Source organism: Nonomuraea jiangxiensis, from assembly GCF_900099965.1.
GTDB classification, from domain to species: domain Bacteria; phylum Actinomycetota; class Actinomycetes; order Streptosporangiales; family Streptosporangiaceae; genus Nonomuraea; species Nonomuraea jiangxiensis.
On record NZ_FNDJ01000051.1, the window covers coordinates 1 to 47,223 of the forward strand.

Below are 47,223 nucleotides of genomic sequence, written 5' to 3' on the forward strand. Positions count from 1 at the left end.
CAAAACCGGAACCCACTACGACCAGGCAACCGCTTGGTCTCACCGATCCCACGACGTCGCGGCTTGACATCCAAGCTCCAGGGATGTCTGACCCGCCCGCACGGGCGCCTGTGTGCGGCGGGCGCGTCAGTACATGAGGTGGCGTCCGCCGTCCCCGACGAGCACCTCCCCCGTCACCATGTCCGACTCCAGCAGCGCGACCACCATCTGGGCGATGTGCTCCGGCTCCGCCGTGCGCCGAAGCGGCGCCCTCGCCCCCTCCTTGGCGGTCATCTCGTGGAAGACCTGCTCCCCCACCCGGTCGATGTGCCAGCGGGTCGCCACGATGCCGGGCGCCACCGCGTTCACCCGGACGTCAGGCCCGAGCGCCACCGCCAGGCCGCGGGTGAGCTGGATCATGGCGGCCTTGCTCACCCCGTACGCCACGGAGGAGCCGGTGCCGAGCAGCCCGGCGACGGAGGCCACGTTCACGATCGCGCCTCGGGCGGCCCGCAGGTCGGGGGCGAAGGCCCGGGCGCAGTAGAAGGCGCCCATGAGGTTGACCCCCATGATCTGCTGCCACACCTCGTCGGTGAGCCCCTCCAGGTCGGGGAAGGGCACCCACCTGGTCGTCCCCGCGTTGCACACCAGGGCGTCCACCCGCCCGTGGTCGGCGCGTACGCGCTCGGCCAGCCGGCGTACGGAGGCGTCGTCCGACACGTCGGCGGCCATCGCCGTGGCCTTGCAGCCCATGCTCTCCAGCCGGGCGACCGTCTCCCTGGCCTCCTCGGCCGAGCGCGAGTAGTTGACGACGACCGCCGCCGCGCCCTTCCTGGCCAGGGCCTCCGCGACCGCGGCCCCGATGCCGGTGCCGCCGCCGGTGATCACGGCGACCTTCCCGTTGAGATCCATGCGCTACTCCTCCACCAGTCGCTTCACCGCCGGGTCCGTGGCGCCTCCACCAGCCACCGGGTCCGTGGCGCCTCCACCAGCCACCGGGTCCGTGGCGGTTATGTCCATGTCCTTGGTCTCCCGCGAGGCGTAGAACGCGACGAACGAGATCACCGCGGTCCCGACGAGGAAGGCCGCCACCAGCCACGGCGCGCCGTCCAACTGCGCCGCCAACACCCCGCCGATCAGCGGCGAGAACCCGGCCAGCGCCGCACCCAGCTCACGCGAGGCCGCGAACCCGGTGTAACGCACCCGTGCTCCGAACAGCTCGGCGTAGAACACCGGCTGCACCGCCACCTGAGGCGCGAACCCGAGCGCACCCATGATCATCATCGCCGGCCACACCAGCCAGGGCACCCCGGTGTTGACCATCAGGAAGTACGGGAAGACGAAGGCCGCCACGAACACCACGCTGAACAGGTTGAGCGGCCGCCGCCCGATCCGGTCCGAGAGGTTCCCGTACACCGGCTGGAGCACGATGACGGTCAGCCCGAACAGCACCACCCCGAACAGCGCCGTGCGGTTCGACAGCCCGAGCTGACCCGTGGCGTAGGCGACGCTGAAGGTGGCCAGCGTGTAGACGACGGCGGTGTCGCAGATGTGCGCCCCGATGCCGACCAGGAAGTTACGCGGGTAGCGGAGCACCGCGTCCTTGATCGGCAGCTTGACGATCACGCGGGTCCGCTCCATCTCGCGGAACACCGGCGACTCGGCCACCCGCAGCCGCACGTACAGGGCCACGCCGATCAGCGCGAAGCTCAGCAGGAACGGCACCCGCCAGCCCCAGGAGGTGATGTCCGGCTCGGGCAGGAGCTGCACCAGCAGGAACGCCGAGGTGCCGAGCACCAGGCCGATCTGCACGCCGGTCTGGGCGAAGGAGGCGTAGTAACCGCGCCGGGCCGGCGGGGCGTGCTCGGCCAGCAGCGTCGCCGCGCCGCCGAACTCCGCGCCCGCGCCCAGCCCCTGGCAGACCCGCAGCAGCGTGAGCAGCACCGGGGCCCACACGCCGATGGCGGGGTAGGTGGGCAGCAGGCCGATGAGCCCGGTGGACACTCCCATGATCACGGTGGTGATGATCAGCGTGGAACGGCGGCCGATCCGGTCGCCGAGGTGGCCGAACAGGATGCCGCCGAACGGCCTGACCACGAACCCCACGCCGAACGTGGCGAAGGCCACGATCGTGCCCGTCGCGGGGTCGGCGTCGGTGAAGAACAGGCGGTTGAAGACGAGGGCGGCGGCGGTTCCGTAGATGAAGAAGTCGTACCACTCCAGGGCGGTGCCGACGAGGGCACCCATGACGACGCGCTTCAACTCGGGTGTGGCGGACATCTAACCTCCAGGTGGCGTGTCAGGCCACGGAACGCCGACCCGCGAGGCGAGCACCGCCAGCTCCGCCCATACCGGCGCGGGCACGGGGACACCCTCCGCCAGCCTGGCCGCGCGGGTCTCGGCCTCCGGCTCCCCCGGCACCAGCACGCCGGGACCCGAGCCCCGCAGGGCCAGGCAGAAGGCTTCGACCTGGGCGACGTACTCCGTCAGGGGGACGAACGCGCCGATGTCGACCGCGGTGATCACCGTGCCGAAGGTGCCGTCGTACTCGGGCGAGCCGGCCGTGCCGGTGCCGGTGAGCAGGCCGCCGACCAGCTCGATGAGCACGCTCAGGCCGTACCCCTTGTGGCCGCCGAACGGCAGCAGCGCCCCGCCCCGGTAGAAGTCGTCCGGGTCGGTGGACGGGCGGCCGCCGGGATCGACGAGCACCCCGTCCGGCGCGGGTGCCCCGGCGGCGCGCAGCAGGCCCAGCTTGCCCTCGGCCATGGCGGCCGTCGCCCAGTCCATGACCACGGCCGCGCCGCCCGCGCGGGGCACGGCCCAGGCCATGGGGTTGGTGCCGAGCATCCTGCGGTGGCCGCCGTAGGGCGCCACGGTGGGGTCGGCGTTGCCGACGACCTGCGCGATCAGGCCCCGGCGGGCCAGCGTCTCCGCGTACTCGCCGAGCCTGCCGACGTGGTTGCACTCCCGGATGGCGACCACGCCGACGCCGTGCGCGGCGGCCAGCCCGGCGGCCTCCTCCGCGGCCAAGCGGGCGGCGGCCTGCCCGAAGCCGCGCCGTCCGGACACGACGGTGGTCGCGCCGCGGCGGGCGACCACCTCCGGGCGCGCCCCCGGGACGATCTCGCCCGCCTCGATCCTGTCGAGGTAGGGCACGAGCCGACGGACGCCGTGCGACCCGTGACCGGCGAGGTCGGCCTCGACCAGGGACCCGGCGACGATCGTGGCGGTGTCGGAGGGGACTTTCGCGGCGGTCAGGAGGCCGGTGGCGAGATCGCGGAGGAGGTCGGCGGTGATGATGCGGGGGGATGCGTTCACGGTGACCGGTCTCGCTTCGGCAGGACTGCGTTCCGTGTGCGCGCTCATGCCCGTTTCTCACTGCCGCAAACGGGCCTTCGGAAAGGGCTTACCCGGCAGCCTCCTGATCAGGTGAGCTCGCCCGCGCAGGCGCTGCCCATCCCGGTACGCCCGAGGTCGGCGCGCCGCCCGGCCGCCACCCCGTCCCGGTAGCCGGTGCCGCTGGTCCTGGGCACGCTCATGCGGATGCGGGGATAGCGGGCCGCCACCGCCCGCTCCACCTCGGCCCGGCGGTCGGCCAGCACCAGCGCGGCGCCCGTACTGGCCGCGGCCGCCCGGGACTCGGCCGCGCACAGCAGCCGGTAGACCTCGTCCGTGAACCCCAGCAGCCACGACCTCCGGTAGGCGCGCAAGGCGTCGACGTCGGCGGGCGGCCGCACGCGGGCCAGCCCCGAGGCCATCTGCAGCAGCAGTGAGGTGGCCAGCAGGTCGGCCCGCTCCAGGTCGGCGGCGAAGCCGAACACGTGCACCCGGTGCCCGCCGTCGCCCTGCCCGATGAGCAGCGGCCGGCAGCGCACCGCCTGCGCGACCAGGCTGACGAGACGGGCCTTCTCCCTGGCCCAGGGGGCGGGCAGGGTGACGATGCGGTCGCCGGGGGTCTGGCGGGTGCCCGCGGGAGGCAGCGAGTCGATGCCGTGCTTGGCCATGAGCGCCGAGGCGGCCGCCATGAACGTCGCCCGCTCGTGCTCGTTGTCGGTGCGTTCGGCCTTGGCCAGCAGTTTCCTGACGCGTTCGAGCGTGCGCTCCCGCAAACGTGCTCCCCCTACGACTTGGCCAGCACCCGCCCGTCGGGCCCGAGGACGGGGAAGGCGCCGGTGTCGACGATGCCGTGCTGGTGGTAGAGAGCCTCGATGAGGGCGTGCGCCTGCGGCTCAAGCTTCCACAGGGCACGATACTCGCGCGCCGTGGCCAGCGAGAGCCCGATCTCCTGGGCGATGTCCACCGTACGCGGGACGATGCCCTTGGAGATCTGCCGGTCCCAGTAGTCGCGGGCGGCCCGGATCAGCGCGGCGCGCTGGGCGGTGTCGACGACCTGCGGGGTGGAGTCGAGGACCTCGATGTCCTCGTCCTCGTCCTCGACCAGCTCCGCCAGCGCGGGCGGCAGCGCCGGGCGGGCCGGCACCGGGTGGTGGTCGGCCTCCGGCTCCCACGGGACGCGGGGGTCGGCGTCGATGAGCGCGGAGGTGTTGTAGAGGGCGGCGATCTGGGCCAGCAGCGCCTCCTGACGCTGCTGGTCCACGGCCAGCCCGGTGTGCTCGACGGCCTGGTCCATGGCCTTGTCGAGCTTGGCCAGCGCGGCGCGCAGCTTGCGCTCGGACCCGCCGCCCTCGCGCAGCGCCTTGGCCCGCTTGGCGGCCAGGGCGACCCGGGTCAGCCTGCGGTGGGCGTCGACCTCGCTGGCCGTACGGTCGCTGACCTCGGCCAGCCCCAGCCTGACCAGCATGCGCTCGGGGGTCAGGCGCCAGTTGATGCGGCCGGTGCCGCGGATGCGGTGGCGTTCGATGGCCATGCCGCGCTCCCACAGCCAGGCGGCCACCAGCGGCGCGGCGAGCCTGAAGAGCGCCTCGGGCAGGCTGCGGGCGTCCATGCTGGACAGGACGGCGGTCAGGCAGGTGAGCGCCCAGACGGCGATGCCGTCGATGCCCGCCGAGAAGTTCTCGCGCATGTTGCGGCGGGCGCGGACGGCGGAGGTGATGATCGCGACCTCGATGAAGGCGAACAGCAGCAGCCGGAGCGGTCCATCCAGGCCCAGCACGTCACCGGAGAAGCGCCACATGCCCTGCGCGGACACGCCCGTGGCGATGGACGCGGCCACGATGGTCAGCACGTCCTCGACGGGACGCTGTGCCACGTACCGGCTGAACAGCCAGGCGATGGCTCGCCAGGCGACCCTGATCACGAGAAACGCCAGCGCCAGCCCGGCCAGGCTGAGTAGCGCGATGACAGCGGTGGGAAGCGGCTTCTCGATGATAAAGGCTGTTATTTCCTCGAATGTCGGCATCTGTCACTATCCGTGGGGGGCTCTGGCTCCGGCTGTTTGCGACGAGATCATCGCAGAAGGTCGCCTTCTTGTACGCCAAACGACGGTTGCCGTCCCATTTTGCCCCTGATTCCCACCACTCCCACCAGCATGACGCACGATGCTCCCCCACCGTGCCCGCCCCGAAGCCGGCCGGGCGGGTGCCCGAAGGGTGAGAGGTACGGGATCGGCATGGTCCGGCGGGGGACCCCGGGCGCACAATGAGGAGCACGCGATCGCGCAGACGCCGTGCCCTTCGCCCGCGCCGCCGGTCGCCGCGGTTCCGCCCGAGCCGCCCGTGCCGCCCCGCGACCGGCCCGCAACCGGCCCGCGACCGGTCCGTGCTCCGCGAGGCGATCAGGGCCACCGGGGGAAAGGCCGCCAGGTGAACGGAGGTTGAGGGCAATCCGTGCGGCCGCCGAGGAACCTGAGCATGAGAGGTAAATTCGTCCTTTCGGAGGGCACGGGACGTCCTTGCAGATGGGACCATCTATGCAGGGGTTTATCCCAACATCGTGCGATGTATCCCAGCAGGACGGATATCGATGTCAGACACAGCAGACTTTCCGCTGGTCCAGTTCATGCGCGAGGAGTTCGACCCGGTGGCCGAGCTCGGGCGCATCAGGGCCGAGCACCCCGTCTTCCCGATGGAGATTCCCGGCAGCCAGACGGTTTACCTGGTGACCCGCTGGGAGGACGTACGCGCCGTCCTGGGCGACCACGAGCGCTTCAGCAACGACTTCGCGGGCGTGATCGGGCTCGGTTCCAACCAGGAGGACCCCGGCGGGCTGGGGTTCCGTGACCCGCCTGAGCACACGCGGCTGCGCAAATACCTGACGCCCGAGTTCACCATGCGCCGCCTGCGCAGGCTGGAGCCGCGGATCGAGGCCATGGTCGCGGAGCACCTGGACCGGATCGAGGCCATGGGCCCGACGGTGGACCTGGTGGCGGAGTTCGCGCTGCCGATCCCGTCGCTGGTCGTGTGCGAGCTGCTCGGCGTCCCGTACGAGGAGCGCGCGGACTTCGTGAAGATCAGCAAGGACCGTTTCGACTTCACGGCGGGCCCCGAGGCCTCGCTCCAGGCCATCAACGACGCGATGACCTACCTGACGGACCTGGTGGCGCGCGAGCGGCAGAACCCGGGCGAGGGGCTGCTCGGCCAGCTGCTCCGCGAGCACGGGGACGAGCTGGACGACCGTACGCTCGCCAGCATGGCCGACGGGCTGCTGACCGGCGGCCACGACACCAGCACCAGCATGCTCGCCCTGGGCACGCTGTGGCTGCTGCGCCACCCCGAGGAAGCCGCCAAGGTCCGCGAGGTCGACGGCTACATCAACGACGTGGTCGAGGAGCTGCTGCGGTACATGACGGTCGTCCAGGTCGCCTTCCCGCGCTTCGCCCGCGAGGACCTGGAGCTGCACGGGCAGCAGATCAAGAAGGGCGAGATGGTGCTGTGCTCGCTCACCGGCGCCAACCGCGACCCCGCCCTGGGCGAGGACATGGACGAGGTGAGCCCGGGCCGGGAGTCCGCGGGCTCGCACCTCGCCTTCGGCCACGGCATCCACCGCTGCATCGGCGCCCCGCTGGCCCAGATGGAGATGCGCATCGCCTTCCCCGCCCTGCTGCGCCGCTTCCCCGGGTTGCGCGTCGCGGGCGAGGTGCCCTTCCGCGAGCTGGCCATCGTCTACGGCGTCAAGGAGCTACCCGTCGCCTGGTAGAAAGGCTACGTTCACAGTGTGGATGAGCCCAGTGTGGACCGGCCCAATGATCGGCACGGTGCGGACGAGCCCGTCATCGACCTGACCGAGATCGGCGCCGTCGTGTTCGACACCGACGGCGTGATCACCGACACCGCCCGGGGGCACGCGGCCGCCTGGAAGCACGTCTTCGACGCGTTCCTGCGCGGCCGTTCGGCGCCGTTCGACATCCGCGAGGACTACCTGCGCCACGTGGACGGCCGCCCGCGGCTCGACGGCATCCGTACCTTCCTGGCCGCGCGCGGCCTCACGCTGCCCGAGGGCACGCCGGACGACGAGCCGGGCGCTCCCACCGTGCACGGGCTGGGCCTGGCCAAGGACCGGATCTTCGTCGACCAGGTGGACAAGTACGGCGTGGCGGCCTTCCCCTCCACGGTGGGCCTGCTGCACGAGCTGCGCCGCCGCGGCGCCCGTACGGCCGCGGTCTCCTCCAGCCGGCACGGCCGCAAGCTGGTCAACTCCGCGGGCGTCAGCCACCTGCTCGACCTGCTGGTGGACGGCAACGACGCGGCCCTGATGAACCTGCCGGGCAAGCCCGACCCCGCGCTCTTCCTGGAGGCGGCCCGGCGGCTGGCGCTGCCCGCCACCAAGGTCGCGGTGGTGGAGGGCACGCTGCCCGGGATCGAGGCGGCCAGGAAGGGCGGGTTCGGCCTGGTCATCGCGGTGGCCAGGGACGGCGGCGTGCCCGCGCCGGGAGCCGACGTGGTGGTGGCCGACCTCGGCGAGCTGAGCGTGCGCAACCGCGTCCTACCCTTGAGGCCGTGACCGTTCTCATCGATCCGCCCAACTGGCCGGGGCCGCGCGACCTGATGTGGTCCCACCTGGTCAGCGACAGCTCGCTGGAGGAGCTGCACGAGTTCGCGGTGCGGCTGGGGGTGTCGCGGCGGGCGTTCGACCGGGACCACTACGACGTGCCGGAGACCGTGCACGCCCGCGCGGTGGCCCTGGGGGCGGAGGCCGTCAGCTCCAGGGAGCTGCTACAGCGGCTCATCGCCGCCGGGCTGCGCCGCCGCAAGCGCCGCTAGCTCGGCCGCCATGTTCGCGCGGGCCGGCTCCTCCCACAGCTCCCGGGCGCGCGGGGTCCTGTAGAGGCGCGGCGCGGCCAGCAGCCGGCGCAGCACCCCGGCCCGCCCCCGCCGGAACGCCGGGTCGGGCACGTGGGCGTATTCCTGCCGGATCCGGGCCGCGTAGTCGTCGTATCCCGGGCGGCCCAGCACGGCGAGGTCGGCGTCGCACAGGACCGCGCCGTTGCGGTCGCCGGAGGCGAGCGTGTCGTGGGCGGCGGTGAGGCGGACGAGCCTGGCCACCTCCGCCACCCGCGCCGCGGGCACCCCGCAGCCGGGCAGGCGGGACTGCGCGAGCTGGGCGCTGCGCTCCTCGTCCCAGCCGGGCCGCCCGTCGTAGACGGCGTCGTGGAACCAGGCGGCCAGCCGCACCGCCGTGACGTCGTCCGCCTCGTCCGCGAGCCGGCCTGCGGCGGCGAGGACGGCGGCCAGGTGGTCAAGGGTGTGGTAGCGGCGGTGCGGCTCGGCCCAGCGGGCCACCAGCTCGGCGCCGAGGGCCAGGGACGCGGGTACGCCGCCCGCGAGCCGCCGCCATTCGGCCGTCCAGTCGATCACCCTTCAACGGTACGTCCCCGGACGATTGGGGTAACGTCCCCACCATCGAGACGAGTCCGACGGAGCCCAGGCGGCTGCCGCGCTGGCGGGAGCTGCGGGCCGTGCTGCCCCGCCGGCCCCTGCTGACGAGGGCGCGGCGAGTGGCGGACGCGGCCGACGTCGCCGACCTGCGGCGGCTGGCCGCGAGACGCGCGCCGCGCATGGTGTTCGACTACGTGGACGGCGCGGCCGAGGGCGAGCGGTCGATGGCCAGGGCGGTGGCGGCGTTCGACCGGGTGGAGTTCAGCCCGCGCGTGCTGCGTGACGTGAGCGAGGCCCCGACGTCCGTGGAGGTCCTGGGCAGGCGCATCGCGATGCCGGTCGTGCTGGGGCCCACCGGGTTCACCCGGATGATGCACCGCGAGGGCGAGCGGGCCGTGGCGCGGGCCGCCGAGCGGGCGGCCGTCCCGTACACCCTGTCCACGATGGGCACCACGAGCGCCAAGGACGTCGCCATCGCGGCCCCCGGCGGGTGGAACTGGTTCCAGCTCTACGTCGTCCGCGACCGCTCCCGCAGCCTGGACACGCTGGCCCTGGCCCGCGAGGCGGGCATGGACGTGCTGGTGGTGACCGTGGACGTGCCGGTGGCCGGGGCCCGGCTGCGGGACGTGCGGCACGGCCTGACGATCCCGCCGTCCCTGCACTGGCGCAGCGTGCTGCAGGCGGTGTGGCGCCCGGCGTGGTGGTTCGACTTCCTCACCAGCGAGCCGCTGAGGTTCGCCACGGTGGAGGGCGCGCCGGGCGACCTGGCGGGGATCACCAACCTGATGTTCGACCCCTCGGTGACGATCAGCGACCTGGCCTGGATCCGGTCGGCGTGGCCGGGCCGGCTGCTGGTCAAGGGGGTGCAGCGGGTCGACGACGCCAAGGAGCTGGCGGCCGCCGGGGTGGACGGTCTCGTCGTGTCCAACCACGGCGGCCGGCAGCTCGACCGCTCCCCCACCCCCTTGGAGCTCCTGCCCCACGTGGTGGACGCCGTCGGGGACCGCGTGGAGGTCTACCTGGACGGCGGGGTGCGCAGCGGGGCCGACGTCGCCGCCGCGGTCGCGTTCGGCGCCAGGGCGTGCTTCGTCGGCCGCGCCTACCTCTATGGCCTGATGGCCGGTGGCGAGCTCGGCGTGCGGCGGGTGCTGGACCTGCTGCGCGCCGAGCTCGTACGCACCCTGCAACTGCTGGGCGTCGGCGGGGTCGCCGAGCTGAGCCGCGACATGGTGCGCCTGCGCTGACTCGTCACGGGAAGTTGACGATCTTCACCGGTATCGTGGCCGTGCCCTGCGCGGGGCCGCCCGTGTCGTTGATGACGTGCGCGATCACCCCGTTACCGCCGAGCGAGACGGTGAGCAGGCTGTGGAAGCGCACGCCCGAGCGGACGGGCGTCTCGAATCCGCGCTCGGCCACGACGCTCGGGTTCACGTTGAAGTAGCAGTACGCCCCGAGCCCCCACGCCTCGTGCGAGGTGACCGAGTCGGCCACCTTGTAGGAGGCGTAGCCCCGGGTGGAGCCGTTCATCCAGGCGGCCTGGTTGGGCGGGTCGTAGGGCATCTCGTTCTGGAAGAAGATCGTCCGGCCGCGCTGCCCGTTCCAGATGACCTGGTACTTCTGGTAGTGCTCGACGAACAGCCCGTAGGCGATGACGTCGTCGCCGTTGACGATCAGGCCGGTGTCGGCGGTGTTGACGGTCCAGCCGATGCCGGTGCCGTGGTCGCCGCGCCAGGCCCAGATGTGGTCGATGATCGTGTTGTCGCTGTTGACCACCAGGCTGGTGGTGGCCTTGCCGGCGTGGGCGCCGCCGATGCGGAAGAACACGTCCTGGATGGAGATGGGGTTGGCGGCGTGCGTGGCCGAGGAGCCGGACGGGCCGACCTCCATCAGGATGGGCGAGTTCACGCTGCCCGCGTCGAACAGCAGCCCGGCCACCTTGACCCCGTCCACGTCGGCGATCCGCATCGGGACGGCGCCGTTGTCGGGGATGATCGTGGCGTAGCCGAGGCCGAGCACGACCGTGTTGGCCCTGTTGACGTTGATGGTCTGGTTGACGTGGTAGATGCCGGGCGTGAACAGCAGGTTCAGCCCGCCGGCGAGCGCGGCGTTGATGGTGGCCGCGGTGTCACCGGGCTTGGCGATGTAGAACTGGGTGAGCGGGATCGAGGAGCCGCTGCCCGGCCAGTTCGCGCCCCGCGAGTTCTGCCGCAGGGCCGGCACGAAGACCTGGTAGTTGCCTGACCCGTCCACGTACAGGAAGGGCTTCTCCCTGGTCACCGGGCTGGTGTCGAGCGTCGTGTACGGCGGTTCCGGGAAGGTCTGCGCGGGCGCGCCGACGACGCCGGAGAAGACCATGTTCCAGACGCCGTTGAGCCAGCCGCCGATGTTGCTGTCGCGGGTGAACCACTGCTGCTGCGAGTACGGCTGCACGGTCCCGTCGATCCTGCTGTCGGCGATGTAGCCGCCGCTGGCCCAGCCGTAACCGGTGGGCGCCAGGTTGAGGTTGCCCCTGACGTGGATGCGGCGGAACGGCGCGGCCTGGGAGACCGCCCACTGGTTGGTGCCGCCGGACGGGGTGATGGACAGGTTCTCGGCCGAGCGCCAGAAGTTCTGCGTGGCGTTGCCGCCGAACCAGCCGGCGTCCACCCTGACCTGGCCGTTGATGGTGACGTCGTCGGGGTTGCGGCCCAGGCCCATGATGGAGGTGTAGAAGCCGATGTTGGCGTTGACGTTGTAGCTGCCCGGCTTGAACAGCAGGGCGTGGCGCTGGAGCCCGAACTGGTTCGACTCCATCTGGGTGAAGACCGAGTTCAGCGTGGACTGGATGCTGGCCGAGGACATCGACGGGTCGAAGACGTGCACGTTGGGGCCGAGGTCACCGCCACCGCCGGGGGGCGGGCCGCCCGACGTGGTGCCGTACACCTCGAACTCCCAGAGCGAGTAGCCGTAGCCGGTGGCGCGGGTGGTGCCGTACATGCGGACGTAGCGGCCGCTGCCCGACACGGTCAGAGTCTGCGTGCCGCCGGCGCCGGTCGTGGTGGAGTAGATGTCCGTCCACGTCGAGCCGTTGTCGGAGACCTGGATGCGGAAGGCCCTGGCGTAGGCGGCCTCCCAGCGCAGCACCACGCTGGTGACGCTGGCGGTGGAGCCCAGGTCCACCTGTAACCACTGCGGGTCGCTGAAGGCGCTGGACCAGCGCGTGCCCGTGTTGCCGTCCACGGCGGCCGCGGCGGACATGCCCGCGCTCTCGGCCGAGGAGGCGGTGGCGGGCCTGCCCTGTGACAGGAGCGGGTCGGCGGCCTGCGCGGGAGCGGCGGCCACGCCCTGGATGATCAGGCCCTGGAGCAAGGAGCAGGGCAGGATCAGAGCGGCGAGGAAAGCCCTGATGCGGGCGGGACTTCGGCGGGGGTGCACTGCTTCTCCTCACGAACGAAGGGTGTGTGAGAGAGCGCTCTATCGAGCTGAGCGTGCCTGTGGTCCGAACTTCTGTCAATGCTTGATTTAACACTTACGCAATAGTCGAGTCGGATTTCGCCGGCGTGTCGGGGTCGCGGACCGCAGAGCCGCGTCACGCGGTGGTCGGGACGGATCCGCGGAGCGCGGCGCCCCCGAAGACCGGCTCGATCACCAGCGTGGCCGCGCCCAGCGCCACGGCGTCCGGGCCGAGGCGGCCGAGCACGACGCTGTCCGGCTGGAACGGCAGCGCGTGCGTGTTGGCGGCGGTGGCCGCGCGGATCTCCGCCAGCAGCCGCCCGCCCAGCAGGAGCCCGGCCCACCCGCCGATGACGATGCGCTCGGGGTTGAACAGGTGCACCAGGCTCGACAGCCCGACCCCGAGCAGCTCGACGGTCTCGCCGACGACCGGGGAGCCCTCGGCCAGCAGCCGGGCCAGCGCCGCCTCCTCCTCGGCGGAGTCGGCCACCACACCCGCGCGGTCGAGGATCGCCTCCGCCCCCAGGTACGCCTCCAGGCAGCCGCGCGCCCCGCAGCGGCAGATCCGGCCGCCGGCGACGATCTTCAGGTGGCCGACCTCGCCCGCGGCCCTGCCCGCGCCGCGGTAGATGGCGCCGTCGGTGACGATCGTGCCGCCGACGCCTGAGCCCATCAGCACGATGATCGCGTCGCGGGTGCCCTTGCCCGACCCGAACCAGAGCTCGGCCTGGCCCATGGTCTTGGCGCCGTTGTCCACGTGGATGGGCAGCTCGGGCAGCGTGGCGCCGGCCCGCAGCAGCGCGCCCAGCGGCACCGCCTCCCAGCCGAACGTCTTGGCCCGCACCAGCGCGTCGGGGCCGGGCTCGACGATGCCCGGCACCCCGACGCCCACGCCGAGCACCTGGTCGGCGGGCACCTCGCTCTCGGCGATCACCGCGTCCACGCCGGCCACGATGTGCCGGGCGACCAGCTCGGGGTCGTGCTTGGCCGAGCGGACGGCGTAGTGCGCCCTGGCGCGTTCCTTCATCTCCAGGTCGAACAGCTCGACCCTCACCTGGGTCTCGCCCACGTCGACGCCGACGGCGTAGCCGAAGGCGGGGTTGACCTTGAGCAGCATCCGGGGGCGGCCGCCGTCGGAGTCCACCTGGCCGGCCTCGACGACGACGTTCTCGGCGAGCAGGTCGCCGGTCATGGTGCTGACGGTGGCCGGGCTCAGCCCGGTGGCGGCGGACAGCTCGTTGCGGCTGGCGGGGCCGCCGAAGTACAGCGCGCGCAGCAGCATCGCCCGGTTCCCCCGGCGAAGATCCCGTACGGTCCTGCGCCCTGACGTGACCATCCCCGTTCCCTCCCGCATCCATGGCGGATTCCGCGCGATTGTGCTCGGTCATGTTAGTTCACGCCTCGAAGACCGATCCAAGTACCGCCCATGAACCCGGTGTACCGGGGGCGTTACCGAAGCGTTTCCATGCGACTCCTGACTTTATTCGAGGCTTAGATTATGGTCTGGCCATCCCCCTGATGAGGAGATGACAATGAGTCGAGGACTTGTCCGCGGCGCCGTCGCAGCGCTGCTCGCGATCGGGTTGACCGCCTGCGGCGGCGGCAGCGGCGGCGGCCAGGGGTCGGACAAAGAGCTGACGTTCTGGATGTACCAGGACCGCACCCCGCAGGCAGGCCAGGTCATCGAGAAGATCCGCAAGGACTTCGAGGCCGCCAACCCCGGTGTGACGGTCAAGATCGTCAAGATCCCGAAGGACGACTACAACACCAAGCTCGGCAGCGCCGTGGCGAGCAACAGCGCCCCCGACGCGGGCATCCTCGACCAGCCCCTGGTCTCCAAGTTCGCCCTGGACGGCACGATCAAGGAGGTGCCCGCCGGACTGATCAACGAGGCCGACTACTACAAGGGCGCGCTCGACACCAACCGCGCCAACGGCAAGCTCTACGGCCTGCCCGCCGACCAGACCTGCGTGGCGCTGTTCTACAACAAGAAGCTGGTCCCCACCCCGCCCAAGACCTGGGACGAGCTCAAGCAGGTGGCCGCCCAGGTGCACGCCGCCGACCCGAACATCGCCGGCATGAACGTGCCCAAGGGCGACGGCTACGGCGGCTGGATGTTCCCCGCCATCGTGCACGGCGCCGGCGGCGAGATGGTGGACGACGCGGGCAAGAAGGTGCTGTTCGACCAGCCGCCCGCGGTGGAGGCGCTGCAGCTCTGGGTGGACCTGCTGAAGTCGTCGCCACGCCAGATCACCGACTCGGACAAGCCCTTCGAGAACGGCCTGGCCGCCATGACGATCACCGGTCCCTACGACGTGCCGACGATCCGGGCCGACTTCCCCGACCTCGACTTCGGCGTGGCGCCGCTGCCGTACAAGACCGAGCCGGCCGGCAACATCGGCGGCGAGGACTCCGTGGTCTTCTCCACCAGCAAGAACGCCGACCTGGCGTGGAAGTGGCTGGTGTTCCTGACCAACCCGCAGAACAACGGCCAGCTCGCCGACGCGCTCGGCGGGTTCCCCGTCAACGTCAAGGCGCAGGTGGTCGCGGGCGGCCCGGAGCAGGCGGCGTTCCTGGAGCAGCTCAAGGTCGCGCACGCCCGGCCCGCGGTGCCGCAGTGGATCCAGATCAACGATGAGATCATCGCCCCGGCGATCGAGTCGGCGCTGACCGGCAAGGCCACTGCCCAGCAGGCGCTGGCGGACGCCGCCGCCAAGACCCGTACCCTGCTCGGCTGGAACAGCTGACGTGACGGCACCCCCGCTGGTGGAACAGCAGGATCTGGCGCCGGGCCCGCGTGGAGGGGCCCGGCGCCGGCCGGTCGCCCGCCGCCGCGACCACCTCGTCGCCTGGCTCCTCATCGCCCCGGCGCTCGCCTATTTCCTGGTCTTCCTGCTCTATCCGGCCCTGTCCGCCCTCTACTACAGCTTCACCGACTGGAACCTGCGTTCCGAGGCCTCCTGGGTGGGCCTGGCCAACTACACGGACCTGCTGTTCGACGACGTGAAATACCCCCACTTCTGGAAGTCGGTGGGGGTCACGCTGCAGTACACGCTGCTCTCCGTGCCGATGACGCTGGTGGCCGCGATGGTCCAGGCGCTGTTGCTGAACGCGATCAGGCGCGGCTCGAACCTGTTCAGGCTGCTGCTGTTCCTGCCGGTCGTGACGGCCGAGGCCGCGGTGGGCGCCATCTGGCGCTGGCTCTACGACCCCCAGTACGGCCTCATCAACTCGGCGCTCGGCCTGTTCGGCATCCCCGGCCAGAACTGGCTCAACACCCCCGAGCTGGTCATCCCCGCGCTGGCCTTCATCGCGACCTGGCAGTGCGGCATCTCCATGATCATCTATCTGGCCGGGCTGAAGGGCATTCCCGGCTCCATCCAGGAGGCGGCGATCATCGACGGGGCCGGCCCCTGGCAGCGGTTCTGGCGGGTGACCTTCCCGATGCTCCGGCCCACCACGTTCTACCTCGTGGTCACCGGCGTGATCGCGGCCCTGCAGGTGTTCGGCCTGGTGTACGTGATCTTCTCGGGCAGCGGGCGCAGCGTCACCGGGGGTCCCGAGCAGTCCGGGCTGACCTACGTACTGCACCTCTACCTGTTCGCCTTCCGCTATGACGCGATGGGGGCGGCCTGCGCGATGTCGTTCATCCTGCTCGTCTTCATCATGATCGTCACGGCGCTGCAGTTCAGGTTCCTCAAGCGGGAGGCGGCATGACGACCGGCCGCAAGGTCTCCATCTACGTGGCGCTGGTGCTGCTGGCGGCCGTGTCGGTGGTGCCGTTCCTCTGGATGCTGGCGACCTCGTTCAAGCACGGGCCGGACATCTACACCAAGGTGCCCAACCTGCTGCCGGTGGACAGGAAGACCGGCGAGTGGGCCGCGACGCTGGAGAACTACGACTACGTGCTCGGCGTCGGCGGGCTCGGCTCGGCGTTCGTCACCAGCGTGTGGGTGTGCGCGATTCTGGTGCCGGCCAAGCTGCTGATCGACGCGCTGGCCGCGTACGCCTTCGCGCGGATCCCGTTCCCAGGGCGCGACAAACTGTTCGTCATCATGCTCGCCGGCATGATGGTGCCCACGATCACGCTGCTGGTGCCGCGCATCCACGTCACGCAGGCGCTGGGCATGTTCGACTCCGGGTGGGGGCTCATCATCCCGAACGTGGCCTCGGTGCTCGACATCTTCCTGCTGCGGCAGTTCTTCCTGTCGATCCCCGGCGAGCTGGAGGAGGCCGCGCTGATCGACGGCGCGGGGCGGATGCAGATCTTCTGGCGGATCGTGCTGCCGCTGTCCAAACCGGTGCTGGCGGTCGTCACCATCACCAGCTTCCTGTTCCACTGGAACGACCTGGTGTGGCCGCTGGTGGTGACCAACGACCCCGAGCTCTACACGCTGCCACTGGCCCTGCAGCAACTCGTGGCCAGCCCGGACGGCGGGCGGGCGTACTACATCATGGCGGGCGCCACGCTCGCCGTCCTGCCGGTGATCGTGGTGCTGCTGATCTTCCAGCGCCGCATCCTGCAGGGCATCGCGTTCACCGGTCTCAAGGGTTGAGAGTCACCGGTCTCGAAGGTCGAGGAGGAAAAGGCGTGGTCATCGAGGTCCGCGACGGGGTCGCCGTCGTCGACGGCGAGCCGCGGGTGCTCGTCACCGCCGACTATCCCTACTACCGCGACGATCCGGCCCAGTGGGCCGACCGGCTGCGAGCGGTACGGGACGAGCTCGGGATCGAGGTGATCACCTGCTACCTGCCCTGGCGGCACCACCAGCCGGAGCCCGGCTCGGCCCCCGACTTCACCGGCGCCACCCACCCGGCCAGGAACGTCGTCGGATTCCTCACCCTCTGCCACCGGCTGGGCCTGAAGGTGATCGCCAAGCCGGGCCCGTTCATCCACGCCGAGCTGACCTACGGCGGGCTGCCCGACTGGGTGTGCCCGGACGCGGACTCCTCGATCGAGCCGCTGCTGGACGCCCGCGGCGCGGCCACGCGCTGGTCGGACGGGTCCGACCCGGTGGGCCGCACGCTGCCCGCTCCGCTCGGGGCCACGTTCCTGACCAGGACCACGCAGTGGTTGTCGGCGGTGGGCAAGGAGGTGCTCGCGGCCGCGGACGAGGGCTCGATGCCGGTCATCGCCCTGCAGATCGCGAACGAGGGCATCTACACCAACGGGGCGCTGCCCCTGACGGCCTACGACTACGGCCCGTCCGCGCTGGCCTTCTTCCGCGACCGGCTGCGGGCCTGGTACGGGGACCTGGCGGCCTACAACGCCGTACACGGGACCTCGCACCGGGACTGGACCGCCGTCGAGCCCCCGAACGGGACGGCGGGCCCGCGCGCCAAGGCCGACTGGGGCCGCTTCCACGCCGACTACCTGGCCGAGGTCTACCGCGTCTGGTCCCAGGCGGTCGGCTCCGACCTGCCGGTCCTGGTCAACCTGAACCCGCCGACCGTGCCCGAGCTGGACGACTGGCTGGCCAGGGTCCGGCCGGAGCTGTGGGGCGGGATCTCCTACGGGTTCACCAACTGGATGGGGGTCGTGTCGCAGGACCGCGACGCGCACGCCCGCTATGTCATCGCCGCCAAGCGCGCCCCCGGACCGAACCTGGAGGAGAACTGGGGCTTCTCCCAGCTCTACCACCCGGCCTACATCGACGCGTCCACCAGCTTCCACCAGTCGCTGCTGGCGCTGGCGGCGGGGGCCACCGGGTTCAACGTCTACACCGGGGTCGCCACCTCGGGCTGGGCGCCGGAGCTGGACACGGCGCACGCGAGGCCGTACCCGGACTGCCCGCCGATCGACGCGAGCGGGACCGCCACCGTGAAGGCACCCGTGGTGCGGGCGCTGGCGGACTTCTTCGCCCGGCACGGCGGCGAGTTCCTGGAGTGCGCGGGGGTGACCGACCACGCGTTCGGGCTCTACCTGCCCTACGCCGGGATCGCGGCCCTGTCGAAGGAGAACGGGACGGGTGAGTGCGGGGCGCCGCCGGACGGGCCGGGGTGCGGGCGGCCGCTGCGCGCCTTCCACGAGCGGATGCGCGCCCTCGGCCTGGACTACGCGGTGCTCGACCTGGAGCACGCGACGGCCGAGGAGCTGGCCGCCTTCTCGTCGGTCACCGTGCCCGGTGGACCCTTCATGCACCGGCGGGTGCAGGAGCTGCTCGCCGCGTACGCGCGCTCCGGCGGCCGGGTGCTGCTGGACGGGCCCGTCCCCGAGCTGGACGAGAACCTGGCGCCGTGCGCCCTGCTCCCCCCGCCGGCCACCCCGCCCGACCCCGGCCCCGGCCCGCTCCTGTACGGCGACGCCGACGTCTACCTGCGCAGCCATCCCGATCGGGACGTCCACTACCTCACGGTGCTCGTCCGGACGGGCCACGAGGGCCCGGTCGGGGTGCGGACCCCGTACGGGACCGTGGAGGTCGTGGCCGCGGAGGGCGGCGCGGCGGTGGTCCGCCTGGCCGGCGGCGAGCTCGGCGACCTGGTGGTCAAGGGGGTCAACGGCTATCTGTCGTGCGAGGTCGAGGCGAGCGTCCGGCTGAACGGCACGCGCGTCGGCGCGCCGGGGCCGGGCGATCTGATCAGAATAGGCGGCGCGCACACCTGACGTAAAACCCGATATTTATCTCCAGAACGGACGCGTATTTACCGGCCGCTGTCATCGCTCTGCACCTTCACACGGGGACCTGGACCCCACCGGAAAGGAGAGCGCGAATGGCGACCGGAGAATTCCAAGTGATGAAAGTACCGGCCGAGCAGTTGGCAGGTGTTCTCCACGGGCAGGTTGTCGACCCGGGCGCCCAGCCGACGCACGTCGTGCGGCGCAGCGAGGGCTGGACCGTGGACGTGAGCTGGGAGGTCACCGGCGAACTCGTCGACTGGCTGGCGGGCCGCTGGCAATTGGAGATCATCGCGGACCTGCTCGGCGGTGGTGAGTCGCGACACCCCTCACCTCCGGTGGAGATGACCTTCACCCCCGGCTCGGGCCGATATACCGCCTCTGTTCCGATGCGCGGCCAGCTCGCCGCCGGCACATATGACCTGGTCGTCAATCTCACCACGGTGACCGCCGCGGGCACCTTGGGAGCGCTCGGCGGATTCGTGGTGATCAGCAAGATCGTGGTCAAGGAATGACCGGGGCGCCCCGGGCAGGGGCCGCCCGGGGCGGCGGTGATCCGTAAGAGGCGTCATCCGCCGGTGGGATCCAGGTCGCCGCCGCTCACGGTGCCTGCCGGCGTCGCGCTGAGACCGTCCTGCAAGCCTGTCGCAAGTCGCGCGTCCTACTCTCCTGCCGGTGGCCACGGGGCACGACAAAAGGCCGCCGTGTATCTGACGCCGCCAAGGACTCTCTATCACCTTGAGGCGACGGGACCACATAACGGGAGACCCCATGTCCGACACTCCGATGACCGCGGACGACGTTCTGCGCATCGCCGCTTACAAGGACCGGAGCCCGGCGCTCGAAGCGATGGTCATCGCCTACAGTTACCACCGCGTCGCCGGGGACCTCGCCCAGCACCTGGGCAAGGACGCGAACAACTGGTATTGCTACGCCACCTGGACGTCCAAGGCCGTCGGAGAGAGCCTGGACCTCAGCCCCGGCTCGCCGTTCATCACGGACTTCGGCCGCCGGTTCAGGGTGCCGGCCCGGTTCCGGCGGTTGTTCCGGGCGACGCTGCTCACCTTGCTCGGCCCCAGCTACGAGCTCGGGCTGGCGCTGGCCAACCGGGCGATCTTCCTGGAGACCGCCAGCCTCGCGGTGAACCTGTGGAACGACTCGCCCGACCGCTACCTGAAGGTGAGCCCGGAGTCCGAGCTGACGCCGACGCCACCGGAGTTCCTCACCGACCTGCTGGCGCCGGCCGAAGAGCGTTACCTGAGGGACGCCGCGCAGTTACTGATCGAGGCGAAGCACACCACAGACCCCGACGTCCGGGCCGAGCTGATGTTCGGGGCCAACATCGCCCTGTCCGCCTACGAGCAGGCACGCGCGCAGAAGGCGCTGGAGCTGGTGCTCTACCGGCCGGTCCGGTGGCTGACCCGGGTGTCGTGGCGCTCGTTGCGCTCGCTGGTCACCCGCAGGCCGTTCGCCAGGTTCCGCCTCTACAGCGCGCGGCACGAGGACCAGCCGTGGCTGACCCGCAGGCTTGAGGAGCTGTGGGCCGCCCTCTACACCCGCCACCTGTTCTCCGTGCGCACGCCGCTCAGCGACATCAAGGTGGGCAAGCCGCTGGCCCCGCCCGACGGTGTCGACCTGGCTAGGACGTGGAGGCCGATCCAGCACCAGAAGGTGAGCGAGCTGGCGGCCGAGTTCATCACCGAAGATCCTGCGACCGCCACGGCCGGGGTGGCCAACTGGGTGTCCTACCCCGACCGCATGCGCTTCATCGTCAGCTATTTCCGCGTCTACCAGAACGTGGCCGCGCTCTACGACGTGCCCTTCGCCAAGGACGTCGCCGACGGCCTCGCGGAGGAGATGACGCGGGGGCTGGTGCCCCAGGCCATCAGCGACATGTTCGACAACCATCCCGAGCTGGGCCGGATCCGGCGCAGGCTCTACCACTATCCGACGGAGAGCGACCCGGACGCGTACGAGATGGCGCGGTTCGACTTCGAGCCGTTCCTGGAGGCGATCCAGCTTGACCCGTCGGCCAAATAGCACTCCGCCGAGACGAGAACAGATCAGTCCAGGAAGTCGCGGGTGATCTCGCGGGCCTGCAGGAGCCCGCGTAGCTTCGCGAAACAGCGGGCTCGGGTGGGCCCGATGCTCCCGACCGGCCTGCCCAGCCTGCGCGCCACGTCCACGTAGTGCGGCTCGGAGGTTTCCGTGAGCGCTCTGAAGAGGACCCGCTGCGCTGCCGGCAGCTCCTCGACCAGCTCTTCCAGCGTGCCAGCCAGCCAGATCCTGGCCAGTTCGCGGTCCACGTCGTCGGTGCTGCCCAGCGAGTCGAGATCCGGGGTGCAGATCTCCTTCGTCCGCTTGCTGAGCTTGAGGCACTCGCGGAAGGCGATCGTGGCCAGCCACCCCGCCATGCGCTGGCCGTCCGCCACGCTCCGCAGGTTCTGCCAGGCCAGCAGCCAGGTCGTCTGGAGCACGTCCTGGGCGTCCTCGTGGCTGAGCCTGAAGCGGCGGATGCGCGCCTTGAGCATGGGGGTGAACTCCTCGACCAGCCGCTCCCAGGCCTCGCTGTCGCCGTCCTGCGCGGCCGACACCAGGGTCGCCGTGTCGAGTCGTTCGATGGTGGATTCCAGTGGCATGTTGTTCTCCCTGCCGGCGCGGGTACTCGGGGGGCCATTACCGGCCGGCACGTCCACGGTGCTCTTGGTGATCCGCCGGGGCTGTCTCGCGCGTGACAGTGCGGATGTGGTCCTCGTCACATCCGCGAGATCGCTTACCACATACTGCCGCGACGCGGAATGCGGCCTAGAGTTCTTGCATGAATGGGCGCGGCGGGGTTCCACAGGACGTCCAGCCGGTCGCCGCCGTGCTGGCGGAGATCCCGCTGTTCCGCGTACTCGGGGAGAGCGGCATCCTGAGCACGGCGCGCTCCGGGCTGGCGAGGAGATACCGGCCCGGGCAGATCATCATCCATCAGGGGGATCCGGGAGAGTCCCTCTACGTGCTGCTGGACGGCCTGGCGAAGGTGGTGTTCACGACCGAGCACGGCGACGAGATCGTGCTCAACATGCTGGGCCGGGGAGACACCTTCGGGGAGATGGCACTGCTGGACGGCTCGCCGCGCTCGGCGTCGGTCGTCACGGTGCGGCCCGCGTGGGTGTTCGCACTGCCCAGGGCACGGCTGCTGGAGATGATGCGGGAGCATCCCGGGCTGGCCGACGAGTTCCTGCGAATGCTCGGCCACATGGTGCGCCGGCTCACCGACCAGGCCGCCGATCTGGCGTTCCTGGACCTGGGCGGGCGGCTGGCCAAGCTGCTGCTGCAACTGGCCGACCGGCACGGCCGGACCGACGCGGTGGTGGACCTGCCCGGGTTGACCCAGTCCGACCTCGCGGCGCTGATCGGCGCCTCGCGGCCGGCGGTCAACCGGGCGCTGCAGTCACTCGCGGCGAGAAACCTCATCGCCATCGAAGGCCGGACCATCACGCTGCTCGACGTCGTCGCCCTGCGCAAGCGGGGCGGGCTCTGACCGAATCTGGAGTACGGGGTACATGAACGATCACGATGAGCGCTGGCCGGAGGAGAGATTCCGGCGACTGAGACAACAGGCGGACCCGGACATCGACAAGGTGGTGGCCGACTATCTGACCTCCCAGCCGGCAGGACGCGGGCCACTGGACCTGGTCAAGGCCACGATCGAGGAGCTGGGCCGCGCCAAGCGGGAGGAGCGGGTGCCCGCCTCGGAGATCTTCGCCGCCATCGACTTCGCCAGGGACCTGCCCGAGTGGGGCGACGACAAGGCGATGCTGGCCGAGGGGCAGGCCGTGTTCGCCGACTACGGGCTCTACCAGTCGGCCGCGCTGTTCTGCAAATGCCTGCCGATGGCGTACGTGGAGGTGTCCAGCGCCAAGGTGCTGGCCGGCGTGTCCCAGCTGGCCACGCACAGCCTCACCCGCCGGGTGGCGGAGACCGGGCAGATGCTGGTCGACGTGATGGGCCTGAAGGCCACCGACAGCCTCCAGCCGGGCCGCCCCGGGCACACCACGGCGATCGGGCTGCGGATCCTGCACTCGTTCGTGCGGGCCCTGGTCAACGAGCGCTACGCCGACCAGTGGGACACCGGGCGGTTCGGCCCGCCGGTCAACCAGGAGCTGCTGCTGGCCACCATCTTCGACTTCTCGGTGGTCACGTGGGAGGCTCTGGAGAGCATGGGCGTGGAGCTCAACGAACGGCAGCGCGCGGCCCACCTCTACACCTGGAGCGTCTTCGGGCACCTCATGGGCGTGGAGGCCTGCCGCGACGGACCTCTCACGCTGGACGACGTCGAGCCGGTCAGCCGGCAACTGGGCCGCCTATACGAGTCCAGCGACGAGGGCCGCCGGCTGATGGCCATGCTGCTGGCGGAGATGGAGGAGTTCATGTATCTGGGCTGGCGCAAGCTGCCGCGCAGCCTGGTGCACTGGGTCTTCCGCGACGCGAAGCACAACGCCGACCGCGTGCCGGAGCTGCTCGGCGTGCCCAAGCCCGCCTGGTGGTGCACGGCGCTGTTCACCGTGGCGCGGGCGGCGCACCAGCGGGGCCGGACGGCCGGCCCGGTGGACCGGTTGATCCGCTGGCTGGTGCGCAAGGCCGGGCGGCACATCGTGATCGCGCTGATCGACCGCCACTCCGACGGGCAGGCGGCGTTCCGGATCCCGGCGGAGCTGGCCGCCGCCTGGCGGATCAAGCAGTCGAACCGCGCGGTCAAGACCCGCGAGATCCGCCGCGTCGCCCGCAAGAATGTCCGCAGGACGCTTCGGGCGCCCGCGCGGGGGCTGAAAGGGTTGCGCACGTGACCGCCCCCCACGAGCCGGGCACCCTGACCACCGCGACGATCCTGTTCACCGACGTGGTGAGCTCCACCGCGCTGCGGATCAGGCTCGGCGAGGAGCGGGCCAACGTCGTCTTCCGCCGCCTCTACCAGCTCCTGCACTCCGTGGTGACCGCCAGCGGCTCGACGTTCACCAAGAGCCTGGGCGACGGGCTGATGGCGGTGTTCGAGTCGGCGACGGCCGGGCTGGACGCGATCATCGCGGTGGAGCAGGCGGTGGCCGACGAGAACGAGAGGGCCCTGGACAAGATCTCGATCAGGGCCGCGCTCGCGGCCGGCGACGTGTGCTGGGGTCACGACGACGTCAGCGGGCTGCCCACGGTGGAGGCGGCCCGCCTGGTGGCCGTGGCGGACGGCGGTCAGGTGCTCTGCACCGACCTGGTGCGCCGGCTGGCGCAGGGCCGCAGCCGGCACGAGTTCAAGGACCTGGGGCGGCTGCCGGGCAAGGGGCTGCGCGAGCCGCTGCACACCTACGAGCTGCACTGGCAGAGCGCCGACCACCACCAGAGCGGCGAGCTGCCCTCGTGGCTGGACAACGGGCACGTGCTGCGGTTCGTGGGCCGCGACGAGGAGCTGCGGTCGCTGGACGGGGAGCTGGCGGCGGCCGAGTTCGGCAGCGGGATGGTGATCCTTCAGGGCGATCCGGGGGTGGGCAAGACCCGGCTGGCGTCCATGGTGGCCAGGCAGGCGCTCAAGCGGCAGTTCACGGTGCTGGCCGGGCGGTGCACCGATCCGGCCCGGCAGGCGTACGAGCCGGTCGCGGGCGCCATCGAGCGGCTGGCCCGCACCTCGCCCGCGCTGCTGCTGCGGGCCGGGGTGGACCAGCAGTGCGGCCAGCTCGTACGCCTCGCGCCGTCGCTGGCCGCGCCACCGCTGTCGCTGGAGGTGCCGCCGGCCACCGAGCCGGTGTCGGAGCGCTACCACCTGATGGCCGCGGCCCGGACGCTGATCGAGCGCCTGGCCACCGTGCGCCCGGTGCTGCTGGTGATCGACGACCTGCAGTGGGCGACCCTGGAGTCGCTGCAGATGCTCAACGCCCTGATGTGGGACGCCGACGCGCTGCCGCTGCTCGTGCTGGCCACCTCGCGGCCGGTGCCGGTCGAGTCCGCGATGCCCGAGCTGTACAAGCTGACCGCCGACAGCCGGGTCGTCGAGGTCGGCTCGTTCGGGCTCGACGAGGTCACCGACGCGCTGCGGCAGGTACGCGGCGACGGCGACGCCGGGATGCTGCACCGGATCACCGGCGGCAACGCGTTCCTGGTGAGCGAGGTGATCAGGGAGCTGTCCGCGGGCAAGGAGCTGGACGCGCTGGCCGTGCCCGACTCGGTCACCCGGATGGTCAAGACCCGGCTGTCACAGCTGCACCCGCAGGCCAGAGACCTGATCAACCTGCTGGCCGTCGGAGAGCGCCTGGAGGCCGCCGAGCTGCGTGCCGGGCTCGGCCTGGACGAGGCCCGCTTCGTGGCCGCGGCGGAGGAGGCCATGGCGGCGGGCCTGGTGAGCGTCACCGGCAGCGGTCGCTACCACTTCTCCCACGAGCTGACCAGGAACGCCCTCTACGCGACGCTGTCGGCGCCACGGGCCGGGCTGCTGCACGGGCGGGTGGCCGACGCGCTGTGCCGGACCGACCCGCGGGCCATGGAGTCGCGTCCGTACGTCGTGGCCGCGCACCTGCTGGCCGCCGCCGAGCACGGCCGTGACCCGGCCCGGGTGAGCGCGGCCGCCGACGCGGCGGTGCGGGCGGCGCAGCACGCGCTGGAGGGGCTGGCCCACCGCGAGGCGGTCACCTGGTACCAGCGGGTGCTGGACCTGCTGGGCGACTCGCCGGGAGCCACCCAGGAGCGGCGCGCGGAGCTGCTCATGGAGTGCGGCCGGGCGATGTGGCTGGCCGGGCACCCGGAGGCCAGGGCGGCCCTGTTGCGGGCGGCCGAGCTGGCCAGGGAGTGCGGGCGCGACGACCTGATCGTCAGGGCGGCGCTCGGCGGCGACAGCGGCTCCAGCATCTCGGCGGCGCCCGACACGCAGCGCATCGCGCTGCTGACCGAGGCCCGCAAGCTGGTCGACTCCACCGACCTGAGCACCAGGGCGCTGCTGGCGGCCCAGCTCGCCTCGGAGCTCATCTGGGCGCCGGACGGCGAGCGGCGTTTCGCGCTGAGCGACGAAGCTGTGGCGCTGGCCCGCAAGTCCGGCGATCCGCGCACGCTGGCCGGCGTGCTCGGCATGCGCAGCCTGACCATCATCCCCGCCGACCCGCTGCACCAGCGGCATCGTGACGGCGACGAGATGCTGGAGGCGGCCCGCCGGACGGGCGACGACCTGGCGCTGTTCCACGCTTACATGCAGCGCACTCCCCCGCTGCTCGACAGCGGCGACGCGGGCCGGGCCGCGATGCTGCTCGGCCAGGCCGCCGAGCTGGCGCGGCGGCTGGGTCAGCCGCAGCTCAACTGGCTGATCGGCTACTCCAGGGCCGGCCTCACGCTGATGCAGGGCGACCTCGCGCAGGCCGAGGCCGAGGCCCAGGCGGCCATGCGGCTGGGCTCGGAGATCGGCCGCCGGCTGGAGGCGGTGGCGATCTACTCCGAGCAGATCGCCGAGATCCGGCGGTTGCAGGGGCGGCTGTGGGAGCTGCGCGACCGGCTGCGCATGGTCGCGCAGGCGCCCCGGGTCGATCCGGTGCACGCGGTGCTGCGTTACCTGTGCGAGCTGGCCGACGAGGAGGCAGAGCCGCTGCTGGAGCGCATTCTGGCCGACGGCGGGGCCAGGCCGCCGCGCAACATGGCGCTCCGGCCCGCGCTGGACAACCTGGCCGTGGCCGCCTCGCGGCTGGGCCGGGCCGAGCTGGCCCGCCAGCTCTACGACTCGCTGGCCGCGGACGGGGAGACGTTCGGGCACGGGACGGTGGCGCACCACTGCGGGCACCACTACCTGGCCCACCTGTGCGTGACGATGGGCGACCCGCGGCGGGCGAGCGAGCACTTCGAGGCCGCCGCCGAGGTGCACGAGCGGCGCGGGGTGCCGCTGATGCTCGCCGAGTCCCTGCTGGACTGGGCCGACCTGCTCGAAGGGGGGCTCGCGGGGAGCCTGGAGGGTCAGGGAGGCGACGCCGCGGTGACCGGGCCGAAGCCGGCCGACCTGCGCGGGTGGTGCGCCACGCTGCTGTCGGGCCGCGGCGCCCTGCTGCTGGACCGCCGCCTGCGCTGACCCCGGTGGTCGGCGCGCAGGCCCGGGCGTCCGGCGCTCAGCGCAGGCAGGCGGTCAGCGCAGGTGGGAGACCGCTCAGCGCAGGTAGGAGGCGCCGTTCAGGTCGAGTACGGCGCCGCTGGCCCATTCGGCGGCCGGGGAGGCCAGATACACGACGGCGGCCGCGATCTCCTCCGGCCGGGCCACCCGCCCGAACGGGCTCTGCGCCCGGATGGCGTCGCCCCTGGGCGGCTTGAGGTGCTCGTTCGTCATGTCGGTCTCGACGAACCCGGGCGCCACGGTGGCCACCGCGATCCCGCGCGGGGCCAGGGCGATGGCGAGGGACTGGCCCAAGGCGTTCATGCCGGCCTTGCTGGCCCCGTAGGCCGGGCTTTCCGGCTCGCCGCGGAAGGCGCCGCGCGAGGAGACGTTGACGATCCTGCCGCCCTCGGGCATGTGCTGGAGCGCGCACCAGGCGGCATTGGCCGCGCCCACCAGGTTGACGTCGAGCGTGCGGCGCCAGGCCTGCTGCCACTCCTCGTAGGACATCTCGGTGATGGGGTGGTGCAGGAAGGTGCCCGCGTTGTTCACCAGGACGTCGATCCCGCCCAGGGCCCCGGCCGCCGCCTCGACCATGTCGCGCACCTCGCCGGGGTCGGCCAGGTCGGCCCGCACGACGGTGTGCCCCCGCCCGGGCAGCTCGCCGAGCAGGCTGTCGGCCTCCTCGGCCGAGTCCCGGTGATGAATGGCGACCCGGTCTCCCTGGGCCGCGAACGCCGCCGAGATCGCGCGCCCGATCCCTCGCGACGCGCCGGTGACAAGAACTCCACGTCCGCTCATCCGCCGCACCCTAGCAGCCCCTTCCTGGCGCGCTCGCGGCGGGTACGGAGGGCCGAATTCACCCCGAAGCGGTCCCGGCCGGGGTGTCCGGCTCCCTGGCCGGGACCGGCGGCGCGGGGCCGACGGGCGCGCTGGTGAGGGCGGCGGGCAGGCGCACGGTGAAGGTCGCGCCCTCCCCCGGGCGGCCGTCGGCGGTGATCGTGCCGTCGTGGCCCTCTACCACCTCCCGCACGAGAGCCAGCCCCAGCCCGAACCCGCTGCCGACGTACCGGGTGAACAGCCGCTCGGCGTCGGCGGGGTCCAGGCCCACGCCGTCGTCCCGGACCGTGAGCCGGACCGTCTCCGGGTCGTTGGCCAGGGTCACCCAGATGTGGCCGCCGGCGCCGGTGTGGCCGAGCGCGTTGTCCAGCAGGGCCGAGATCACCCGGCGCAGCGCCGACTCCACCCCGCGTACGACGGGGTCGCCCGGCCCTTCGGTGCGGACCTCGATGCCCACCCCCCGGGCCTCGGCCCTGGCGCTCTCCGCCGCGGCCAGTTCGGCGGCCAGCACGGCCAGGTCCACCGGGCCGAACGGCCTGCGCAGCTGGTTGAACCGGGCCGACTGCAGCAGATCCTCGACGACCTCGCCGAGCTGCCGGGTCCCGGCGGCGAGCTGGTCCACCTCGTCGATCAGCAGGATCGGGTCCGTCCCGCCGCGCAGCCTGCGGGCCAGCAGCTGGGCGCGGAGGTGCAGCCGGGCCAGCGGGGTGCGCAGCTCGTGGCTGACGTCGGCGGCGAAGCGGCGCTGGCGGGCCAGGGCCTCGCCCAGCGGCGCGATGGCACGGCGGGAGACGACCTGGCCGACCAGCAGGGCGGCCAGCAGGCCGGCGATCTCCGCGCCGACGAGCGTGCTGAGCAGCCGGGTGCGCTCGGCGGCCTGGGCGTGCAGGTCCATCGCCACCTGGACCGTCGCGCCGCCACGCGGCTGGGTGCGGATGAGGTAGTCGCGGCCGGCCACCCGGACCTGCTCGACCACCGGCTCGCCGGCCGCGGCCACCCGGTCGAGCCGGCCGCGTACCGGGAGGGTCGCCGGCGCGCCCGGGGAGCTCGCGACGGCGCCGCCGGGCCGCAGCTCGAACAGCCACACGCAGGGCGGCGGGTGGGCGATGGGGGCGCGCTCGGCGATGGCGGCCAGGTCGCGCCGGGCGGCGGTGCCCTGGGCGTGCACCATGGCGCAGTAGACCAGCAGCCCGACGAGCGCGAGCACCACGGAGAACGCGCCCGCCACCTGCACGGTCAGCCGGCGGCGGGCCCGAAGCAGCAGCCGCCGCTCCGGGTCGGGGCGGCGGTCGCCGAGGTCGCGTGCCGTCCGTTCGTTCACAGCTCACCCAGGCGGTACCCCACGCCCCGCACGGTGCACACGACTCCCCATCCCAGCTTGCTGCGCAGGTAGTAGACGTAGGTGTCCACGATCGACTCCGTCCTGGCGCCGTCGAAGACCCGCTGCCGCAGCGAGGTGCGGGTGTGCACCTGGCGCGGGCGCGCGGCCAGGGCGCTCAGCAGCCGGCACTCCTGGCCGGACAGCATGACCTGCTCCCCGGTCGGCAGCCGGACGAGCTGCGACTCGGAGTCCAGCCAGCCCGCGCCGAGCGGCAGCAGCCTGGCGTGGTCGAGGTTCCTGCGGTGCAGCGCGCGCACCCTGGCCAGCAGCTCGTCGATCTCGAACGGCTTGACGAGGTAGTCCTCCGCGCCCGCGTCGAGCCCGGTGACCCGGTCGGCGACCGTGCCGAAGGCGGTGAGCAGCAGGACGGGCACGGTGACCGCCTGCCGGCGCAACCGCCGCAGCAGGTCGATCCCGTCGAGCATGGGCAGGCCGCGGTCGACGATCAGCACGTCGTACGCGCGGCTCAGTCCCAGGTGCAGCCCGCGCTGCCCCTCCACCGCGAGGTCGATCGTGTACCCCTGCTCCGTGAACAGCTCGACCAGCAGGTGCCCCAGCTCGCGGTCATCCTCGACGAGCAACAGCCGACGGGAGGGGAGGTCGGCCGTACCCCGTGTCCCAACCACCCGACAACGGTTACACCGGCGCGGGGGAATTACCAGGTCCACTGCGCCATTGGCCCTTGCAGGAACCTGCACACCGGGCCCCACCTGCGCGATCACGACGGATTGGACCCCGCCCGCACGGGCCGCCGGTCGGATCGCGCGAGCTTGCTGACGTGTTCGAAGCGGTCCGGCAGGGCGAGCTTGTACAGCGGCAGGGCGCCGCCCGCGATGCCGCCCAGCTGGGTGTTCAGCCCGGAGAAGGTGAAGAAGGCGGGCAGCAGCAGCGTCGAGACCACCTCCATCATGCGGCCGTGCAGCACCTCGCGGAACTTGGCGTCACGGGGCATGGCCAGCCCGGCGATGAAGCCGCCGAAGACCGCGTAGACGCCGATCCAGTCGGTCAGCCAGCCGGCGGTGAGCGGGACGAGGATGACGACGTACATGCCGGTGGGGCCCAGCCTGCCGGTGCGGGCGACGGTCCTGCCCAGGGGGCGCAGCAGCGGCGCGACGACCTTGAGCATGACGACGGCGAACCCGATCGTCAGGCCGATCGTGGGCAGCGCGCCTCCCGCGCCGGAGCCGAGGTGCAGCGCCGACAAGACGGCGAGGACGCACCAGGCCAGGGCGTCGTCGACGGCGGCGGCCATGAGGGTGAGGCGGCCGATGGGCGAGTGCTCCAGGCCGCGCTCGTACAGGATCCTGGCCGGCATGGGGAACGCGGTCAGCGACAGCGCGCCGCCGACGAACAGGGCGAACGGGACCGGGCCGACGTCGGGCAGGGAGAGCAGGTCGTGCAGGAGCAGGCCGGCGCCGAAGCCGAGCAGCAGTGAGGGCAGGATCCCGGAGGCGGCCAGCACGCCGGCCTTGCGGGCCTCGCCCGTGACCTGAGTGTTGTGCTCGATCCCGGCCCCGACCAGGAACATGTAGAGGGTCAGCCCGATCGTGCTCAGCACGTACAGGATGGGGCGCACCTCGGGCGGGAAGAGGGCCGCCTGCGCGCCGGGGAACAGCCAGCCGAACAGCGTCGGCCCGAGGAGCACGCCGGCGACCATCTCGCCGAGCACGCGCGGCTGCATCACCAGCTGCGCCAGGCGGGCGCAGACGGCCGCCGTGATCAGGATGACGACCAGCGCGGGCAGGACCTTCAGGATGAGCGCGAGGTTCGCGTCAGGGGGCGTGACCAGGCCGGTCACGGCGGCCAGGGTGGGCATGCCGATTCTCCGATGGATCGTCGAAATAGTGCTCGCAGAGCCGTTTCCGGCGGGCGTCCCAGACCATGTAGGTGCCGAGGACGAGCTGTACGACGCTGCGCCAGACGTCCTCCCAGCGGTCGCGGAAGCTCATGAACAGCAGGGCCGCGCGGACGTTCCCGGCCGCCTGGAGCGGCGTGAGCAGGCAGGGTCCCCGGTTGGGCATCGAGCGGGTGTGGGCCGCCGAGGAGTGCAGCGCGTACCTGCGCAGGACATCCCACGCGGCCACGCGCATGACGATGGGCGCCAGCCGCCAGGCGGGGCAGGGGCGGTTGGCCGCGATGCCGAACGGGATGTGGTTGAGGTCCTTGGCGGGCCGGTCGACGCGGGCAGGGTCGAAGCGCGCAGGGTCGAAGCGGCCCGGGTCGTCGAACCCGGCGCGGTGGAACTCCGGGTAGTTGAAGCAGAGCACGGAGCCGGCCGGGATCGTGGTGTGCTCGTCGAGCGGGATGCCGGCGGTGGTGATGCGGTGGGCGATCCCGAAGAGCGGGTAGAGCCGCAGCGTCTCGGCGATCACCTGGTCGAGGTAGTGGGCGTCGTCCGTGCGCGCCCGCGCCTGCACGCCGGGGTGCTGGGCGAGGACCATGAGCAGGTGGGCCATGGCCTCCGACATCTGCACGACGGCGGTGGTGAAGAAGGCGCCGTGCAGGTAGAAGGCCTGCTCCAGCGGTGACAGGCCGGACGGGAGCGGGACCCGCACCTCGGGCAGGCGGGTGAGCAGGTAGCGGGTCAGGCGGTGGCGGCGTTCCATGTGCCGCAGGCTCGTGCACTTGAGCGAGGCGGAGACGTCGCTCGCGTTGCCGACGATCAGGTCGCGGGCGGCGCGCGGGCACGGCTCGGCGAAGACCAGCTCGTAGGAGAACTCCGCCCACAGCGGCATCATCAGGTCCCGCAGCCTGACCAGCCCGCGGGCGTCGTTCAGCGTACGGGCGGCGCACCGCCGGGTGAGCTCCTCGGCCTCCGCCCGCGGCACGGCGAGCAGGCCGCGCGTCACACGGGCGACGGACTCGTAGCGCTCGCCCGCCTCCAGGTGCTCCTGGTGCATCTCGGGGCCGGGCGACAGCCAGTACCAGAACACGTCCGACAGCGCCGCTCCCCTGCTCCTGCCGCCCGCCGCCGGATGGGCGTAGACCTCCTTGAAGCGCTCGATGCCGACGAGGTCGCCGGGGACGGGGATGCCCTCGTCACCGTTGATCCGGGCGAAGACGCGGACCCGCAGGGCCACCACCCGGCCGGGCAGCCACCAGGGCAGGCTGACCACGACGGCGGCGGCGAGGAGCAGCGCGATCAGCATGGGCGTACCCATTCCGGATCGAGGTCGTGGATCGAGGCGCAGCCGCACAGCGTGAGCGCGTGCTCGACCTCGGCGCGCAGCAGGCCGAGCACACTGGTCACGCCCCGCTCGCCGTCGGCGGCCAGGCCCCAGAGCACCGGGCGGCCGATCGCGACGGCGGCGGCGCCGAGGGCCAGCGCCTTCAGCACATCGGTGCCGCGCCGGATTCCGCCGTCCAGCAGCAGCGGCACCCGCCCGCCGACGGCCGCGGCGATCTCCGGCAGCAGGTCGATCGTGGCGGGCACGGTGTCGAGCTGCCGCCCGCCGTGGTTCGACACCATGATCGCGGCGACGCCGTGCTCGATCGCGAGCAGGGCGTCGGCGGGGTGCGTGACGCCCTTGAGCACGATGGGCAGCTCCGTCAGCTCCCTGAGCCGGTCGAGGTGCTCCCACATGAGCTCCGGCGACAGGACGACGGGGCGCACCCGGTCGCCGTGGGCTCTGTCGCGCAGGTTCTCGCAGCACAGGTGCTCCGGCAGGTCGTCAAAGCCGTTGCGCAGGTCGCGCTCGCGCCGGCCCAGGGCGGGCGAGTCGGCGGTGACGACCAGGCCCCTGCAGCCGGCCGCCGCGACCCGGCGCACCAGCTGCTCGGTGAAGACCAGGTCCGGTTCGAGGTAGAGCTGGAACCACAGCTCGGCGCCGGGCGCGGCCGCCGCCACGTCCTCGATAGCGACGGTGGCGGCCATGCTGACGATCATGATCGTCTCGGCGGCGGCGACCGCCCGGGCGGTGGCCCGCTCCCCCTCCGGGTGGGCCAGCCGGTGGAACGCGGTCGGGGCCACCAGGACGGGCATGGCCGCGCGGCTGCCGAGCAGGGTGAGGGAGGTCTGCAGCTTGACCGCGCCGCGCAGCACCCGGGGCCGCAGCCCGAGCCGGCACATCGCGGAGGTGAAGGCCACGATCGCTGCTGATCGGCTGCTGGTGTACGAGATCGGCGACGGCTGGGAACCGCTGTGCGCGTTCCTGGGGCTGCCGGTGCCCGATGAGCCGTTTCCCCAGGTCAACGAGCGGGCGGCATTCCACAGGAAACGGCCGGCCCGGTTGTGGCGGGTGATCGTACGCGGCCGATGACGACCTTATCCACCTGAGCCATAAAACGGCCATTGTGTCGAGAAACCACCATTGTTACTCGAAGCGCCCATCGTGCACTTTGTGGCAGAAAAGAAAAACGCGGCGGCACGGTCACAGGACCGCCCGCCGCTTCTCCGACCCGCTTCGGATCAGCACACGATGAAGATGCTCTTCCAGCCGACAGGCGTGCGCTGCTCGGCGTTACGGTTGGAGGGAAGCGTGAAATGAGCCACTCCCTGGGCGTTGGGCTGGTTGTACATACGACCGGATTGCCCGTCGCCGTACCACTTGTACGACCCGTGGAAGGGGATGTTGGACACCCCGCAGGCGTCGAGGACGACGGATCTGCCGGTGAAACCCCGGCCTTCGTAGGCGACGTACTGCGAGGCCTGGGCGGCACCGGCGGTGATCGCGATGATCCCGGCCGCGATCGCCGGGACGAGCAGGATTCTCTTCATGACCGTGCTCCTTCAGGAAAGTTGCTGCGCTTGCCGCGGGACGCACCAATCCTGCGCGATCCGTAATCGAACCAACACTTTCCGTGACGACATGAACTCGTACCCGAGGCCCGCCTGATCCGACGGCTTGTCCCCGAATTCTCCCCAGACAGCCAGAAAGGCCGCCTCCCCCAAGGGGGAGACGGCCTGTGCTCCGGTGGGCGATACTGGGATCGAACCAGTGACCTCTTCGGTGTGAACGAAGCGCTCTCCCGCTGAGCTAATCGCCCGCCCTGCCGGCTCCTTGCGGTGCCGACGGGGAAAACCATACCGCACTCTGGCACCTGCTGGCGAAGCGAAACCGGCGGAGGGGCGCGGCGGGCCCAGCGAGAGGGATTCGGGCGAAACGCGGCGGTTGCCCACCGGCACGGCGCGCCGGTGTCATACCATCGTCGTGTTCCGGAACGCTTCGATCGCGATCTTTTGGGGAGAAAACGTTCATGGTCGAGGTGCGCCGGGACAGGATCCACAACACGCAAAACCCTTGTAAATACGACCCGATTGATGCCGTTTAGCCTGGTAGATGCCTAAATGTCCAGCTGTGATGTGCGTTACAGAAGGCCCCGGGAGCGGAATCTTTCCTACAGGTTTCTTCGTTCCGCGTCATAGCTCAGGACGAAGTCCGTCAGAGCAGTGAAAGCCCCGAAGAGGGGACCTACGACGAAAAGGTTTGGCTGACGATGAACAGCACCACCGTCTCCGCCGAGCTTGGCCTTCGGCTTGTGGTCCCCGACCGTACTACCGTCCCCCTGCTCGCCGGACTGAGCTACACAGCCGACGATCCGTACGCCATCCGCATGGCCTTCCACGTAGGGAACGACGAGCCGGTCGAGTGGATCTTTGCCCGTGAGTTGCTGACCGTGGGCATCGTGCGGCGTGTCGGTGACGGCGACGTCCAGGTATGGCCCGCGCGCGCCGACGGCGAGCGCACGCTCCACATCAGTCTCACGTCCCCGTTCGGGCAGGCGCTCTTCGAGGTGCCGCTGGCACCGCTGACCGAGTTCCTGCACCGCACCTACGAGAAGGTGCCGGCGGGCCGGGAGACCGACTTCATGGACCTGGACGCCGAGCTGACCAACATGCTCTGGCCGTCCTGAGCCATCGCCGTCAGGACGGCAGCGACTCCAGGGCCTCGGCCATGCGGGCGATCTCGATGCTCTGCCCGGAATAGACGTCCTTGGCCAGCATCCGCATGCGCAGGTCACGGCCGCCCGCCAGCTCCTCGCCGGCCATCTTCACCGCACCCTGGTGGTGCCGGGTCATGAGCCGCAGGAACATCCGGTCGAAGGCCGTGCCCCGGGCGGCGCGCAGCGCGTTCAGCTCGGCCTCCGACGCCATGCCGTAGCCCGCCGCCGGCGCGTGCTCGTGCGCGGCGGGGGCGGGACGGCCCAGCTCGGCCAGCCAGCCGGTCATCGTGCGGATCTCCGGGGTCTGCGCGACCGTGATCGAGCGGGCTAACGAGCGGACGACCGCCGTCGTGGTACGCGCCTCGACCAGCGAGGTCATCTCCAGGGCCTGGCGGTGGTGCGGGATCATGGCCTCCGCGAAGCGGACGTCCGAGGCCACCGTCGGCTGGGGCGACTGCCCGACCCGCTCCCCCGGCGTCGCGGTACGGCCCGGCTCTCCCGGCTTGCCCGGCACGAGGACGGGCGCCTCCGTACCTATGGGAGAAATCACCTCGGGCTGCACAGAGCAGGCAGCGATGGTGAATGTAATCACAACTGTGATGAAGACCGTACACATGCGCGAACCCACTGGCATAGCTTCCATAGTGAGCTACGAGACAAAGGGGATGCGCGTTGATCTCTGCCAAGGTGCGCGGAGCGTTACTGTGTACGGTGCTGTTACTGGTCTCGGCGTGCGGAGCGGGCGCGCAGCCGGCCTCCGAGACCTCGGCGCCCACCGCCGGACCGCAGGAGACCAGCCCCTCTCCCAGCACGCCGGCCGCGATCCCCTCCGGTGAGGTGATGACGAGCGACAATGTCAGGCTCGTCGCCAACATGCCGAAGGTCGCCCCGCTCGACAAGGAGGGCGACTTCAACACCGACCTGGCCTTCCAGGGCGACTACGCGTACGTGGGCAACTTCGGCGGGTTCGCGATCTACGACATCAGCGAACCGACCAAGCCCGAGCTCGTGAGCCAGGTTTCCTGCCCGGCGCAGCAGAACGACGTCACCATCTACGACGACCTGCTGATCCTGTCGATCGACCAGCCAAGCGGCGGCGAGGAGTGCGACTCGGACCCGGACGGGCGGGCCTGGGAGGGCCTGCGGCTCTTCGACGTCAGCGACAAGAAGAGCCCCAAGTACGTCGGCGCGGTCGCCACCGACTGCGGCTCGCACACGCACACGATGGTCCCCGACGGCGACCGCCTGTACGTGTACGTCTCCTCGCCCGGCCCGGAACCGGGTTCGGAGACCTGCCCGCCGCCCCACGAACTCATCCAGATCGTAGAAGTCCCGCTCAAGTCGCCCGAGTCAGCAAAAATCGTGGCTAAGCCGGATATCTTCCCGGAGCGCCAGAGCTCCGACTTCGCCTCCGGCTGCCACGACATCACCGCCTACCCGGAGAAGAAGCTGGCCGCGGCCGCCTGCTTCGGTGACGGCGTGCTGCTGGACATCTCCGACCCGGTCGCGCCCAAGGTGCTGCAGCAGATCACCGACAAGGAGAACTTCCAGATCTGGCACTCGGCGACGTTCAACAACGACGCCACCAAGGTCGTGTTCGGCGACGAGCTGGGCGGCGGCGGCCAGCCCACCTGCGACCACAACACCCCGGTCACCAAGGGCGCGAACGCCGTCTACGACCTGGTGAACAACCGGCTGGAGCGGCGCAGCTACTTCAAGATCCCCAGGGAGCAGCAGCCGAACGAGAACTGCGTGGCCCACAACGGCTCCCTCCTCCCGGTACCGGGCAAGGACATCATGGTCCAGGCGTGGTACCAGGGCGGCGTGTCGATCTGGGACTTCACCGACTCGGCCAGCCCCAAGGAGATCGGCTACTTCGAGCGCGGGCCGTTCCCCGGGGGCGGGGGCATCGCCGGAGCCTGGTCGGCCTACTACTACAACGGCTACATCTACTCCAGCGACATACAGGAGGGCCTGGACGTCATCGAGATCAACGACCCGCTCACCGATCCGGCCAAGCAGGTCAAGATGGATGACTTCAACGTACAGACCCAGAAGTCGTACTGAGCCTCTGCCCGTGCTTCATGGGGGCCAGCAGCGTGCCGACCGCGCCGCCGCGACCGCGATGGCGGCGCCGTCGAGCGGCACCACCTCGGGCCCGATGCCGGCCCAGGGCCATTCCACGGTGAGCAGGAACTTCTGCGGCGGCGGCAGCGGAAACAGCCACAGCGGCATCTGGTAAAGGGTGTATGACGCGTCGCCGCGCACTCCTCCTGGAAACCAGGACAGGCTCGGCGGCGCGCAGTGGTGGTCCATGTCGGAGGCCACCTCGCGGCCGTCCGGATAGCGCAGCGTGATGTGCAGCGAGGTGCCCTCCTCGCCGGAGAAGGCCGCGTCGAGCTGCAGTGCCAACCCTCTGGGGGCGGCGGCGTTGCGGGCCACGACGTCCATGTTGAGCAGGCAGCCGGAGTCGTAGACCTGGATCATCGGCAGCAGGACGGCCAGGGCCGGCGTGCGCGCCAGCACCCGCTCCACGGAGACGATCGCGCCCATCGTCGAGATCGGCGGTGCCGGAATGCCACCATCAGCACTCATCTGGGCTCACCCTGCGTCGGAGGCGATCCTGCGCAAATCGTAGCGCCGCAGAGTCAGACCCGAAACCCACGCACAACCCGAAACCCGACCGGGTCACGCTGCCGAGCCGGTGGGAGCGGTCCCACAGAATGCGGCACCCGGACGGGGAGCAGCCCCACCGAGCGCGGCGCCCGGACCGACAGCGGCTCCACTCCAGCGCGGCGCCCGGACCGAGACGGCCCCACCGTGTGTGGTGTCCGAGGCGGGAGCGGTGCCGCCGGGGGCGGCCCCACCGGGTGGGGTGGGGCCGAGCGGGGGGTCAGGGGTTGAGGTCGGCGGCGGAGCGCTCGGCGAAGACGCGCATGGCCTTGGCGGTGATCGGGCCGGGCGCGATCGGCAGCTCCGTGTCGTCGACCCGCGCGATCGGCTGGATGTCGCGCGTGGTCGAGGTCAGGAACGCCTCCTCGGCCTCGTAGAGGGCCGACAGGGGCACGTCGGCCTCCTCGCCGCCGCACCACTCGAGCACCAGCGCCCGCGTGACGCCGGCCAGGCAGCCGGACTCCAGGGGCGGCGTGAGCAGCCGCCCGCCGCGGACGATGAAGATGTTGGAGCCGGTGCCCTCGCACAGGTTGCCCGCGAGGTTGCCGAAGATGGCCTCCCCGCCGCCGCGCCGCTTGGCGTGCAGCAGCGCCTTGGCGTTGTCGCCGTAGGAGGTGCTCTTCACCCCGGACAGCGCGCCGCGCTCGTTGCGCGGCCAGGGGACGACGGCGACGCTCGCCGTGGCGGGGAACGGCTTCTGCTCGTCCACGATCACCACGGACGTGGTCCCCTGGTCGCCCCGGTCGGAGCCGAGCGGGCCAGGACCGCTGGTGTAGGTGACCCGGATGCGGCCGAGCGCCCAGGCCGGCGCGGCCTCCAGGCACTTCGCGATGCCGTCGGCGATGGCCTCGACGTCCGGTTCGGGCAGGTCCATGCGCTGGGCGGAGAGCGTGAGCCGATCGAGGTGCCTGGTGAGCGCGAACGACTCACCGTTCACGATCTTGATGGTCTCGAAGACGCCGTCGCCGACCATCAGGCCGTGGTCGAACACCGAGACAGTGGCCTGTGCGGGGTCGATCAGCTCCCCGTTGACCCAGACCGGGATGTTCATTCAGTTCCTCCTGTGGATGCCAGTGCTATGAGCCTGGCTGCCTTGAGCTCGGTCTCGAGCCATTCGCGTCCGGGGTCACTGCCCCAGGTGATGCCCGCTCCCGTGCCGAACCGGATCTCGCCTTCCGAGATCCAGAATGTTCTGATGCCGACGGCCAGCGCCGCCCTGCCTCGGTCGGCGTCTACCCAGCCCACGGCCCCACAGTACGGGCCGCGGGGTGTTGGTTCGAGCTCATTGATGATCCTCAGTGCCGACGACTTGGGCGCGCCCGTGACGGACCCCGGCGGGAACGTGGCCGCGAACAACTCCGGCCACCCCGTCCCCGGCTCCAACCGGGCCCGTACGGTCGAGACGAGGTGAACGAGCCCGGGATGCTCCTCGACCGCGCACAGCGCCGGGACCTCGACCGAGCCGACCGCCGCGACCCTGCCGAGGTCGTTGCGGACCAGGTCGACGATCATGACGTTCTCGGCGTAGTCCTTCTCCAGCAGGTCGGCTTCGGTCGCGCCGGTGCCCTTGATGGGCCGGGACTCCACGACGTCACCGGTGCGCGACAGGTAGAGCTCCGGCGAGGCGGACACCACGCTGAGCCCGGGCACCCGGATGACGGCCGCGTAAGGAGCGGGGTTTCCGGCGGCCAGGCGGGTGGCCAGCGCGAGCGGGTCGGCGTCCGGCGGGACGGGAGCCGTCAAAATCCGGCAAAGATTCGCCTGATAGACCTCGCCCCGCTCGATGTGGTCCCGGATCGCCCGCACGCCGCGCTCGTAGGCGGGCCGGTCGAGCGAGCTGTGCCACTGGTCGGGACGCGGCCCGTGCCAGGGCTTCGCCGCCGCGGGCAGGGGTGCGCGGCGCACCCGGTCGAACCGGGCGCACGTCACCTTGCCCTCGTAGTCCACGACGACCGCCCACCAGCCCTCGCCGTCGAGCGCGGCCAGGTCGGACGTCACGTCGCGCAACTCGGTCGCCAGCATGTTGCCTAAGTGGGCGAAACCGTCGTACACGCCTTCCATTCTCCCAGCATTCCGACCAGCTCCAGCGCGGCGGGCAGCGGCGCCTCGGGCAGGGCCGCGTACACCCGCCGCACGGGGACCATCCCGCGCAACGGCCGCAGCACCAACCCCGGCGGTACGGCCCGCGCCGCCAGCTCCGGCACCAGCGTCACCCCCAGCCCGGCGGCGACGAACCCGAACTTGCCCGTCCACTCGGCCACCCGCAGCCCGGTACGCGGCGTGAAGCCGGCCGCCGCGCACGCGGTCACCAGCAGGGTCGGCTGGCCGCGCGGCGCCGCCTCGATCCAGCTCTCCCCGGCCAGGTCCCGCAGGTCCACGTCGTCGGCCGCGGCCAGCCGGTGATCGCCGGGCAGCGCGACCAGCAGCCGGTCGGCCAGCAGCGGCACCGTACGGGCGCCCTCGGCAGGCAGCCCGGCCGGGTAGTCGCTGATCACGGCCACGTCCAGGGCGCCCGCGCGCAACCGGTCCATCAGGGCCCCGCTAAGCCCTTCGACCACCCGCAGCCCGACGTCCGGACGGCGGGCGGCGAACCGTCTGAGCGTACCGGGCACCAGGTCCACGTTGGCGGTGGCGAACGAGCCCACCCGCAACGTCCCGCCCCGGCCGCCGTGGATGGCGGCCAGCTCCTCCCCGGCGCGTTCGAGCCGATCGAGCACGGCCACGGCGTGCCGGTGCAGCGCGGCGCCCGCGGGGGTCAGGCGCACGCCCCGGGCCAGGCGTTCGAAGAGCGGCCCGCCGGCGGCGCGCTCCAGCGCGGCGACGCGGCGGGAGACCGCCGACTGGGTGTATCCGAGCAGCTCGGCGGCGGCGGTGAACGAGCCGCCGCGGGCGACCTCGTCGAAGAGCCGCAGCGTCGCGGTGTCCAAGGCATTCGTGTCAAGCATGGCTGATATGCAATCTAGTCGCTGGTGGAATACCTCGCATCCCTGTTCACTGAGGCAGGTGATTGCATTTCTCGGACAGGGGCGCATGGGCGTCCCGATGGCCCGGCGTCTCGTGGCGGCCGGGCACCAGGTGAGAACGTGGCGGCGGGGCACGGGGGTGACCGCCGCCACGGCGGTGGACGGGGCTGAGCTGGTCATCACGATGCTCAGCGACCCGGCGGCGGTGCTCGAGGTGCTGACGGCCGCCCTGCCAGGGCTGGCACCGGGCACGACGGTGGTGGAGATGTCCACGATCGGCCCCGAGGCGGTGCGCGAGCTGCGCGGGCTGCTGCCCCCGTCGGTGGCGCTGGTGGACGCGCCGGTCCTGGGCAGCGTGGGTCCCGCCACCGACGGCACCTTGACCCTGCTGGTTGGCGGGCTTGCAGGCGGACTGACCGGTGGGCCGGCCGGGGCATCGGAGGCGGGGCTGGGTGACGATGAGGCGGCCCGGTGCCGGGAGGTGCTGTCGGTGTTCGGGTCGGTGGTGGAGCTCGGCCCGCTGGGCTCCGGCGCGGCGATGAAGATCGCCGTCATGAGTGCGCTCGTGCCCGCTCAGGTGCTGCTGGCCGAGACCCTCGCGTACGCCGCCGCGCACGGCGTGGACCGCGACGCGCTGATCGACGTGCTGTCCCGCACCCCGCTGGGCCCGCTGGCGGAACGGCTGCGCGTGCCCTCCCCCGAGACCCGCTACTCGCTCGCCCACGCGCTCAAGGACCTGGAGCTGGCCACCTGGAACGGCGTCCCGCCGACCGCCTCGACCATCGGGACCGCCCGGTCCGTGCTGCGCGAGGCGCAGGCGGCCGGACTGGGCGAACGCGACCTGACGGCCATCGCCGGGCACGTCGCCGCCACGGCCCCCGGCGAACCCGACACCGCCAAGACCGCACCCGCCCACGCCACCGGGTCCGCTCCCGCCACCGGGTCCGCTCCCGCCACCGGGTCGGCCACCGCCACCGGATCCGCTACCACCGCCGGATCCGCCGCTACGACCGGGCCAGCCGCCGCGACTGGGTCAGGCGCCGCGACCGGGTCAGGCGCCGCGCCGGTGTCCCGGGCGGTGCCGCTCAACCTGGCGGCGATCCCGGCCACGAACGGCGCGTACTCGCACGCCGTTCGCGTGGGTGACATGCTCTACATCTCCGGCCAGGCCGCGTTCGACGAGCGGGGCGACGTGGTCGGGGAAGGGTCGATGGCGGCCCAGGCCGAGCACGTCTTCCAGGTCATCTCACGCATCCTGGCCGATCAGGGCGCGACGTTCGGGGATGTCGCGTTCATCAGGACGTACCTGACGGACATGGATGATCGGCTGGAATACGGCAAGGTGCGCAGGAAGTACATCACCGGTACACCTCCGGCCAGCACCACCGTGGAGGTGTCGAGGCTGTTCATGCCGGGGTTGCTGCTGGAGGTGGACCTGATCGTCGCGCTGCCGTCCCCGGGACGCTAGGCGAGCGCGCCCGTGACCGACTCCGCCGCGGCCACCACCCCGCCCTCGGCGACCAGGCGCACGGCGGCGTCGATCTCGGGCGCCAGGAACCGGTCGGGGCCGGGGGCGGGCACGGTCTCGCGCAGCGCCGTGACCACGGCCGCCGTGGCGGGCGCGGGCTCCAGCGGGGCGCGCAGGTCGAGCGCGCGGGCGGCGGTCAGCACCTCGACGGCCAGCACCCTGGTCAGCCCGTCCACGGAACGGCGCAGCTTGCGGGCGGCCGACCAGCCCATGGAGACGTGGTCCTCCTGCATGGCCGAGCTGGGGATGGAGTCCACGCTGGCGGGCACGGCCAGGCGCTTGAGCTCGGAGACGATGGCGGCCTGGGTGTACTGGGCGATCATGTGGCCGGAGTCCACGCCGGGGTCGTGCGCCAGGAACGCGGGCAGCCCGTGGTTGCGGGCCACGTCCAGGAAGCGGTCGGTACGGCGCTCCGACATCGAGGCCAGGTCGGCGGCCACGACGGCGAGGAAGTCCAGGACGTAGGCGACGGGCGCGCCGTGGAAGTTGCCGTTGGACTCCACCCGGCCGTCGGCCAGCACCGCCGGGTTGTCGATGGCGCTGGCCAGCTCCCAGCCGGCCACCGTGGCCGCGTGCGCGATCGTGTCGCGGGCGGCGCCGGCGACCTGGGGGGCGCAGCGCAGGGAGTAGGCGTCCTGGACGCGGGCGCAGTTCTCGGGGTCGCGATGGCTGGCCATGATGCCGGAATTTTGCAGAATTTTCGTCATATTGGCGGCTGACAACGCCTGGCCCGGGTGCGGCCGGAGCGCCTGCAGCTCCGGGGCGAACACCCGGTCGGTGCCCAGCAGCGCCTCCACGCTCATCGCGGCGCTCACGTCCGCGGTCCTGACGAGCCTGGTGAGGTCGTCGATGGCGAGGATGAGCATGCCCAGCATGCCGTCCGTGCCGTTGATCAGCGCCAGGCCCTCCTTGGCGGCCAGCTCGACCGGCTCGATCCTGGCCTGCTTGAGCGCCTCGGCGGCCGACTGCACGTCTCCGGACTTGTCCCGTACGACGCCCTCGCCCATCAGCGTCAGCGCGACGTGGGCCAGCGGCGCCAGGTCGCCCGAGCAGCCGAGGCTGCCGTACTCGTGCACGATCGGCGTGATCTCCGCGCTGATCAGGGCCGCCAGGGTCTTGGCCGTGGTCGGCCTGATGCCGGTGTGACCGGTGGCCAGCGTGTGCAGGCGCAGCAGCATGAGCGCGCGTACGACCTCGGTCTCGACCTCGGGGCCGTTGCCCGCCGCGTGGGAGCGTACGAGGGAGCGCTGGAGCTGGGCGCGCAGCGCGGGGTCGATGTGCCGGGTGGCCAGCGCCCCGAACCCGGTGGAGATGCCGTAGGCGGGCGTGGGGCTCTCGGCCAGCTCGTCCACCCGCTGGCGGGCGGCCGCGATGGCGGCCATCGCGTCGTCGGTGAGCTGTACGGGGGCGCCGTACCGGGCCACCCTGATGACGTCGTCGAAGGTCAGGGGCTCCGGGCCGACGTTCACGACTCCGTTGTCGCGCATGATGTCTCTCTCGCTGCTAGGTAACCGGCGTATGTGATGTTAGCTCCTTACCGGGCAGAAGTTCCGCCAGCCCCCGCCTGCCCTCATCGGTGAGAACCACCGCCCGTGGCGTCGTCCCGCGCCGGTACCAGCCCCGCTCCAGCAACACGGTGGTGATCGCCGCCCCGAGCGCGCCGCCGAGGTGCGACCTGCGCTCCGTCCAGTCCAGGCACTCGGGCGCGAACCGCCTCCTGGCCCGGCGCGCGTCCGGCACGTCCACGCCCAGCCTGGTCAGCAGCCGCTCCCCCGTCTCCGTCAGGTCGTGCGCCGCGTAGTGGCCACCCTCCTTGAGCCGGTCGAGCAGGCTCACCCCGGCCCGTCCTGCCAGGTGGTCGTAGCAGGTGCGGGCCTCCTCCAGCAGCTTGGCCTGGCGGGACTGGCGCAGGGAGCGTACCGGCCGGCGGGCGCTCATCCTTGCCAGCACCTCCAGCACCTCGGCCACCTCGTGCCCGGCCAGCCGGTAGTAACGGTGGCGGCCCTGGCTCACGACGTCCACCAGCCCGCCGCCGAGCAGCCGGGCCAGGTGGGCACTGGCGGTGGCCGCGCTCACGCCGGAGATCCTGGCCAGCTCGCCCGCCGCCAGGGCCCGGCCGCCGAGCAGGGCCGTGAGCATGGCCGCCCGGGTCGGGTCCGCGATGAGCGTGGCGACGGGCGCTATGTCGGCATCATGAGCGATGTACTCCATACTTCGACGTTACGGCGCCGACATTTCGCCCGGCGTCTAAGAGTCGTGCCGCTGCCGCACGCCGCCGTTCCGGGGCCGGTGTCGTGGGTCGCGTTATTGCCGCTTGCCCAGGGCTTTGCGGATCATTTCGCGGGCCCGGTCCATCACCGCGAGCGGCGTGCCCACCAGCACGCTCATGGCGGCGCTCTCCGTGCCGGGGTGCGGGCGGATCGGGGCGAGCGCCTCGGCCGCCCGTACGGCCGCCGCCATGGCCCGGCGCTCGACCACGGAGGTGTTCGCGCGTAGCTGGGCGAACTCGTACCGTTCCTCGCTGCGCGCGTGCTCCGTCACGGCGGTGCGCAACACGGCCAGGCGGTCCCAGAACGCCGGGTCCTCCACCCCGATCCGGTGCAGGCCCAGCAGGAGCCGCTTGGCGCGGTTCTCCTCGTTCAGCCGGTCGTCGACCACGCCCTCGCCGCCGTCGAGCTTCCTGCGCGCGTACGGGTGGACGATCTCCTCCTCGGCCGTCTCGTGCACCGACAACATCCGCGTCAGCCGCTCGAACGCCTCGCCCACCTTGTCCGGCGGCGCCTGCTCCACCTCGTCGAACAGGTCCCTGATCTGGCCGTGCTGGGTCACCAGCACGTCGATCACATCGTTTTCCCCCACGTCCGGGCCCTACCCGAGGCCGGATCCGGCACGCGCGCCCTTACCTAACCAGGGCCGTCCGAGAACGCAACCCGGAGGTGCCCCGCACCGCCCGCCGTGAGTGCGAGACGGCTCCGGACAGGAGTTCAGGGCGTGTGCGGGGCTGTGGTCCGGGTGGGGCGGGGTGGCTAGAGTCGTGGGTCATGACTGTTGCCCTCGTGACCGGCGCGTCGCGCGGCCTCGGGGCCGCGATCGCGCTCAGGCTGGCGGCCGACGGGCTGGCCGTCGCCGTCAACTACCACACCGACGCCGCCGGCGCCGGGCGGGTGGTGGACGCCATCCAGGCGGCGGGCGGGCGCGCCGAGTCGTTCGCGGCCGACGTGACCGACGAGGCCGAGGTGACGGGCCTGGTGGCCGCCGTCGGCGACCGGCTGGGGACGGTTTCGGTGCTGGTGGTCAACGCGACCGGGCCCCAGCCGTCGATCCCCTTACCGGAGCTCAGCTGGGAGGCCCACCTCGATCAGCTCCGCTTTTTCGTCAAGAGCCCGACGCTGTTGGTGCAGGCGGTGCTGCCGGGCATGCGGGAGCGCGGCGGCGGCCGGGTCGTCCAGATCGGCTCCGACATCGTGGACCGCAGGCTGCCCGGCATGTCCGCCTACCTCGCGGCCAAGAGCGCCCAGCACGCCCTGGCGCAGGTGTGGGCGCGGGAGCTCGGCCCGTACGGCATCACGGTCAACGTCGTCGCACCCGGCTGGATCCCGGTGGAGCGGCACGCCGGCCTCGACCGGAGCGACTACCTGAACGAGGTGCCGCTGGGCCGGATGGGCACGCCCGAGGACGTGGCGGCGGCGGTGTCCTACCTCGCTTCGGAGGGCGGCGCGTACGTCACCGGGGAGCGCATCACCGTCAACGGCGGCCATACCTGACCTGGGCGGGCATATTCCAGTTTGGGGACTGGGCCAGGATTCGCTAGAGTTCTCTCGTCGCCCGGCGCAAGTGGGGCGGACGCGGAAGTGGCTCAGTGGTAGAGCATCACCTTGCCAAGGTGAGGGTCGCGGGTTCGAATCCCGTCTTCCGCTCGGAGCTTCCGGCTCGGTGGCGTGGCCGAGAGGCGAGGCAGCGGCCTGCAAAGCCGTCCACACGGGTTCAAATCCCGTCGCCACCTCTGTAAGGACGATTAGCTCAGCGGGAGAGCGCTTCCCTGACACGGAAGAGGTCACTGGTTCAATCCCAGTATCGTCCACCAGTTCGACTCTTTCACGGCCCCGGCTCACCAGCCGGGGCTTTGTGATGTCAGGCCCCGGCGGGGGCTCGGCGGGTCGCACGGATCCCGCTCGACCCGGTGGCAGCAGGGCTCGCCGGCCGAGCGAAGGCCGGGGCTCTGGTGGGCGGCGGCTCTGGCCGAAGGGGCCCTGGTGGGCGGCGGCTCTGGTGGGCAGAGGCTCTGGTCGGCGGGGTTTCTGGTCGGCAGAGCTCTGGTGGGCGGGGCTCTGGTCGGCGGGGGCTCTCAGCGCGACGATCGCCTCATGGACGCGACGGAAATCGCCGACCGCCTTGAGATCACCGACCTGCTGGCCCGCTACACCCGCGCCATCGACTCCGGCCGGTGGGAGCTGCTCGACGTGGTGTTCACCGAGGAGGCGCTGATCGACTACAGCTCCTCCGGCGGTGTCAAGGGCACCCGGGACGACGTCAAGGCTTGGCTGGCCGACGTCCTGCGGCACTGGCCGGCCCGGCTGCATCTGGTCGGGGCCGCCACCATCAACTTCCGCGACGGCGAGGCGCGGGTGAGCGCGCCGTTCACCGACACGCTGGGACCGACCCAGGAGATGGTCAGTGCGAGAACCGAAGGGTTCCTGCACGGCGGCGGCTGGTACCACCATCGCATGCGGCACACCTCCGCCGGCTGGCGCAGCGTCGAACTGGTCGAGGAGCAGAGCTGGCGCACGGTCGGCTGAGCGGCACCGACCCGGCGACCACAGGCGACCACAGGCGGCGGCCACGGGCGACCAGGGGCGACCACGCGCAGCCACGGGCAGCCACGGGCGGCTCCACCACGATCGCCGGGACTCGTGGCCCGACTCATGGCCAGGCTGGAGGCCCGACTCGTGGCCGGACTGAAGGCCAGGCTGGTCGGCCGGGGTGGAGGCCAGGCTGGTCGCCTGGAGTGGAGACCGGGCTGGTCGCCGGGATGGGGGTCGGGGGTTGGGGGCCGGGGTCGGGGTTG

At 71.7% G+C, this 47,223-nt stretch carries 43 protein-coding genes and 4 tRNA genes; 22 read left to right on the forward strand and 25 right to left on the reverse strand.

Annotated elements, in window-relative coordinates; genetic code table 11:
• Nucleotides 1-126: 126 nt before the first annotated feature.
• From BLS95_RS52190 to BLS95_RS52210, 5 genes are all read right to left on the reverse strand, one after another.
• The gene (locus tag BLS95_RS52190; RefSeq protein ID WP_090947090.1) at nucleotides 127-891 is read right to left on the reverse strand and encodes an SDR family NAD(P)-dependent oxidoreductase; all 765 of its coding nucleotides are present in this window, start codon (nucleotides 889-891) and stop codon (nucleotides 127-129) included.
• A gap of 3 nt (nucleotides 892-894) precedes the next feature.
• The gene (locus BLS95_RS52195) at nucleotides 895-2,259 is read right to left on the reverse strand and encodes an MFS transporter (RefSeq protein WP_090947091.1); all 1,365 of its coding nucleotides are present in this window, start codon (nucleotides 2,257-2,259) and stop codon (nucleotides 895-897) included.
• On the reverse strand, nucleotides 2,260-3,297 hold the full coding sequence (locus BLS95_RS52200; protein ID WP_176993890.1) for an Ldh family oxidoreductase: 1,038 nt from the start codon (nucleotides 3,295-3,297) through the stop codon (nucleotides 2,260-2,262).
• Between the two features lie 107 nt (nucleotides 3,298-3,404).
• A complete protein-coding gene (locus tag BLS95_RS52205) occupies nucleotides 3,405-4,088 on the reverse strand; it encodes a DUF2786 domain-containing protein (RefSeq protein WP_090947093.1) in 684 nt (227 codons plus the stop codon).
• Between the two features lie 11 nt (nucleotides 4,089-4,099).
• The gene (locus BLS95_RS52210) at nucleotides 4,100-5,338 is read right to left on the reverse strand and encodes a hypothetical protein (protein WP_090947094.1); all 1,239 of its coding nucleotides are present in this window, start codon (nucleotides 5,336-5,338) and stop codon (nucleotides 4,100-4,102) included.
• 563 nt (nucleotides 5,339-5,901) lie between these two features.
• On the opposite strand from BLS95_RS52210, the gene BLS95_RS52215 reads away from it, so the two are divergent.
• From BLS95_RS52215 to BLS95_RS52225, 3 genes are read left to right on the forward strand one after another with little or no spacing between them, the layout of a single operon-like run.
• Nucleotides 5,902-7,074 carry a cytochrome P450 gene (locus tag BLS95_RS52215; RefSeq protein WP_090947095.1) on the forward strand — a complete coding sequence of 391 codons (1,173 nt, stop codon included), beginning with the start codon at nucleotides 5,902-5,904 and terminating at the stop codon, nucleotides 7,072-7,074.
• A gap of 18 nt (nucleotides 7,075-7,092) precedes the next feature.
• The gene (locus tag BLS95_RS52220; protein ID WP_245765808.1) at nucleotides 7,093-7,878 is read left to right on the forward strand and encodes an HAD family hydrolase; all 786 of its coding nucleotides are present in this window, start codon (nucleotides 7,093-7,095) and stop codon (nucleotides 7,876-7,878) included.
• Nucleotides 7,875-8,138: a DUF4031 domain-containing protein gene (locus tag BLS95_RS52225; protein WP_090947096.1), complete on the forward strand. Its 264-nt coding sequence runs from the start codon at nucleotides 7,875-7,877 to the stop codon at nucleotides 8,136-8,138. Before BLS95_RS52220 ends, BLS95_RS52225 begins: the two co-directional genes overlap by 4 nt.
• Here the strand turns inward: BLS95_RS52225 and BLS95_RS52230 are convergent.
• Entirely contained in the window at nucleotides 8,091-8,732 is a 642-nt protein-coding gene (locus BLS95_RS52230; protein ID WP_090947097.1) for an HD domain-containing protein, read from the reverse strand. The genes BLS95_RS52225 and BLS95_RS52230 overlap by 48 nt on opposite strands.
• 101 nt (nucleotides 8,733-8,833) lie before the next feature.
• Here BLS95_RS52230 and BLS95_RS52235 point away from each other — a divergent pair, with 101 nt between their 5' ends.
• On the forward strand, nucleotides 8,834-9,997 hold the full coding sequence (locus BLS95_RS52235) for an alpha-hydroxy acid oxidase (RefSeq protein ID WP_090947098.1): 1,164 nt from the start codon (nucleotides 8,834-8,836) through the stop codon (nucleotides 9,995-9,997).
• Nucleotides 9,998-10,001: 4 nt separating this feature from the next.
• Here the strand turns inward: BLS95_RS52235 and BLS95_RS52240 are convergent, their stop codons facing one another.
• Together BLS95_RS52240 and BLS95_RS52245 are read right to left on the reverse strand one after the other, a co-directional pair.
• Nucleotides 10,002-12,167, reverse strand: coding sequence for a discoidin domain-containing protein (locus BLS95_RS52240; protein ID WP_245765809.1), 2,166 nt, complete (start codon nucleotides 12,165-12,167; stop codon nucleotides 10,002-10,004).
• Between the two features lie 154 nt (nucleotides 12,168-12,321).
• Entirely contained in the window at nucleotides 12,322-13,521 is a 1,200-nt protein-coding gene (locus BLS95_RS52245; protein WP_090947099.1) for an ROK family transcriptional regulator, read from the reverse strand.
• A gap of 196 nt (nucleotides 13,522-13,717) precedes the next feature.
• On the opposite strand from BLS95_RS52245, the gene BLS95_RS52250 reads away from it, so the two are divergent.
• From BLS95_RS52250 to BLS95_RS52275, 6 genes are all read left to right on the forward strand, one after another.
• Nucleotides 13,718-14,932 carry an ABC transporter substrate-binding protein gene (locus BLS95_RS52250; RefSeq protein WP_176993891.1) on the forward strand — a complete coding sequence of 405 codons (1,215 nt, stop codon included), beginning with the start codon at nucleotides 13,718-13,720 and terminating at the stop codon, nucleotides 14,930-14,932.
• 1 nt (nucleotide 14,933) lies between these two features.
• Complete coding sequence (locus BLS95_RS52255; RefSeq protein ID WP_090947101.1) at nucleotides 14,934-15,902, forward strand: carbohydrate ABC transporter permease; 969 nt, start codon at nucleotides 14,934-14,936, stop codon at nucleotides 15,900-15,902.
• Complete coding sequence (locus BLS95_RS52260; RefSeq protein WP_090947102.1) at nucleotides 15,899-16,741, forward strand: carbohydrate ABC transporter permease; 843 nt, start codon at nucleotides 15,899-15,901, stop codon at nucleotides 16,739-16,741. Before BLS95_RS52255 ends, BLS95_RS52260 begins: the two co-directional genes overlap by 4 nt.
• Before the next feature lie 35 nt (nucleotides 16,742-16,776).
• Nucleotides 16,777-18,789, forward strand: coding sequence for a beta-galactosidase (locus BLS95_RS52265; protein WP_176993892.1), 2,013 nt, complete (start codon nucleotides 16,777-16,779; stop codon nucleotides 18,787-18,789).
• 107 nt (nucleotides 18,790-18,896) lie between these two features.
• Nucleotides 18,897-19,316, forward strand: coding sequence for a hypothetical protein (locus BLS95_RS52270; RefSeq protein WP_143044291.1), 420 nt, complete (start codon nucleotides 18,897-18,899; stop codon nucleotides 19,314-19,316).
• 256 nt (nucleotides 19,317-19,572) lie between these two features.
• On the forward strand, nucleotides 19,573-20,841 hold the full coding sequence (locus BLS95_RS52275; protein ID WP_090947105.1) for a hypothetical protein: 1,269 nt from the start codon (nucleotides 19,573-19,575) through the stop codon (nucleotides 20,839-20,841).
• A 23-nt stretch (nucleotides 20,842-20,864) separates the two neighbouring features.
• Here BLS95_RS52275 and BLS95_RS52280 read toward each other — a convergent pair whose 3' ends face one another.
• Nucleotides 20,865-21,440 (reverse strand): RNA polymerase sigma factor, encoded by a 576-nt coding sequence (locus BLS95_RS52280; RefSeq protein WP_090947106.1) that lies wholly within the window; start codon nucleotides 21,438-21,440, stop codon nucleotides 20,865-20,867.
• A gap of 179 nt (nucleotides 21,441-21,619) precedes the next feature.
• On the opposite strand from BLS95_RS52280, the gene BLS95_RS52285 reads away from it, so the two are divergent.
• From BLS95_RS52285 to BLS95_RS52290, 3 genes are read left to right on the forward strand one after another with little or no spacing between them, the layout of a single operon-like run.
• The gene (locus BLS95_RS52285; RefSeq protein ID WP_090947107.1) at nucleotides 21,620-22,330 is read left to right on the forward strand and encodes a Crp/Fnr family transcriptional regulator; all 711 of its coding nucleotides are present in this window, start codon (nucleotides 21,620-21,622) and stop codon (nucleotides 22,328-22,330) included.
• Nucleotides 22,331-22,352: 22 nt separating this feature from the next.
• Entirely contained in the window at nucleotides 22,353-23,636 is a 1,284-nt protein-coding gene (locus BLS95_RS56570; RefSeq protein WP_176993893.1) for an oxygenase MpaB family protein, read from the forward strand.
• Complete coding sequence (locus BLS95_RS52290; protein WP_176993894.1) at nucleotides 23,633-26,872, forward strand: ATP-binding protein; 3,240 nt, start codon at nucleotides 23,633-23,635, stop codon at nucleotides 26,870-26,872. Before BLS95_RS56570 ends, BLS95_RS52290 begins: the two co-directional genes overlap by 4 nt.
• 75 nt (nucleotides 26,873-26,947) lie before the next feature.
• Here BLS95_RS52290 and BLS95_RS52295 read toward each other — a convergent pair whose 3' ends face one another.
• From BLS95_RS52295 to BLS95_RS52320, 6 genes are all read right to left on the reverse strand, one after another.
• Nucleotides 26,948-27,691: an SDR family NAD(P)-dependent oxidoreductase gene (locus BLS95_RS52295; RefSeq protein WP_090947109.1), complete on the reverse strand. Its 744-nt coding sequence runs from the start codon at nucleotides 27,689-27,691 to the stop codon at nucleotides 26,948-26,950.
• Between the two features lie 58 nt (nucleotides 27,692-27,749).
• Complete coding sequence (locus BLS95_RS52300; protein ID WP_090947110.1) at nucleotides 27,750-29,051, reverse strand: sensor histidine kinase; 1,302 nt, start codon at nucleotides 29,049-29,051, stop codon at nucleotides 27,750-27,752.
• Nucleotides 29,048-29,692, reverse strand: a complete 645-nt coding sequence (locus tag BLS95_RS52305) for a response regulator transcription factor (RefSeq protein WP_245765810.1) — start codon at nucleotides 29,690-29,692, stop codon at nucleotides 29,048-29,050. The genes BLS95_RS52300 and BLS95_RS52305 overlap by 4 nt, the downstream gene beginning before the upstream one ends.
• 137 nt (nucleotides 29,693-29,829) lie before the next feature.
• Nucleotides 29,830-30,927, reverse strand: a complete 1,098-nt coding sequence (locus BLS95_RS52310; protein WP_090947111.1) for a cation:proton antiporter — start codon at nucleotides 30,925-30,927, stop codon at nucleotides 29,830-29,832.
• Complete coding sequence (locus tag BLS95_RS52315; protein ID WP_090947126.1) at nucleotides 30,884-32,260, reverse strand: cytochrome P450; 1,377 nt, start codon at nucleotides 32,258-32,260, stop codon at nucleotides 30,884-30,886. Before BLS95_RS52315 ends, BLS95_RS52310 begins: the two co-directional genes overlap by 44 nt.
• Nucleotides 32,254-33,198 carry an alpha-hydroxy acid oxidase gene (locus tag BLS95_RS52320; protein WP_425434807.1) on the reverse strand — a complete coding sequence of 315 codons (945 nt, stop codon included), beginning with the start codon at nucleotides 33,196-33,198 and terminating at the stop codon, nucleotides 32,254-32,256. The genes BLS95_RS52315 and BLS95_RS52320 overlap by 7 nt, the downstream gene beginning before the upstream one ends.
• Between BLS95_RS52320 and BLS95_RS55235 the strand changes: the two genes are divergently transcribed.
• Nucleotides 33,188-33,370, forward strand: coding sequence for a sulfotransferase (locus BLS95_RS55235; protein WP_143044292.1), 183 nt, complete (start codon nucleotides 33,188-33,190; stop codon nucleotides 33,368-33,370). The two genes, BLS95_RS52320 and BLS95_RS55235, sit on opposite strands and share 11 nt — an antisense overlap.
• Nucleotides 33,371-33,519: 149 nt before the next feature.
• Here BLS95_RS55235 and BLS95_RS52325 read toward each other — a convergent pair whose 3' ends face one another.
• Nucleotides 33,520-33,828, reverse strand: a complete 309-nt coding sequence (locus BLS95_RS52325) for a MiAMP1 family antimicrobial peptide (RefSeq protein WP_090947112.1) — start codon at nucleotides 33,826-33,828, stop codon at nucleotides 33,520-33,522.
• Between the two features lie 197 nt (nucleotides 33,829-34,025).
• Nucleotides 34,026-34,097: transfer RNA gene (locus BLS95_RS52330), tRNA-Val, on the reverse strand.
• Nucleotides 34,098-34,547: 450 nt separating this feature from the next.
• Here BLS95_RS52330 and BLS95_RS52335 point away from each other — a divergent pair.
• On the forward strand, nucleotides 34,548-34,964 hold the full coding sequence (locus BLS95_RS52335; RefSeq protein ID WP_020547189.1) for an SsgA family sporulation/cell division regulator: 417 nt from the start codon (nucleotides 34,548-34,550) through the stop codon (nucleotides 34,962-34,964).
• A gap of 10 nt (nucleotides 34,965-34,974) precedes the next feature.
• Here the strand turns inward: BLS95_RS52335 and BLS95_RS52340 are convergent, their stop codons facing one another.
• Complete coding sequence (locus tag BLS95_RS52340) at nucleotides 34,975-35,544, reverse strand: DUF305 domain-containing protein (protein ID WP_245765811.1); 570 nt, start codon at nucleotides 35,542-35,544, stop codon at nucleotides 34,975-34,977.
• Nucleotides 35,545-35,666: 122 nt separating this feature from the next.
• Between BLS95_RS52340 and BLS95_RS52345 the strand changes: the two genes are divergently transcribed.
• Nucleotides 35,667-37,061, forward strand: coding sequence for an LVIVD repeat-containing protein (locus BLS95_RS52345; RefSeq protein ID WP_090947114.1), 1,395 nt, complete (start codon nucleotides 35,667-35,669; stop codon nucleotides 37,059-37,061).
• 15 nt (nucleotides 37,062-37,076) lie between these two features.
• Here the strand turns inward: BLS95_RS52345 and BLS95_RS52350 are convergent, their stop codons facing one another.
• The 4 genes from BLS95_RS52350 to BLS95_RS52365 form a co-directional block, all read right to left on the reverse strand.
• Nucleotides 37,077-37,589: a hypothetical protein gene (locus BLS95_RS52350; RefSeq protein ID WP_143044293.1), complete on the reverse strand. Its 513-nt coding sequence runs from the start codon at nucleotides 37,587-37,589 to the stop codon at nucleotides 37,077-37,079.
• A gap of 298 nt (nucleotides 37,590-37,887) precedes the next feature.
• On the reverse strand, nucleotides 37,888-38,718 hold the full coding sequence (locus BLS95_RS52355; RefSeq protein ID WP_176993896.1) for an aminotransferase class IV: 831 nt from the start codon (nucleotides 38,716-38,718) through the stop codon (nucleotides 37,888-37,890).
• Nucleotides 38,715-39,728: a chorismate-binding protein gene (locus tag BLS95_RS52360; protein WP_090947116.1), complete on the reverse strand. Its 1,014-nt coding sequence runs from the start codon at nucleotides 39,726-39,728 to the stop codon at nucleotides 38,715-38,717. The genes BLS95_RS52355 and BLS95_RS52360 overlap by 4 nt, the downstream gene beginning before the upstream one ends.
• Nucleotides 39,695-40,612 (reverse strand): LysR family transcriptional regulator, encoded by a 918-nt coding sequence (locus tag BLS95_RS52365; RefSeq protein WP_176993897.1) that lies wholly within the window; start codon nucleotides 40,610-40,612, stop codon nucleotides 39,695-39,697. Before BLS95_RS52365 ends, BLS95_RS52360 begins: the two co-directional genes overlap by 34 nt.
• A gap of 58 nt (nucleotides 40,613-40,670) precedes the next feature.
• Here BLS95_RS52365 and BLS95_RS52370 point away from each other — a divergent pair, with 58 nt between their 5' ends.
• Nucleotides 40,671-42,098: a Rid family hydrolase gene (locus BLS95_RS52370; protein ID WP_245765812.1), complete on the forward strand. Its 1,428-nt coding sequence runs from the start codon at nucleotides 40,671-40,673 to the stop codon at nucleotides 42,096-42,098.
• Here BLS95_RS52370 and hutH read toward each other — a convergent pair.
• From hutH to BLS95_RS52385, 3 genes are all read right to left on the reverse strand, one after another.
• Nucleotides 42,095-43,645 (reverse strand): histidine ammonia-lyase, encoded by a 1,551-nt coding sequence (hutH, locus tag BLS95_RS52375; protein ID WP_090947118.1) that lies wholly within the window; start codon nucleotides 43,643-43,645, stop codon nucleotides 42,095-42,097. The two genes, BLS95_RS52370 and hutH, sit on opposite strands and share 4 nt — an antisense overlap.
• A 16-nt stretch (nucleotides 43,646-43,661) precedes the next feature.
• The gene (locus BLS95_RS52380; protein ID WP_090947119.1) at nucleotides 43,662-44,369 is read right to left on the reverse strand and encodes an ArsR/SmtB family transcription factor; all 708 of its coding nucleotides are present in this window, start codon (nucleotides 44,367-44,369) and stop codon (nucleotides 43,662-43,664) included.
• Nucleotides 44,370-44,462: 93 nt separating this feature from the next.
• Nucleotides 44,463-45,017, reverse strand: a complete 555-nt coding sequence (locus BLS95_RS52385) for a hemerythrin domain-containing protein (protein ID WP_245765813.1) — start codon at nucleotides 45,015-45,017, stop codon at nucleotides 44,463-44,465.
• 182 nt (nucleotides 45,018-45,199) lie between these two features.
• Between BLS95_RS52385 and BLS95_RS52390 the strand changes: the two genes are divergently transcribed.
• The 5 genes from BLS95_RS52390 to BLS95_RS52410 all read left to right on the forward strand — a co-directional run bounded on the left by BLS95_RS52390 (nucleotide 45,200) and on the right by BLS95_RS52410 (nucleotide 46,954).
• Nucleotides 45,200-45,922: an SDR family NAD(P)-dependent oxidoreductase gene (locus BLS95_RS52390; protein WP_090947121.1), complete on the forward strand. Its 723-nt coding sequence runs from the start codon at nucleotides 45,200-45,202 to the stop codon at nucleotides 45,920-45,922.
• An 81-nt stretch (nucleotides 45,923-46,003) separates the two neighbouring features.
• Nucleotides 46,004-46,075, forward strand: a tRNA-Gly gene (locus BLS95_RS52395).
• A 15-nt stretch (nucleotides 46,076-46,090) separates the two neighbouring features.
• Nucleotides 46,091-46,161: transfer RNA gene (locus BLS95_RS52400), tRNA-Cys, on the forward strand.
• 6 nt (nucleotides 46,162-46,167) lie between these two features.
• A tRNA-Val gene (locus BLS95_RS52405) sits at nucleotides 46,168-46,242 on the forward strand.
• A gap of 280 nt (nucleotides 46,243-46,522) precedes the next feature.
• Complete coding sequence (locus BLS95_RS52410; protein WP_090947122.1) at nucleotides 46,523-46,954, forward strand: nuclear transport factor 2 family protein; 432 nt, start codon at nucleotides 46,523-46,525, stop codon at nucleotides 46,952-46,954.
• Nucleotides 46,955-47,223: the final 269 nt, after the last annotated feature.

What these genes read in the sequence shown, in the direction of transcription:
- BLS95_RS52190 (WP_090947090.1), bottom strand. Translation starts at nt 891, where the DNA reads ATGGATCTCAACGGGAAGGTCGCCGTGATCACCGGCGGCGGCACCGGC.
- BLS95_RS52195 (WP_090947091.1), bottom strand. Translation starts at nt 2,259, where the DNA reads ATGTCCGCCACACCCGAGTTGAAGCGCGTCGTCATGGGTGCCCTCGTC.
- BLS95_RS52210 (WP_090947094.1), bottom strand. Translation starts at nt 5,338, where the DNA reads ATGCCGACATTCGAGGAAATAACAGCCTTTATCATCGAGAAGCCGCTT.
- BLS95_RS52215 (WP_090947095.1), top strand. Translation starts at nt 5,902, where the DNA reads ATGTCAGACACAGCAGACTTTCCGCTGGTCCAGTTCATGCGCGAGGAG.
- BLS95_RS52245 (WP_090947099.1), bottom strand. Translation starts at nt 13,521, where the DNA reads ATGGTCACGTCAGGGCGCAGGACCGTACGGGATCTTCGCCGGGGGAAC.
- BLS95_RS52250 (WP_176993891.1), top strand. Translation starts at nt 13,718, where the DNA reads ATGAGTCGAGGACTTGTCCGCGGCGCCGTCGCAGCGCTGCTCGCGATC.
- BLS95_RS52260 (WP_090947102.1), top strand. Translation starts at nt 15,899, where the DNA reads ATGACGACCGGCCGCAAGGTCTCCATCTACGTGGCGCTGGTGCTGCTG.
- BLS95_RS52270 (WP_143044291.1), top strand. Translation starts at nt 18,897, where the DNA reads ATGGCGACCGGAGAATTCCAAGTGATGAAAGTACCGGCCGAGCAGTTG.
- BLS95_RS52275 (WP_090947105.1), top strand. Translation starts at nt 19,573, where the DNA reads ATGTCCGACACTCCGATGACCGCGGACGACGTTCTGCGCATCGCCGCT.
- BLS95_RS52280 (WP_090947106.1), bottom strand. Translation starts at nt 21,440, where the DNA reads ATGCCACTGGAATCCACCATCGAACGACTCGACACGGCGACCCTGGTG.
- BLS95_RS52285 (WP_090947107.1), top strand. Translation starts at nt 21,620, where the DNA reads ATGAATGGGCGCGGCGGGGTTCCACAGGACGTCCAGCCGGTCGCCGCC.
- BLS95_RS56570 (WP_176993893.1), top strand. Translation starts at nt 22,353, where the DNA reads ATGAACGATCACGATGAGCGCTGGCCGGAGGAGAGATTCCGGCGACTG.
- BLS95_RS52295 (WP_090947109.1), bottom strand. Translation starts at nt 27,691, where the DNA reads ATGAGCGGACGTGGAGTTCTTGTCACCGGCGCGTCGCGAGGGATCGGG.
- BLS95_RS52310 (WP_090947111.1), bottom strand. Translation starts at nt 30,927, where the DNA reads ATGCCCACCCTGGCCGCCGTGACCGGCCTGGTCACGCCCCCTGACGCG.
- BLS95_RS52315 (WP_090947126.1), bottom strand. Translation starts at nt 32,260, where the DNA reads ATGCTGATCGCGCTGCTCCTCGCCGCCGCCGTCGTGGTCAGCCTGCCC.
- BLS95_RS52325 (WP_090947112.1), bottom strand. Translation starts at nt 33,828, where the DNA reads ATGAAGAGAATCCTGCTCGTCCCGGCGATCGCGGCCGGGATCATCGCG.
- BLS95_RS52335 (WP_020547189.1), top strand. Translation starts at nt 34,548, where the DNA reads ATGAACAGCACCACCGTCTCCGCCGAGCTTGGCCTTCGGCTTGTGGTC.
- BLS95_RS52350 (WP_143044293.1), bottom strand. Translation starts at nt 37,589, where the DNA reads ATGAGTGCTGATGGTGGCATTCCGGCACCGCCGATCTCGACGATGGGC.
- BLS95_RS52355 (WP_176993896.1), bottom strand. Translation starts at nt 38,718, where the DNA reads ATGAACATCCCGGTCTGGGTCAACGGGGAGCTGATCGACCCCGCACAG.
- BLS95_RS52360 (WP_090947116.1), bottom strand. Translation starts at nt 39,728, where the DNA reads ATGGAAGGCGTGTACGACGGTTTCGCCCACTTAGGCAACATGCTGGCG.
- BLS95_RS52365 (WP_176993897.1), bottom strand. Translation starts at nt 40,612, where the DNA reads ATGCTTGACACGAATGCCTTGGACACCGCGACGCTGCGGCTCTTCGAC.
- hutH (WP_090947118.1), bottom strand. Translation starts at nt 43,645, where the DNA reads ATGCGCGACAACGGAGTCGTGAACGTCGGCCCGGAGCCCCTGACCTTC.
- BLS95_RS52380 (WP_090947119.1), bottom strand. Translation starts at nt 44,369, where the DNA reads ATGGAGTACATCGCTCATGATGCCGACATAGCGCCCGTCGCCACGCTC.
- BLS95_RS52390 (WP_090947121.1), top strand. Translation starts at nt 45,200, where the DNA reads ATGACTGTTGCCCTCGTGACCGGCGCGTCGCGCGGCCTCGGGGCCGCG.
- BLS95_RS52410 (WP_090947122.1), top strand. Translation starts at nt 46,523, where the DNA reads ATGGACGCGACGGAAATCGCCGACCGCCTTGAGATCACCGACCTGCTG.